50 protein-coding genes (2 of these 50 running past the window's edge) are annotated in these 57346 nt (G+C 64.7%); 24 read left to right on the top strand and 26 right to left on the bottom strand.

Annotation, left to right across the window (positions count from 1 at the left end; genetic code table 11):
- The 4 genes from KPL76_RS03010 to KPL76_RS02995 all read right to left on the bottom strand — a co-directional run.
- Window positions 1–879, bottom strand: the 5' portion of a protein-coding gene (locus KPL76_RS03010; protein ID WP_216335056.1) for an FAD:protein FMN transferase. It extends 150 nt beyond the left edge of the window; only the first 879 of its 1029 coding nucleotides appear in the window; the start codon lies at window positions 877–879; the stop codon falls past the left edge of the window.
- Window positions 879–1220 carry a hypothetical protein gene (locus KPL76_RS03005; RefSeq protein ID WP_216335055.1) on the bottom strand — a complete coding sequence of 114 codons (342 nt, stop codon included), beginning with the start codon at window positions 1218–1220 and terminating at the stop codon, window positions 879–881. The genes KPL76_RS03010 and KPL76_RS03005 overlap by 1 nt, the downstream gene beginning before the upstream one ends.
- A 119-nt stretch (window positions 1221–1339) precedes the next feature.
- Window positions 1340–2599: a HAMP domain-containing sensor histidine kinase gene (locus KPL76_RS03000; protein ID WP_216335054.1), complete on the bottom strand. Its 1260-nt coding sequence runs from the start codon at window positions 2597–2599 to the stop codon at window positions 1340–1342.
- On the bottom strand, window positions 2599–3267 hold the full coding sequence (locus KPL76_RS02995; RefSeq protein ID WP_216335053.1) for a response regulator transcription factor: 669 nt from the start codon (window positions 3265–3267) through the stop codon (window positions 2599–2601). Before KPL76_RS02995 ends, KPL76_RS03000 begins: the two co-directional genes overlap by 1 nt.
- Before the next feature lie 81 nt (window positions 3268–3348).
- Here KPL76_RS02995 and KPL76_RS02990 point away from each other — a divergent pair, with 81 nt between their 5' ends.
- Window positions 3349–4089 (top strand): VIT family protein, encoded by a 741-nt coding sequence (locus tag KPL76_RS02990; RefSeq protein ID WP_216335052.1) that lies wholly within the window; start codon window positions 3349–3351, stop codon window positions 4087–4089.
- A 92-nt stretch (window positions 4090–4181) separates the two neighbouring features.
- Here KPL76_RS02990 and KPL76_RS02985 read toward each other — a convergent pair whose 3' ends face one another.
- The 4 genes from KPL76_RS02985 to KPL76_RS02970 form a co-directional block, all read right to left on the bottom strand.
- A complete protein-coding gene (locus tag KPL76_RS02985; RefSeq protein WP_253202133.1) occupies window positions 4182–4934 on the bottom strand; it encodes an FAD:protein FMN transferase in 753 nt (250 codons plus the stop codon).
- Window positions 4934–5566, bottom strand: a complete 633-nt coding sequence (locus tag KPL76_RS14675) for an FMN-binding protein (RefSeq protein ID WP_253202132.1) — start codon at window positions 5564–5566, stop codon at window positions 4934–4936. The genes KPL76_RS02985 and KPL76_RS14675 overlap by 1 nt, the downstream gene beginning before the upstream one ends.
- A complete protein-coding gene (locus KPL76_RS02975) occupies window positions 5563–6948 on the bottom strand; it encodes a ferric reductase-like transmembrane domain-containing protein (RefSeq protein ID WP_216335051.1) in 1386 nt (461 codons plus the stop codon). The genes KPL76_RS14675 and KPL76_RS02975 overlap by 4 nt, the downstream gene beginning before the upstream one ends.
- A gap of 129 nt (window positions 6949–7077) precedes the next feature.
- Window positions 7078–7911, bottom strand: coding sequence for an IS5 family transposase (locus KPL76_RS02970; RefSeq protein WP_216332239.1), 834 nt, complete (start codon window positions 7909–7911; stop codon window positions 7078–7080).
- A gap of 509 nt (window positions 7912–8420) precedes the next feature.
- Between KPL76_RS02970 and KPL76_RS02965 the strand changes: the two genes are divergently transcribed.
- From KPL76_RS02965 to KPL76_RS02935, 7 genes are all read left to right on the top strand, one after another.
- Entirely contained in the window at window positions 8421–15350 is a 6930-nt protein-coding gene (locus KPL76_RS02965; protein WP_216335050.1) for a PA14 domain-containing protein, read from the top strand.
- 59 nt (window positions 15351–15409) lie between these two features.
- Entirely contained in the window at window positions 15410–16135 is a 726-nt protein-coding gene (locus tag KPL76_RS02960; protein WP_216335049.1) for a hypothetical protein, read from the top strand.
- Window positions 16136–16157: 22 nt separating this feature from the next.
- Window positions 16158–18794 carry a hypothetical protein gene (locus KPL76_RS02955; protein ID WP_216335047.1) on the top strand — a complete coding sequence of 879 codons (2637 nt, stop codon included), beginning with the start codon at window positions 16158–16160 and terminating at the stop codon, window positions 18792–18794.
- Between the two features lie 931 nt (window positions 18795–19725).
- Window positions 19726–20208: a hypothetical protein gene (locus KPL76_RS02950; protein ID WP_216335045.1), complete on the top strand. Its 483-nt coding sequence runs from the start codon at window positions 19726–19728 to the stop codon at window positions 20206–20208.
- On the top strand, window positions 20201–20650 hold the full coding sequence (locus KPL76_RS02945) for a hypothetical protein (protein ID WP_216335043.1): 450 nt from the start codon (window positions 20201–20203) through the stop codon (window positions 20648–20650). The genes KPL76_RS02950 and KPL76_RS02945 overlap by 8 nt, the downstream gene beginning before the upstream one ends.
- A gap of 103 nt (window positions 20651–20753) precedes the next feature.
- Complete coding sequence (locus KPL76_RS02940) at window positions 20754–21164, top strand: DUF2256 and DUF3253 domain-containing protein (RefSeq protein WP_253202131.1); 411 nt, start codon at window positions 20754–20756, stop codon at window positions 21162–21164.
- 107 nt (window positions 21165–21271) lie between these two features.
- Complete coding sequence (locus tag KPL76_RS02935) at window positions 21272–22207, top strand: aldo/keto reductase family oxidoreductase (protein WP_216335034.1); 936 nt, start codon at window positions 21272–21274, stop codon at window positions 22205–22207.
- A gap of 302 nt (window positions 22208–22509) precedes the next feature.
- Here KPL76_RS02935 and KPL76_RS02930 read toward each other — a convergent pair whose 3' ends face one another.
- Window positions 22510–23055: an FMN-binding protein gene (locus tag KPL76_RS02930; RefSeq protein WP_216335032.1), complete on the bottom strand. Its 546-nt coding sequence runs from the start codon at window positions 23053–23055 to the stop codon at window positions 22510–22512.
- Window positions 23052–24560, bottom strand: coding sequence for a ferric reductase-like transmembrane domain-containing protein (locus tag KPL76_RS02925; protein WP_216335030.1), 1509 nt, complete (start codon window positions 24558–24560; stop codon window positions 23052–23054). The genes KPL76_RS02930 and KPL76_RS02925 overlap by 4 nt, the downstream gene beginning before the upstream one ends.
- A gap of 138 nt (window positions 24561–24698) precedes the next feature.
- On the opposite strand from KPL76_RS02925, the gene lipB reads away from it, so the two are divergent.
- Together lipB and lipA are read left to right on the top strand one after the other, a co-directional pair.
- The gene (lipB, locus tag KPL76_RS02920) at window positions 24699–25343 is read left to right on the top strand and encodes a lipoyl(octanoyl) transferase LipB (protein WP_216335029.1); all 645 of its coding nucleotides are present in this window, start codon (window positions 24699–24701) and stop codon (window positions 25341–25343) included.
- Window positions 25340–26326 (top strand): lipoyl synthase, encoded by a 987-nt coding sequence (lipA, locus tag KPL76_RS02915; RefSeq protein ID WP_205106612.1) that lies wholly within the window; start codon window positions 25340–25342, stop codon window positions 26324–26326. The genes lipB and lipA overlap by 4 nt, the downstream gene beginning before the upstream one ends.
- Before the next feature lie 26 nt (window positions 26327–26352).
- Here lipA and sufU read toward each other — a convergent pair whose 3' ends face one another.
- Together sufU and KPL76_RS02905 are read right to left on the bottom strand one after the other, a co-directional pair.
- Window positions 26353–26802 carry a Fe-S cluster assembly sulfur transfer protein SufU gene (gene sufU / locus KPL76_RS02910; protein WP_216335027.1) on the bottom strand — a complete coding sequence of 150 codons (450 nt, stop codon included), beginning with the start codon at window positions 26800–26802 and terminating at the stop codon, window positions 26353–26355.
- On the bottom strand, window positions 26799–28160 hold the full coding sequence (locus tag KPL76_RS02905) for an aminotransferase class V-fold PLP-dependent enzyme (RefSeq protein ID WP_216335025.1): 1362 nt from the start codon (window positions 28158–28160) through the stop codon (window positions 26799–26801). Before KPL76_RS02905 ends, sufU begins: the two co-directional genes overlap by 4 nt.
- A gap of 152 nt (window positions 28161–28312) precedes the next feature.
- Here KPL76_RS02905 and KPL76_RS02900 point away from each other — a divergent pair, with 152 nt between their 5' ends.
- The 5 genes from KPL76_RS02900 to KPL76_RS02880 all read left to right on the top strand — a co-directional run bounded on the left by KPL76_RS02900 (window position 28313) and on the right by KPL76_RS02880 (window position 33926).
- Window positions 28313–30133 carry an EAL domain-containing protein gene (locus KPL76_RS02900; RefSeq protein WP_216335023.1) on the top strand — a complete coding sequence of 607 codons (1821 nt, stop codon included), beginning with the start codon at window positions 28313–28315 and terminating at the stop codon, window positions 30131–30133.
- Between the two features lie 246 nt (window positions 30134–30379).
- Window positions 30380–31078, top strand: a complete 699-nt coding sequence (locus KPL76_RS02895; RefSeq protein ID WP_216335021.1) for a 3-oxoacid CoA-transferase subunit A — start codon at window positions 30380–30382, stop codon at window positions 31076–31078.
- On the top strand, window positions 31068–31796 hold the full coding sequence (locus KPL76_RS02890) for a 3-oxoacid CoA-transferase subunit B (RefSeq protein ID WP_216335019.1): 729 nt from the start codon (window positions 31068–31070) through the stop codon (window positions 31794–31796). The genes KPL76_RS02895 and KPL76_RS02890 overlap by 11 nt, the downstream gene beginning before the upstream one ends.
- Window positions 31793–32962 carry a thiolase family protein gene (locus KPL76_RS02885; RefSeq protein ID WP_216335017.1) on the top strand — a complete coding sequence of 390 codons (1170 nt, stop codon included), beginning with the start codon at window positions 31793–31795 and terminating at the stop codon, window positions 32960–32962. The genes KPL76_RS02890 and KPL76_RS02885 overlap by 4 nt, the downstream gene beginning before the upstream one ends.
- Before the next feature lie 139 nt (window positions 32963–33101).
- Window positions 33102–33926: an IclR family transcriptional regulator C-terminal domain-containing protein gene (locus KPL76_RS02880; RefSeq protein ID WP_216335015.1), complete on the top strand. Its 825-nt coding sequence runs from the start codon at window positions 33102–33104 to the stop codon at window positions 33924–33926.
- Here the strand turns inward: KPL76_RS02880 and KPL76_RS02875 are convergent.
- The 6 genes from KPL76_RS02875 to KPL76_RS02850 all read right to left on the bottom strand — a co-directional run bounded on the left by KPL76_RS02875 (window position 33923) and on the right by KPL76_RS02850 (window position 41146).
- Window positions 33923–34591, bottom strand: a complete 669-nt coding sequence (locus KPL76_RS02875; protein ID WP_216335014.1) for a histidine phosphatase family protein — start codon at window positions 34589–34591, stop codon at window positions 33923–33925. The genes KPL76_RS02880 and KPL76_RS02875 overlap by 4 nt on opposite strands.
- Window positions 34592–34674: 83 nt before the next feature.
- The gene (locus tag KPL76_RS02870) at window positions 34675–35469 is read right to left on the bottom strand and encodes a ferritin-like domain-containing protein (protein ID WP_216335012.1); all 795 of its coding nucleotides are present in this window, start codon (window positions 35467–35469) and stop codon (window positions 34675–34677) included.
- A 146-nt stretch (window positions 35470–35615) separates the two neighbouring features.
- On the bottom strand, window positions 35616–36338 hold the full coding sequence (locus KPL76_RS02865) for a lysophospholipid acyltransferase family protein (RefSeq protein WP_216335011.1): 723 nt from the start codon (window positions 36336–36338) through the stop codon (window positions 35616–35618).
- Entirely contained in the window at window positions 36338–37879 is a 1542-nt protein-coding gene (locus KPL76_RS02860) for a lactate racemase domain-containing protein (protein ID WP_216335009.1), read from the bottom strand. The genes KPL76_RS02865 and KPL76_RS02860 overlap by 1 nt, the downstream gene beginning before the upstream one ends.
- Window positions 37872–40274: an SDR family oxidoreductase gene (locus KPL76_RS02855; protein ID WP_371733932.1), complete on the bottom strand. Its 2403-nt coding sequence runs from the start codon at window positions 40272–40274 to the stop codon at window positions 37872–37874. Before KPL76_RS02855 ends, KPL76_RS02860 begins: the two co-directional genes overlap by 8 nt.
- On the bottom strand, window positions 40271–41146 hold the full coding sequence (locus KPL76_RS02850; RefSeq protein ID WP_216335007.1) for a hypothetical protein: 876 nt from the start codon (window positions 41144–41146) through the stop codon (window positions 40271–40273). The genes KPL76_RS02855 and KPL76_RS02850 overlap by 4 nt, the downstream gene beginning before the upstream one ends.
- A 99-nt stretch (window positions 41147–41245) precedes the next feature.
- Here KPL76_RS02850 and KPL76_RS02845 point away from each other — a divergent pair, with 99 nt between their 5' ends.
- From KPL76_RS02845 to KPL76_RS02830, 4 genes are all read left to right on the top strand, one after another.
- On the top strand, window positions 41246–42016 hold the full coding sequence (locus KPL76_RS02845) for an SDR family oxidoreductase (protein WP_216335006.1): 771 nt from the start codon (window positions 41246–41248) through the stop codon (window positions 42014–42016).
- Between the two features lie 171 nt (window positions 42017–42187).
- Window positions 42188–42847, top strand: a complete 660-nt coding sequence (locus tag KPL76_RS02840; protein ID WP_216335003.1) for a 1-acyl-sn-glycerol-3-phosphate acyltransferase — start codon at window positions 42188–42190, stop codon at window positions 42845–42847.
- Complete coding sequence (locus KPL76_RS02835) at window positions 42844–44514, top strand: FAD-binding oxidoreductase (RefSeq protein WP_216335001.1); 1671 nt, start codon at window positions 42844–42846, stop codon at window positions 44512–44514. Before KPL76_RS02840 ends, KPL76_RS02835 begins: the two co-directional genes overlap by 4 nt.
- A 49-nt stretch (window positions 44515–44563) precedes the next feature.
- Window positions 44564–45202, top strand: coding sequence for a TetR/AcrR family transcriptional regulator (locus KPL76_RS02830; protein ID WP_216334999.1), 639 nt, complete (start codon window positions 44564–44566; stop codon window positions 45200–45202).
- A gap of 38 nt (window positions 45203–45240) precedes the next feature.
- On the opposite strand, the gene KPL76_RS02825 is transcribed toward KPL76_RS02830, so the two are convergent.
- Window positions 45241–45981: an endonuclease/exonuclease/phosphatase family protein gene (locus tag KPL76_RS02825; protein WP_371733931.1), complete on the bottom strand. Its 741-nt coding sequence runs from the start codon at window positions 45979–45981 to the stop codon at window positions 45241–45243.
- A gap of 374 nt (window positions 45982–46355) precedes the next feature.
- On the opposite strand from KPL76_RS02825, the gene KPL76_RS02820 reads away from it, so the two are divergent.
- Entirely contained in the window at window positions 46356–47336 is a 981-nt protein-coding gene (locus KPL76_RS02820) for a TIGR03557 family F420-dependent LLM class oxidoreductase (RefSeq protein WP_216334997.1), read from the top strand.
- 115 nt (window positions 47337–47451) lie between these two features.
- On the top strand, window positions 47452–48222 hold the full coding sequence (locus tag KPL76_RS02815; protein ID WP_216334995.1) for a dienelactone hydrolase family protein: 771 nt from the start codon (window positions 47452–47454) through the stop codon (window positions 48220–48222).
- A 116-nt stretch (window positions 48223–48338) separates the two neighbouring features.
- Here KPL76_RS02815 and KPL76_RS02810 read toward each other — a convergent pair whose 3' ends face one another.
- Both KPL76_RS02810 and KPL76_RS02805 read right to left on the bottom strand, forming a co-directional pair.
- Entirely contained in the window at window positions 48339–49073 is a 735-nt protein-coding gene (locus tag KPL76_RS02810; protein ID WP_216334993.1) for a ferredoxin reductase, read from the bottom strand.
- Between the two features lie 96 nt (window positions 49074–49169).
- Complete coding sequence (locus tag KPL76_RS02805) at window positions 49170–49763, bottom strand: molybdopterin-dependent oxidoreductase (protein WP_216334992.1); 594 nt, start codon at window positions 49761–49763, stop codon at window positions 49170–49172.
- Window positions 49764–49856: 93 nt separating this feature from the next.
- On the opposite strand from KPL76_RS02805, the gene KPL76_RS02800 reads away from it, so the two are divergent.
- Window positions 49857–50936 carry a hypothetical protein gene (locus KPL76_RS02800; protein WP_216334990.1) on the top strand — a complete coding sequence of 360 codons (1080 nt, stop codon included), beginning with the start codon at window positions 49857–49859 and terminating at the stop codon, window positions 50934–50936.
- Window positions 50937–50991: 55 nt separating this feature from the next.
- Here the strand turns inward: KPL76_RS02800 and KPL76_RS02795 are convergent, their stop codons facing one another.
- The 4 genes from KPL76_RS02795 to upp all read right to left on the bottom strand — a co-directional run bounded on the left by KPL76_RS02795 (window position 50992) and on the right by upp (window position 55583).
- A complete protein-coding gene (locus KPL76_RS02795) occupies window positions 50992–52449 on the bottom strand; it encodes a deoxyribodipyrimidine photo-lyase (RefSeq protein WP_216334988.1) in 1458 nt (485 codons plus the stop codon).
- The gene (locus KPL76_RS02790) at window positions 52446–52973 is read right to left on the bottom strand and encodes a MarR family winged helix-turn-helix transcriptional regulator (RefSeq protein ID WP_216334986.1); all 528 of its coding nucleotides are present in this window, start codon (window positions 52971–52973) and stop codon (window positions 52446–52448) included. Before KPL76_RS02790 ends, KPL76_RS02795 begins: the two co-directional genes overlap by 4 nt.
- Before the next feature lie 687 nt (window positions 52974–53660).
- Entirely contained in the window at window positions 53661–54404 is a 744-nt protein-coding gene (locus KPL76_RS02785) for a winged helix-turn-helix domain-containing protein (RefSeq protein ID WP_371733930.1), read from the bottom strand.
- A 546-nt stretch (window positions 54405–54950) separates the two neighbouring features.
- Complete coding sequence (gene upp, locus KPL76_RS02780; protein ID WP_205106637.1) at window positions 54951–55583, bottom strand: uracil phosphoribosyltransferase; 633 nt, start codon at window positions 55581–55583, stop codon at window positions 54951–54953.
- Window positions 55584–55730: 147 nt separating this feature from the next.
- On the opposite strand from upp, the gene tadA reads away from it, so the two are divergent.
- Entirely contained in the window at window positions 55731–56159 is a 429-nt protein-coding gene (gene tadA / locus KPL76_RS02775) for a tRNA adenosine(34) deaminase TadA (protein ID WP_216335963.1), read from the top strand.
- Between the two features lie 88 nt (window positions 56160–56247).
- On the opposite strand, the gene KPL76_RS02770 is transcribed toward tadA, so the two are convergent.
- Window positions 56248–57210, bottom strand: coding sequence for a cation diffusion facilitator family transporter (locus KPL76_RS02770; protein WP_216334985.1), 963 nt, complete (start codon window positions 57208–57210; stop codon window positions 56248–56250).
- A 58-nt stretch (window positions 57211–57268) separates the two neighbouring features.
- Between KPL76_RS02770 and proC the strand changes: the two genes are divergently transcribed.
- Window positions 57269–57346: the 5' portion of a pyrroline-5-carboxylate reductase gene (proC, locus tag KPL76_RS02765; RefSeq protein WP_256438719.1), read on the top strand. Its footprint extends 762 nt past the window's final position; only the first 78 of its 840 coding nucleotides appear in the window; its start codon is at window positions 57269–57271; its stop codon lies off the right edge, out of view.

Raw genomic sequence — 57346 nt, 5'->3', positions numbered from 1 at the left:
ACCCTGGCCCTTCACGACCGCAGCCGTGCTCAAGGCGTTTGCTGCGAGGCAGCTTTCGGCGACCACCGTCACGCTGCGCCAGACGGCGACGACGGGCAGCCCGAGCCGAGGGTCGAGAATGTGGTGTACCTGGCTTCCGTTGGTCGCCCATCGGCGCTTCTGCGTACTCGACGTCGCCATGCCGAAGCCGCCGGCGAGGGTGACCTGTTGGCGGGGGTCTTCCGGCAGGTCCTGTACTTCGATCTGCCAGCCGCCGTCGGGAGCTGTTCCTGCCGTGGCGATGTCGCCGCCGAGGCAGACCAGGGCGCCACAGCCGAGTTCGTCGGCAATGCGGGCGGCCGCGCCGTCGGCAGCGACGGCCTTCGCGGTGGCGCCGAGGTCGAGCAGGAGGTCTTGCGGCACGGTGAGGTGCGAGCCGGTGAGGGTGACGCGCTTGTAGCCCGGCGTGCGCACGGTTGTCACGGTCGTGATGACCGGCGTGAAGGGGGCCGGCGCAGGCAGGGCTGTGTGGGCATCGTCGCCGCGGGCATCCAGATCACGGGCCCGATCGCGGGCACGAACGAGATCGATGTCGGTGTCGTAGCCGAGCGCGATGAGGTCGTTGCCGAGTGTCGGGTCGACCGCACCATCGGTCTGCTCGGCTGCGTCGAGGGCTGCGGCGACGAGCGCTGCGAGGGTATCGCTGACGTCGGTGCCCGCCGGGAGCATCGGGGCGAGGAGCGAGATCTCGGAGTCGGTACGGAACCTGCTGCAGGCGTCGTCGACGAGGCCGGTGACCTCGTGCACGATGGCGGTGGCCTGCTCGAGCAGTTCAGGGTCTGTGACGACGACGGAGGCGCCGGTACTCCAGAGCTCCCATTCCGCGTGTGCCGTCGGCATCAGGAGCCCGAGGATTTCGCTTGCGGGGCCTGCTGAACGGGAGCCTGCTGCACAGGCGCTTGCTGAACGGGGGCCTGCTGCACGGGAGCGGGCTGGGCGGGTGCGGCTTGCGCAGGTGCGGGCTGCACCGTGCCGGGGGCGACAGTTGCGGCAGGGGCGGGTGCGGTGGTGGCCGCCGGGGCCGAGGTCTGGGCCGGCTGCGCGACGCTCGCCTGCGCCTTCTCTGCGGTGGTCGCGGTCCAGAGCACCGCAGAGCCGACCGCTGTGACGGCGAAGCTCCCGATGCCGACGGCGGCAGTGATTCCCAGTGCGCGGCGCTTGCCAGTGGATCGGATGCTCATTGTGCGCCTCATTTCGTAGGGAGAAGTTCGTGACTATCTCTACGATCCCCGACGTTTCTTCCAGCTTTCTTAGACATTGCTCTAACCGGCGGCGTCTTTCAGGGTTTCACCGGAAACGCTCAGGCAAGGGGAAAGCGAACGACGACGGTGGCACCGCTGCCGGGAACGGGAGGCTCGATGCTCACACTCCCGCCGTGGCGGGCGGCTACGTCGGCGACGAGTGCCAACCCGAGGCCGTAGTGCCGGGGCTGTTCGTCGTCAGGAGTCTTCTCTCGAGAGCTCGCGAACCGTTCGAAGGCGCGGTCATTGATATCGGAGCCGAAGCCGGGCCCGTCGTCTGTGACAGTCACCACAGCTTCCTTGGCTTGCACGGCGACTGTCACCGTGACAGCCGATTCGGCGTGGTCCAGCGCGTTCGAGACCAGCGCGGTGAACAGCCGGTGAATCGATACGGCAGTGCCGGCCACGGTGATGGTCGGCTGCGATGAGGTGATGGTGAGCGTCATGCCCCGGCCCGCAGCATCCGCCTGCAGCGCGGCGATTGCGATTGTGCCCGCTTCGACGAGATTCAGGGGCTGCTGCTCAGTCGTCTCACGCGGATCGGCGGCAATCAACAGGTCTTCGAGTATCTCCGAGAGCATCCGGGAATCCTGCACGATCTCGTCGACTGCGGCAGAGGTTGCCGGGCCGTCGCCCGAAGGAGCGTTGTGCAGGGTTCGCTTCAGCAGTTGGGCCCGGGTACTGAGCAGCGTGAGCGGAGTTCGCAGTTCGTGGCTGGCATCGGCCACGAACCTCCGCTGAAGTGCGAGCGCCTCGGCGAGGGGCCGCATCGAGCGACGGGCCATGAGTGCCGAGATGACTCCAGCTGCGGCGCTCGCCACCACGCCTGCAATCACCAGGGCGATGAGCAGGCGTTGCAGCTCCTCCTGATTCTCCCTCTGGTCGATCGCCACCTGGATCACGCGGTCTCCGTCGGAGTCTTTGGCCGTGCGCACAGCGTAGGTGTGGCCCTCGCTCGAGACCTGTTTCTGGAGGACCCCGCCTTCGGCAGCGACCTGGCTGATCGCATCCGTGTCGGGCAGGCCCGCTGGCATGTCTCGTGAAACCTGCAGACGGCCGCCGGCGTAGATAGCCAGCAGCACGCCTGAGCCGTCGTCGGTCGACAGGGAGTGGCCAGCGTCGGCGAGTGTGCGTTGGTCGGATTCGGACTGGCTCGTACTGACGATGAAGTAGAGCAGCCCGCCCATGGCAACGAACAGCACCACGATCAGAGCCGTGAACTGCAGGGCGAGCCGAAGCGCTGCCCGCCGCAGGTCGGCGCGGTCGCGCCTGGACATGCTCTGCCCAGTGGTGCTCCGCGTCTTTCGGAGTTTCGCCATCACGACACACTCCCGAGCCGGTAGCCGATGCCGCGAACCGTGACGATGCAGCTGCGGCCGAGCTTCTTGCGCAGGTAGTGAACGTACGTGTCGACGACGCCCTCGTCGTCTGCGTCAGGAAAGACGGAGTCGAGCAGATCGACGCGCTCGAAAACCCGCTCGGGTCTGCGTGCCAGTCTCTCGAGCAGGTCGGCTTCGCGCTCCGACAGCGCGACGACCTCGCCGGAGACAAGAGAGACGGTGCGGGCTTCGGTTTCGAGGGTGCCGCCGGGCACCCTCAACGTGGGCACCGTGGTCTCGTGGCGGCGCAGAAGGGAACGAAGCCGAGCGAGCAGTTCGTCGATGTCGAAGGGCTTGGCGAGGTAGTCCTCTGCACCCCTGTCGAGCCCCTCCACCCGGTCGGCGGGGTTGCCGAGGGCCGAGAGGATGAGCGTCGGGGTGAGTACTCCGCTGTGCCGGAGCTTGGTGAGAACATCCAGCCCCTCGATGAGAGGGAGGCCCCGGTCGAACAAGAAGAGGACGAAGGGCTGCGTGAGGCCTTCGTGCAGGGCGCGCTGGCCGTCGCGCGCCGAAACCACGTCGTACCCCTCACTGGCCAGCAGCTCGCTGAGCATCGCGTTCAGCCGAGCGTCGTCTTCCACAACAAGGATTCGCGGCTGATGTTTCATGCTCGAAGTATAGGGAGCCTGCTCGTGAGGTAAGGCTTGCCACCCTAGCGCCGGGGCGGAGTCCTGTCTATCGTTTGAGTCATGACGACCGCATCTGCCGAGCAATCCGCGTTCAGCCAGCAACCCAACGAGCCGCACACCAGCAGCATGGCGGGGCGCCTGAACTGGCTTCGCGCGGGCGTTCTCGGCGCGAACGACGGCATCGTCTCCGTCGCTGCGATCGTGGTCGGTGTCGCCGGTGCCGGCGCTTCGACCCCCGCGATTCTCGCGGCGGGAACCGCTGGCCTCGTCGGTGGTGCCATCTCGATGGCTCTCGGTGAGTACGTCTCGGTCAGCAGCCAGCGCGACAGCCAGCACGCCCTCATCGCCAAGGAGCGAAAAGAGCTCCTCGAAGACCCCGAAGGCGAGCTCGAGGAGCTTGCCGCCCTCTACCGAGCCGAGGGGCTGTCGGCCGACACGGCCATGAGGGTGGCGAACGAGCTGACGGCGAAAGATGCTCTCCGCGCGCATCTGTCGATGGAACTCAACATCGACGAAGCCGATGTCGCGAGCCCGTGGGCTGCTGCCGGCGCCTCGGCGCTGGCCTTCATCATCGGCGCGATCCTGCCGTTCCTGGCGATCCTGTTGCCCCCGGAGAACATTCGAGTGCCCGTCACGTTCGTTGCGGTGATCCTGGCGCTCGCGGCCACGGGCATCATGGGTGCCCGCCTCGGCGGGAGCCCGGTTCTGCGGGCCACCTTCCGCGTGGTGATCGGCGGCGCGGCGGCGCTCGTCGCAACGTTCGGCATCGGCCTGCTGCTCGGTACGACCGGCGCGGTCTGATCGACGACTGACGCGCACGCCATAGGGGTTCGTCGCGGGTCTGACGCTCGGGCGGATGGCGGTGGCCAGAGTCAGGTGGAGGGCATTCATGCTCAGTGACGTACAGCTGAAACGGCGTTACGCAACCACGGTGTGATCAGAAGCTCACCGTTCGCGTCGACCGTCAGCGCCTCTACGCCGAACTGCGCCGTCGCGTGGTCGAGGGTCTGCTGCCCACCCGAGAGAATGGCCGTCGCCAGAACGTCGGCTGTGACGATGTCTGAGGCGAGAACGGAGACCTGGCTGAAGCTCTGCCGGGCATCCGTTCGCCAGACGTGCTCACCGCGTTCGGCGGTTCCCGAGGTCGCCAGGGCTGCGCGGGTCTCGTCGAGTTCGAAACTGCAGAGCAGCGCCGAGCGATCGAGGGGGTCGACGATGCCCACTCGCCAGGCTCGGCCATCACCCTCGCTGCCGACGCGGGCCAGTACGTCGCCGCCCGCGTTGAGCAGCCAGCCAGCGCTGCCGGCCGCATCGAGAATCTCGCCCGCGGCCTCGATCGCCAGCGCCTTGACGATGCCCGAGAGGTCGATCACTCCGTCTGGCCGATGCGCGGTGAAGGCCCCACCCGTGGCGTTGCGCCAGTGCACTGCACGTTCGTAGGCGTCGCGCACCGCTTCGCTGCTGTGTGCCAGCGTCAGCTCACCGCACGCGATCCGCGAGAGTTCTGAGGCGGGGTTGTAGAGGCTGAAGGTCGTGTCGGCCGTTCTGAAGACGTGCTCGACGTCGTCGAGAACCGAGCGCGCGACGGTGCGCTCGTCGAAACGCAGGCTCACCACCGTGCCCATCGTCTCGAAGACGTGTTGCATCAGAGCCCGGCCTGGTCGAGGGCAGACTGTACCGACTGGAGGTACCCATCGCTCGTGTAGGTCGCCCCGCTCACCGATGCGACGTTCGCCGACTGGGCAGACAGTACTTCACTTCGCAACACCGGAGCGGCCCGTGCGCTGATCTGCACCGATCGCCCGCCGTCGTCGGTCAGTTTCAGTGCCGTGACATCGGTGATCTTTCCGCTGTTCACGGTGATCTGCACCTGGATCGTGCCGTACCGCGTGCTGATCAGCGAGCCGGTGAAGTTCTGATCGACCGCAGGGGGAGCGGGGGCGGGAGCCGGGGCGGGTGCGGCTGGAGCAGGTGCTGCTGCAGCTGGCGCAGGGTCGGCGGGTGCAGCGGGAGCCGCTGCCGCAGCGCTCGGTGTCGCGGCAGCAGTTGCCGGCGTCGCCGGCCCAGCGGTCTGCGCGGGCGTCGGCGTAGGGGTGGCTTTGGGCGCAACGGTCGGTGAGGTGCTCGGCGTGGCGCTTGCCCTCGGCGTGCTCCCCGCTGACACGGGCGCAGCATCCGAGAGCGTGGTGGTCGCTGTGTCGTGAACACCGATCTGCCAGCCGACGGCCAGCACGGCCGCCGATGACACGATCGACCCGAAAACCGCTCTCTTTCTCACGAATCGAACCTTTCCAGGTGAATCTGCCGGGCGGGTAGCCCGGCTGCACGGGCATCCCGAACCACCAGGTCGGCCCAGTTCTGGGGCCCGCAGATATAGAGGTCGGATTCGTGCAACTGCGGGAAGACCGATTCGAGCGACACACCATTGGCGTATGCCGACGCCGACATCCACGTCTGCGCCTGGTGCGGCCGCTTGCCGACCATCGAGAACGCCGCAGACCCCGAATTCGTCGCGAGCGTGGCGATCTCGTTCCAGAGGTACTGCTGCGATTCGTCTGAGGCGCGCAGCAGAATCGTCGCCTCGCCCGCGCGCAGCCGGGCGTGCTCGAGCATCGCGCGAACCGGGGTGATTCCGATCCCGGCGGTGATCACGGCCAGGTACGGTGCCGTTCTGGCGGTGTCGGTGAAGACGCCGTACGGCCCCTCGATCGACACGAAGGTCCCCGGGCGCAACCGGCTGATTCGAGCAGTGCCCTTACCCAGGTCGCGCACGGTGATGCGGGCCGAGTTCGCCGTCGGCATCGCCGAGAACGAGATGGGGTGCGCGTGCCACCACGTGCGGCCGCTCCAGAATCTCCAGACCGCGTACTGGCCACCCTTCACCTCGAGCCTCTCGAGCTGCTTGCCCGAGAGCTGGATCGACACCACGCCCGGCGCGATCGTCTCGACGCCGGTCACCCGCAGGTCATGACGCACCGACCGGATGATCGGCAGAGCGAATCGGTAGACGAGTACGGCCCCGAACGCGATCACATACAGCGCGATCCAGTAGACCCGTTGAAGATTGCCCTCGGCGAGCACGCCGCCGATGCTCAGCTGGTGGGGCAGCGCCACGAGCACGGCGATATAGCTGAGCAGGTGGATGAGGTGCCACGCCTCGTAGGCAAAGTGCCGCCGCACAGAGATCACCGAGGTCACGACCACGACTATCAGTAGGCCGAGACCAACATAGGAAAGGAGAAGGTCGTTGCTGGTCGTGAGAAAGGAGATCGTCTCGGCCACGACGTTGGTCTGGTCGGCGAGCGAGTACCCGATTGTCAGCAGCACAGCGTGCGCAAGTAAGAGGTACAGAACGGGCTTGCCGAGCGAGCGGTGCAGCGCGATGGCGCGGTCCTGGCCCACTGTGCGGTCGACCCACGGAACGCGGGCCGCGAGCACAAGCATCACCAGAATGAGGTCGGTGCCGGCCAGCCCCGTCACGATGCCGAGGGCCGTGATCGCTCCCGCCGGTGTGCCGAACTCGGTCGTGCCCGCGTACGCCAGATAGAGGGCAATCGAGACGGCGACAGAGACCCAGCAGAGCACGCCCATGACGTCGGCGGCCGCCGCCCGCTTGCGATAGTTGCGCGAGCGGGTTCGCCTGGCGACGATTGCAGTCACAGCGCACCTTTCATGAGCAGCAGGAGGGGAAGCGGCGGCGGTGGCGCAGGGTCACGGAGCCCTGTTCGTGCCCCTGACCTCACGCTAGGGCCGAATACTTAGAGCTTTCTTAGAGGTCGCGCCGTTAGGTCATGGTCGTCGGTCTGGTCGGGTGTCCCAGCGGTAGCGGGTCCAGGCTTCGCGGATCAGTCGTCTGGTGGTGATGATCGCGGCCGCGAGGGCGATGAACGCGTCGATCACGCGGGTGCGGACCTCGGTGCAGATCTGGAGTTTACGGAACCCGCGGGTGTGCCACGAGTTCGTGCGTTCCACGACCCATCGGGCTCCTGTCTGCAGGGGTGTGCCCTTCTTGCTGATGACGTAGTCGCAGCCGAGCGTGTCGAGCAGGTCGCGGGTCTTGCCAGAGTCATAGCCGGCGTCCAGGTGAACGGTGATCCGTTCTGGGAGGTCGAATCCGAACCTGCCCAGCGTGTCCAGCGTGGGCGCCAGCAGGGGTGAGTCGTGACAATTCGCGCCCGCGATCACGCAGCCGAGCGGGATGCCTTTCCCGTCGACGAGGAGGGAGCGTTTCGTGCCCTGCTTCCCGCGGTCTACCGGGGATCGGCCGGCCGCTTCGCCGCCGCAGGGTGCTTTCACGATGCACCCGTCCACCGACAGATCTGTCAGTTCGAGGCCGATCATCTTGTCGTAGGCGTTCAGGCAGATCTGCTCCAGCTCGGCGAAGACCCCGTGCATGATCCATTCGTCGCGTCGGCGGCGGATTGTCGTTGCTGAGCAGCTGCTGTCGGCGATCTTGACGTACGCGGCGCCGAGCACGAGGACCTGCACAAGCTTGTCGAACACGATCCGGTCCGGCACACGAGGCCGGTGGCAGCCGAGTGGGTGCTCATCAGCTACCGGTGGGATGAGCGCTTCGAACTGGTGCCAGATCGGCTCAATGATCGATGATGGAACGGCGGGCACGAGGACTCCGGTTGACGCACGAGATATTCACACATCCGTGATTAACAGGCCTCGTGCCCGTCCCGCCGACAACACGCCGAAATACCACCTATCGGCGCGACCTCTTAGCTCCTCCTCCCCAGCCCGATCCGTATTCATCGTGTCGGCGAGGCGATCTCGCTCTGCCTTTGGGTGGCTTTTAGCCTTGGAGTTTGCTGGAAATATCTACCCAATTATGTGAATTCCTTCAGAAAGTCGCTGCCCAGCACTTCCTTGATGTGGCGGGGATTTCTGGGCGAATTCTTATCGAACGCGAACCCCCGACACATGTTGGTGTGAATTTTGTGACTCGAGAGGGGGCCATGCGCCAAAGAAAACGGGCGGAACAGCGGCGTTGCCCGACTTGCCGACACCGCTGCCGCTGCTCTAGCTTCACTCTCGGGGGCTCCTTCGCGACCGCGTGGATGCCGAAGTAAGTTTGGGGTTGGTCAGTGTTGTCCATGCGTTTCGCTTCGTCTGTTGTCACTGCTATGACATTGACGGTCTTGCTCGTTGTCGGTCTCACGTCGCCGGTCGCTGCCGCCGATCCGACTTCGGCCCCTTCTGATTCGAGCGTTGTGCCCGACGTGCAGGCCGAGCAGTCAGACACTCCGGTGTTGCCGCCGATCTCGTCGTCACCGGGTAGCGCGACTGACACCTCTACGCCGGATCCCGCACCGGTCGTGCAACCGTCGCCTGCACCAACGGCGGATCCTGTCGACGCCTCGGCCGCGGTGTCGAACTTCGACCCGAACGGCAAGACGGTCGTCGCGGCCGACGAATTCAGCAACACGTATGCCGGCCCCGACGGCATGAAGATCTCGTCGGTTTCGACATCGCCCATCAACATTCAAGACAGCAGCAATTCGTGGGTGCCGATTCAGACCGATCTGACAACGACCGGGCCGTGGTCCTGGCTCGGCCAGGGCGGTGCGAAGGTGGAGCTGAATCCATTGCACCCGCAGTTCTCGCAATACGCTGACGATTCGACCGTCGTATCGATGACGAGAGACTCGAATACGATCGGCTTCGCCCTGAAGGGTGCCGCTCACTCGGTTCTCCAGCGAGATCTCGCGCCATGGTCAGATTCCAAGAACCATCTCGAGTACAAAGACGTCTTCCCGGGCACTGACCTGGTCTATGACGTGAACGAAGCCGACGTCAAAGAACTCCTCCGGCTAAACTCCCGCCCCGCTGCCGCAACGGCCTGGACGTGGAAGGTCGACGCCGCCGGTCTGTCGGCGGTGAAGACCGCCGAAGGCAGCATTGAATTCTCCGATTCAGCGGGTGAAGTGAAGTTCGTCATCCCCGCACCCCGCATGTGGGATTCGTCTGGCGTAGACGGTCAGAAGACCGACGCCGAGGCTGCGGTGGGTATGACGCTTCTGCGCGAGGGCGACCAGTACCTGGTCAGCATGCAACCCAGCATGGTGTGGCTCAATGACCCTGCAAGGGTCTACCCGGTCTCCGTCGACCCGACGACCGCTCCAGGCATCGACAATGACAACACCCATACGTACAAGAGCAACGGCCTGACGAACGTGAACGCGGGTGCCCAAGTCGGCAACTCGAACAACGGCGGCGTCTGGCGCACCGTGGTCCACTTCAACTACGAGCAATTCTTCGGCAAACAGATCATTGCAGCCGAAGTCGCGGCGGTCGACAAATACAACGATTCGAGCACCGGTTATCACCAGGGCGGCCTCTATCACGCGACGCAATTGGGTTTCGACAGCTTGGGCGAACAGCTCGGCAACGTCGGGTTCGATGCCACCAGTGGCGCTTCCGATCCGAATGACATGCGCCTCGCAAACCGACTCAACCAATTGGCTCGCGATCACGTCTCGGGGTACTACCTGGCCATAGCGGGAGACGAGACCCCGAACACGTTCACCTACGAGCACGCCGACCTGCAGATGCTCGTGTATTACAAGGACTACCCGAGCCCGGGAAACACGCCCACCCCCGCCAACGGAGCAACGAACACCTCGTTCACGCCCTCCCTTCACGTTGACGGTGGGTACGACCCGGAAGGCGCTGGCCTCGCCCACCTCTTCCGGCTCGGCACCACGGCAGACCCTGACGCGAGCAAGATCTACGACTCCGGGTGGTATTCGAATGACACGATGACGATTCCCGCTCATCTGTTGCAACCCGGCACCACGTACTACTGGCGTTCCTGGGTGCACGACGCTTATTTCAACACCGACCCTTCTTCTCCCGTGTGGCCGAGCACGCCGGTCTACAGCTTCACGACCGACAACCCCGCGCATCCCGACCAGAGCACCGCCACACCGATCGACAAGGCTGTCGTGGTGACCACGCAACCGATGCTCTCCGTCGCTCCCGCAACGCATCCGAACGGCTTGGCTTTCCAGTACCAGTTCCGCGTGACTACCGGGTCCGATGCAACGATGGGCCAGGTCGTGAGTTCGTCGTGGCTGACCTTCGCTGCCGGTGTCACTCCGTCGTGGACGCCACCCGACGCAACATCGCTGCAAGATGGCGGCACGTACTCCTGGACCGTGCTCACCAAAGACAGCGCTGGCACGTTCGGCCCGTTCTGGGTGAACAAGTTCAGCGTCAACAAGCGCATCGGCGCGGGCGGGCCCTCTCCGACCGATACGGCTGGCCCGGTCACGGTGAACCTGGCCAACGGCAACGTGAACATGCAGTTCACCTCGCCGACAGTCGCAACGGTCGGTGGGCCGATGGGAATGTCGTTCTCCTACAATTCGCAGGCGCCCTCGAACGCGGGCCTCAACGCCGATTATTTCAACGGTATGCCGGCCGCTCCGACCGGGGCGGCGTCGGATTTCGCGGCGGCCAAGAAGGTCATCAGCCGGGTAGATCCGGCGATCAACTTCGACTGGGTCGATGGCAGCAACGGCACTGCGGGTTCTCCGGCACCAGGGGTCGTCGACAACGACCATTTCATGGCCCGGTGGACGGGCTTCATCAGGTCTCCCGATGCGACACCGACCCAGTACGAATTCGGGTACAACCGCGATGACGGAACCCAGATCCTGGTCAACGGCACGATGATGGTCGACCAGTGGAACACGGCGGCCGAAACCGGGTGGGGCGCTGGGTCGACTGCTCTGTCTACAACGCCAGTCCCGATCACCGTGAACTACTTCGAAAACGGGGGCGGCGCCCAGATGAAGCTGTGGGTGCGCCTGAAGGGCCAGACCAGCACGCAGCAGATTGTTCCGGCGAGCTGGTTCACCCGCACCATCAACACGCTCCCCACCGGGTGGTCGAGCTCGACACCACTCGCAGGGCCGTCTGGCTTCTACTCTTCGGCCGCGGTGACCGACTCCTCAATCGTTCTCACTGATGCTTCGGGCAGCGTTCACACGTACACGAAGAAGGCCGCCGGTGGATACGCGCCCCCACCCGGGGAGGCGGGTATTCTGAGCCTGGATGCGAACAAGCAGGTCAGCCTCACAGACGAAGCCGGCACCACCTATCTGTTCAACACTGAGGGAAAAGTCGTGCAGGTCTCGAGCCCGCAAGAAGCGCTCAAACCCGCGGCCCCAGTTGTTTCCTTCCGATCGGATACGGGTGCCGTCGACAAGATCAGTGACAGGTTGTCTCAAACCAACGTCGGTTCGACTCCTGCGAGCTATGCCCGCGAAGTCTCCTTCATCTACGCGACCGTCTGTACGGGCGACCCGGCTCTGACTGCGGCTGCGGCGATAGGCGCGGGCCCGAAGCTCTGTCAGATCGTCTACCCCACGCAGAATTCGGTGCCTGCCCAGACAACGGATATTCATTACGATCAAAACGGTTACCTCGAGTCGATCGTCAACCCCGGCGGCGCGAAGTCGTCCTTCTCCTACGACGGAGCTGGGCGAGTAATAACGGTACGAAATCCTCTCGGATGGGACTGGATCAATGCGGTTGTGGGCCGCACCGCCAGCTCCGGCACCCGAACAGACATCACGTATGACTCAACCGGTCGAGCGATCAAGGTTTCACTTCCCGCACCCGACGGCCTAAACACAACGGCCCGACCGACCAAGAAGTACACCTACGCGGTTGCACCCGTCGCGGCCGGCCCGTCAGTGACCGCCGTCGACGGCACGACCTACGTCGACGTCGTCGACTCCGCTGGCACGCCATTGCCGAACACAACGGGCACGACGGGGCACGCGCAGAAGGTCACTTTCGACGCGGCATACCGCGCCACGAGCGCTACCAGCCCCTCGGGGCTGAGCTCGACAACCGTCTGGAACGACAAAGACCAGACTCTGTCTGCCACAAACGCGCAGGGCCTGATGTCGACCACGGTCTACGACAATCGTGACCGGGTCACCGACAGCTACGGCCCCGCGGCACCGTCGTGCTTCAATTCAGACCGCACCGCCACGACGGCCTGCACGACAACGGTCGCGCACACTCACACCGGGTACGACGAGAACCTGCAGGGCTTGAACGCCGCCTACTACGACAACCCCGGCTGGACGGGCGTGCCCAAGGGCTACAGCCTCGGCATTCCGGGCACCGTCATGCCCGGCGACATCAACCGTGACTGGGGCACCACTGCACCCATCCCAGCCATAACGACGAGCTCCTGGTCGGCGCGCCTCACGGGTACGATCACCTTCCCGGCAAACGGCGACTACCAGTTCAAGACCTATGCCGACGATGGCACGCGCCTCTGGATCGACAACGTGCTCGTCGTCGATGACAACGTCAACTCTGCCGCACACTGGTCGACGGTGGGCACAGTGCAGGGGATGACCGCGGGCAAGACAGTCTCCATCAGGCTGGACTACGCCAACCAGGCCGCGCAGGGCACACTCGCGCTGTTCTGGACTCGACCCGATGTCACCGGTTCCAACGTCGTCCCGGCTGCGCAGTTGAAGCCGGACTATGGTCTTTCGACGAGCAGTGTCACGTATGACACGGTGCCGACGGGAACGACAGGTGTCGCTGCCGGCGCGGTGTCTAACATGTCGTCGACGACGGCCTACGGGTCTAACCCCTGGTTGGGCATGGCAGTGTCGTCAACAATCGACCCATCTGGTGCGAACCTCACGACGGCGACAAGCTACGAGACTGCAGCGACCGGGTATCAGCGTCGGGTGGGTAAGACGTTGCCCGCAGCCACTGCTTCGGGTGCGGCCAACGCGGGTTACACGTATGCGTACTACTCCGATAACGGTGGGTATGAGGCGTCGTTCTCGCCGGCGCTCACGACGCCGGTGTGCGGGGTGCCGTTGGGTACGAAGCAGTACGGCATGCTGCAGAGCACGACGACTCCTTCGCCGACGACTGCGGGCGGTGGGAACATCGTCTCGAGTGTGGTGTACGACGCGTTCGGCCGGGTTGCCGGGTCGCGGGCATCCGCTGATTCGGGGTGGCAGTGTGTCACCTACAACGCTCGTGGCCAGGTGACCAAGACGACGTATCCTCCGTACGGTGCGCAGACGACGATCCGAACAGTGACGAACGGGTACACGGCCGAGGGTACGTATTCGGCCGCGGGTGTGCCGACCGGTAATCCTCTGGTTGGATGGTCGACAGATGACTCGCTCTCGGCCACGACGACAGGTGGCAAGATCAGCACCACAATCGATCTCCTGGGTCGTACAGTGTCGTACACCGATGTGTGGAATACGGTCACGACGCCGACGTACAACACGCTCGGCCAGGTGACGTCGACATCGGTGCTCCCCGCGGGCGGCACGGCGAGTGTGCAGTCGGCGACGTTCAACGTCGACGGGCAGGTCACCCAGGTGAAAGACGGCGCGAACGTGATCGCCGTGCCTGCGTATGACGCGACAGGGCAACTCACGTCTGTGTCGTACCCTTCGGGTGCCGGCAACGCAGGTAATGGTTCGGCGTTACAGGCCATCACCCGTAACAGTGTCGGTGCGACGGTGGGTCTGTCGTGGTCATTCGCTGCCGGCCAGCCGGGCCTCAGTGACACGGTCGCGCGGTCGCAGGCGGGCCGGGTGTTGAAAGACAGCACCCAAGACGGTACGGCGACCGCTGCCGTGTCGACCTACGGGTATGACGGTGCGGGCCGGCTGATCACAGCGTCAACGGCCGGGCACACGCTCACCTATGGGTTCGCCGCGACCGGCGGGTGTGGGGTGAACACGAAGGCGGGCATGGACGGTAACCGCACGAGCCTCACGGATGTGTTCGGTGGTGTGACAACGTCGACGGCGTATTGCTACAACAACGCCGATCAGTTGACCTCGAGCACGGTCACGAACCCGGTGTCGGGTGCTGACACGACGAACACCGCCCTGCCTGCGGCGAAGCTGGTCTATGACAGTCACGGCAACATGAAGACCCTGGCTGATCAGACTCTGGGGTATGACGCGGTGAACCGTCACGTGACGACGACGCTGACCGGTGGTGTCACGGATGGTACGACGGTGACGTACCTGCGCGATCAGACCGACCGGATCGTCTCCCGAACCACGGTTGTTCCCGGCACGGGTGCTGGTACGGGCACGAGTACGGTGTTCTACTTGTACGCCGGTGGCGGCAGCTCACCCATCATGGTGCGTGAGGGCACGGCGGCGGTGTCGCGGATGCTCGCCCTCCCTGGCGGCGTCACCGTTCTGATCCCGGCAACGGGTGATCAGGTGTGGTCGTACCCGAACATTCATGGTGACACGGTGGTGACCGCGACCCAGGCTGGGGTTCGGTCATCCGTGTACCGGTACGACCCGTACGGTCAACCGATCAGCGCGACCGGTGTCATCGGTACGACGGCCAGCGACGGCACGGTACCTGACACGCTGCCGGGGGCTGCGGATTATGGCTGGTTGGGCGGCAACGACAAACTCTACGAGCACCAGGGTTCGATCGCGACTGTCGAGATGGGTGCCCGGCAGTACGTCGCGGCTTTGGGAAGGTTCCTCGGCGTTGACGCGGTCGAGGGCGGCAACGCCAACGCCTACAACTACCCCAACGACCCCATCAACAAGTTTGACCTCAGCGGGAACATGAGCCCTGATGCATACGAATCTCGTGCCGCGTTGATCAAGTCACGAGGCATCTATCAAGGTGTGCGCGCGTTCAGTCCAGCACAATTCAAAGTCGGAATATCGCAGGCCCATTCCTGGACAGATCGTCCGTCGAGGGTTTCTCAGCGGTGGGGAATACCTGTGAGAGACATCAATTCGGCAATAGAACGTCTCAAGCAAGATGGGGGGGTGATTGGCGGCAAACGAAGTAACCCAGACGTCGAAATTGATCTCGACAACGGGGATGTAAGAATCAAGGGTGGGGACGGCGAATCAATCGGAAATTTGGATGACTACCTTCATAGTGCCAGCCTTCCCAATAACCCAGTAAAGGTCGATCAGAATCAGGTGGGCGTCGTTGTCGCTGTCGTTGTAATCGTGATTGTGGGAGTGATTACGCTTCCATTTTCCGCAGCAACGGGATAAGAGAGTTGATGAAGCATTCGAATTGCTTTTTGCGTGATCAAACAGAAGGGCAAGGGCGGATGGGTTCTCTCTCGAGTTGCATCTACGTCGTCACATCAGTCTTGTTTCCCAATCGCGAGCTAGTGACGCCGAACGAACTTCATGGCGCCGAGCACGTGACCACTAGGAAGGATGAGTCTGTAGTGGTGACTCTTCATGCTGAGACTCTGTATCTCCGGAGTGGATCAGTACCCATTGCGTTGAGTGACGTTTGGCCGGAAAGCGCGACGCTTTTGGATAAGACGAAATTCTCGCCCGAGTCGGTGCTCGAGCGAGGAGGGCTCGTGAACATGAGGTTCTCGCTTTGGCCAGATGCTGGACGAATGCGGATCGTGCTCCCGGCGCAGCTGTTAGGAATATGGGCTCGGTGGAGCAGTGATGTCTACATCGACGTTCTTCGTTCCGAGGATGAGAACACTGCAGAAGACCTCCCAGATCGTTGCGAAATTGTCCTCGATATGGCGGAAAGGCGCATCGGTGCAGACGTCGAAATCCCGGGAGGCAATCGAAGCGTGATTTCTGAACCGGACGCGATACTTCGACAAGAACAATTTGAGAGTGCCATAGATGGCTTAGTCTCGACTTCTGCCCATCACGCAAAGGCACCGCTGTCGAGCTCGCCAGATCGCCGCTACTTGGTCATTTCATTCGGCCCCGGGAGGTTGGGCTCTGGAATAGTGCTGACAGGCGCCATAGTTTCACGTCTCGCACAGCTATCCACGGACGTACTTCTCAAGGTGGCTTGACTATGAAGTGAGCGGTTGAAAGATGCGTGCGGCCAACGCGGGTTACACGTATGCGTACTACTCCGATAACGGTGGGTATGAGGCGTCGTTCTCGCCGGCGCTCACGACGCCGGTGTGCGGGGTGCCGTTGGGTACGAAGCAGTACGGCATGCTGCAGAGCACGACGACTCCTTCGCCGACGACTGCGGGCGGTGGGAACATCGTCTCGAGTGTGGTGTACGACGCGTTCGGCCGGGTTGCCGGGTCGCGGGCATCCGCTGATTCGGGGTGGCAGTGTGTCACCTACAACGCTCGTGGCCAGGTGACCAAGACGACGTATCCTCCGTACGGTGCGCAGACGACGATCCGAACAGTGACGAACGGGTACACGGCCGAGGGTACGTATTCGGCCGCGGGTGTGCCGACCGGTAATCCTCTGGTTGGATGGTCGACAGATGACTCGCTCTCGGCCACGACGACAGGTGGCAAGATCAGCACCACAATCGATCTCCTGGGTCGTACAGTGTCGTACACCGATGTGTGGAATACGGTCACGACGCCGACGTACAACACGCTCGGCCAGGTGACGTCGACATCGGTGCTCCCCGCGGGCGGCACGGCGAGTGTGCAGTCGGCGACGTTCAACGTCGACGGGCAGGTCACCCAGGTGAAAGACGGCGCGAACGTGATCGCCGTGCCTGCGTATGACGCGACAGGGCAACTCACGTCTGTGTCGTACCCTTCGGGTGCCGGCAACGCAGGTAATGGTTCGGCGTTACAGGCCATCACCCGTAACAGTGTCGGTGCGACGGTGGGTCTGTCGTGGTCATTCGCTGCCGGCCAGCCGGGCCTCAGTGACACGGTCGCGCGGTCGCAGGCGGGCCGGGTGTTGAAAGACAGCACCCAAGACGGTACGGCGACCGCTGCCGTGTCGACCTACGGGTATGACGGTGCGGGCCGGCTGATCACAGCGTCAACGGCCGGGCACACGCTCACCTATGGGTTCGCCGCGACCGGCGGGTGTGGGGTGAACACGAAGGCGGGCATGGACGGTAACCGCACGAGCCTCACGGATGTGTTCGGTGGTGTGACAACGTCGACGGCGTATTGTTACAACAACGCCGATCAGTTGACCTCGAGCACGGTCACGAACCCGGTGTCGGGTGCTGACACGACGAACACCGCCCTGCCTGCGGCGAAGCTGGTCTATGACAGTCACGGCAACATGAAGACCCTGGCTGATCAGACTCTGGGGTATGACGCGGTGAACCGTCACGTGACGACGACGCTGACCGGTGGTGTCACGGATGGTACGACGGTGACGTACCTGCGCGATCAGACCGACCGGATCGTCTCCCGAACCACGGTTGTTCCCGGCACGGGTGCTGGTACGGGCACGAGTACGGTGTTCTACTTGTACGCCGGTGGCGGCAGCTCACCCATCATGGTGCGTGAGGGCACGGCGGCGGTGTCGCGGATGCTCGCCCTCCCTGGCGGCGTCACCGTTCTGATCCCGGCAACGGGTGATCAGGTGTGGTCGTACCCGAACATTCATGGTGACACGGTGGTGACCGCGACCCAGGCTGGGGTTCGGTCATCCGTGTACCGTTACGACCCGTACGGTCAACCGATCAGCGCGACCGGTGTCATCGGTACGACGGCCAGCGACGGCACGGTACCTGACACGCTGCCGGGGGCTGCGGATTATGGCTGGTTGGGCGGCAACGACAAACTCTACGAGCACCAGGGTTCGATCGCGACGGTCGAGATGGGTGCCCGGCAGTACGTCGCCGCTTTGGGCCGGTTCCTCGGTGTCGATGCGGTGGAAGGCGGCAACGCCAACGCCTACAACTACCCGAACGACCCCGTCAACAAGTACGACCTGTCGGGATACCGAATTGAATGCGGGAGTGGGTGTGGCTACGGCGGATTGATGGGTGGATTGCGAGCTAGTCGCGGCAGCGCGTCGAGGTCTGTGTGGAATTCGCGCAGCACGGCTGGATTGCCTACTCAACTCGCTTTGACGAATACAAATTCATTTTCGATTCAGCAATATAGAACGCTTTCAGCCTCCCTCGCGACGATCAGTGCGGGATCGCTGCCGGTCGCTTGGGCTGCTGCCCAGGCGGGACAGCCCGAGATCGCCGCCGCTGCACTGAGCTGGGGTGCTGCAGCCGGTGTCGCTTCTACGGCCATGGATTGCATCCTCGACGCCAATACGGTTGGTTGTCGAGTCGGCATTGCAGGACTGGCTTTGGGGGTTCTTGGCACGGACGTCGTGAATGGCGCGAAGCACCTTGATGTGTGGGCTAAAGCTGCAAACTGGGCGCTCGGGTTAACTGGACTGGCCATCGACACGACTGGCGCAGGCAAGGGTGGACGGACGTCATGGACAGTCATATTTAGAGTATGGAAATGCGCTGATCAATCTAGTAAGGCGGCAATTTGTGAACGATTCTTTGCAGGAGAGGCGTCGAGACGCCCTGAGTACGCTGGGCGTTTCTCTTGCGTACACAATCTTCGGCCTCGTCTTTCTCCTGAGGATGATTCAGGCATTCTCGCACGGAAGGCCCGACGTTGTTGGCATCACCTTCTTCGCGATGTTTGGATCAGCACTCTTAACATTGCTGTTTTTTGGCCTACCTGTCGTCGTAAGAAACATCCGGCTTCGCAGGGCTGACGCCGCCGCACACGTGTTCACATCGCTCCAGGGCAATCTCAGCAGGGTAGGGATTTCGCCAAGTGCGAGAGTACTGGGCAAAGAAATCTACGCAGGTACTCATGAACTCTGGGCGTCAGTGCGCGCAGACGAATCTGGGTTGACTTTTTGGGGTGCGTTGTCGATGCGAACGAGCAATCCAAATTTCCGAATCGCAAAGAGTTCGATCATTGCGATACGAACGACCAAGTTCCGAATACAAGGTTTGCCCGAGACCGGCGTTATCGTTGAATTTCAGGCGGAAGACGGGGCACGTGCCGAGCTCGCGATTCGCCCAGCATCCCGATGGCTCTTCGGTATCACGGGCACGACCCAGCGAGGCGCCACCACGATCTTAAATCGAATCGATGGAGCTCTAGGGTATCGATCTTGAGCCGGAAAGGACATGCCGTTAGCCGACGGGCGCAATGGGTCTCTGCGATCACTACGGGAATGTCGGTCATCCTGCTAGGAATTCGAGGTGCGGGTAAATTGAATTTTGTATCTGCCGAAAATCACGCAGAAAATGACCTATTCAGCCCATTGGCTGGGTTCTCTGGGCTGAATCCACAGGGCGATCGCATCGAGAACTTCCGAGGAGGGTTCTAATGGAAATGTCGCGCCTCAACTGGGTCGGCGCCCTGACCCTTCTCATAGTCCGTTCGTTAGCGTTGTGGCTTCGCATACCCCTGGGATTTATTGCGTGGCTATTTGTTGGCTATTCCCTAGACGCGCGCGGAGCGACGTTAGGGCATTGGCTTGGTTGGCTGGATCAGAATTTCGTTGTTTTCATGGTTCGATGCGTTGTGCGCCCTTTTCTGCACGGGCCCCCGCCGCGGTACATGCCGTGGAGTCGGATCGAAGATGTCGACCATCGCATCAAGCTGTTCGATGCGTACTGAGAAAGTTGACTGTGGTGGCTGCAATATTGGTGGGGTTCCCTCATCAACAGAATTTGTCGTTGGTGAGCCGGACGCTGCATCTGTTTCAAGTTCTTACGGAGTCTCCATTGGATTGCAGCCGTTGCTCAGGCGGCTATCGCACGTGCCGCCGCTCGTGGCATGACCGAGGCAATGTCCAAGAACGCGAAGTCGATGGTGCAACACTCGGAATCGAGGGCGGTAAGCCCACGGTTTCGATTGGTAGCGAAGATATGAAAATCGGTCGAAACGTGCTTCTAAGGAAACGGCTCCGGGTTCTGGCGGTTGTGCTTTTCTCCATAGCTGCGGTGTGGGTCATTGCGGGAATAGTGCTGCTTATTTTTGGGATCCGTGTGGCGCTGCTCATGACGTTTCACGTCCCAATCCTCTTGGCGTTTGCTGCAGTTCCAATTTGGATGAGGAACAATCCGCGTGACGCTCCAGAAGACGAAGCGATCAAGGGAAAGCATGGTTGAGCAACGGGCTGGTGCGGGCGTAGACAGATTCAGCCTGCGCCCACACATCGTCAAGGTGATCCCTGTCTTGTCGATCCCTCTGGGTGGCGCGGCCGCATTCGTCATTGAACTAGTTCTTGAGGTTACGAGAAGCGGTGGGGTGTCGCCGTGGACGTGGACGACGGCAGTTCTCGCCGGAATCATCGGACTCTTCATCGGACCGCTGTCGGCCACTGGCGGAATCATCGCGTATCTCGCCAGCCTCAAGTTTCGACGGCACCCTTATTGGATTCGATTCGGGCTGGTCGTGTTGGGTTCGACTTTCTTTGCGGTGCTGCCCATTGCGCTGTTCGGATACTGGGAGGCTTTGCTGCTCGTAATGATGGCCTCCGTCGTCTTCAGCGCCGCGGCCTATGTGCTTGCTGTCGCCGTTTCGAATCGACCAATCGTCGGCCCTCGATGAAACCGCACGAAATAGTGCGTTGGTTTGGCTCACGGCCGAGGGTTGAGTGATTTCGCCGGGAGCAGCGCGGGCAAGCGCGGCCGCAGGGGCGCAGAATGGAATGGTGGCACACCGGAAAAGCGCATCAGAACTCGAAAGGGCCGAGCGTGCCGATCGTACGTGCGCGTCGTGCGGCCGCACGATCACGTGGCGTGCCGCGTGGGCTCGTGACTGGGCCAACGTGAATTACTGCTCGGATGCGTGCCGTCGACACGGCATCACCGACACCGATCGTGAGCTCGAGAGAACCATCGAGAACCTGCTCGAGAAGCGGGCGATGGATGCCTCGATCTGCCCGTCAGACGCGGCGCGCGCCATCGGCGGCGAAACCTGGCGTGAGTTGATGGAGCCAGCGCGCCGCGCCGCCCGTCGCCTCGTCGCGGCGGGGCGGTTGGAGATCACGCAGGGCGGAACGGTCGTAGATCCGTCGACGGCGAAGGGGCCGATTCGCCTGCGTCGGCCGCGATCAGGCTGAAGACGAATCGGCCGTCCTAGATCAATGCCAGCAGAAACTCACGCTCTCTAGACTGACACCCGTGGTCTGCGCATTTCGACCTCTCTACCCTCTGAAAGGCTTGCTCCATGATTACTGTTCCCGTTGGCCCCGCCGGAATGACGGCCCCGAACGTCGTGCTCGGTTTGATGCGCATCGCCGACAAGACTGACGACGAGATTCGTACACTCGTCGGGGCTGCTCGGGATGCCGGCATCGACTTCTTCGACCACGCCGATGTCTACGGTTCGCGAAGGCACGAGTGCGAGGAACGTTTCGGCGCAGCGATGGGTTTCACACCTGCAGAGCGAGAAGAGGTGACGATCCAGACGAAGACAGGAATTGTTCCTGAAGGCCCGTACTTCGACTTCTCGTACGAGCACATCGTGTCGAGCGTCGAAGACTCGTTGCGTGCACTGCGAACCGACTACATCGACATACTGCTGCTTCACCGGCCAGACGCCCTTGTCGAACCCGACGAAGTGGCCCGCGCCTTTGACGAGCTCGAAGCGTCAGGAAAGGTGCGTGCCTTCGGCGTCTCGAACCACACTCCGCGTCAGATCGACCTTCTGAAAGCCTCCGTTCGCCAGCCGATCGTCGCAAACCAGCTCCAGCTGTCGATCACCCACGCACCGATCGTCGCCCAGGGTGTGGCGACGAACATGTCTGGCGTCGACCAGTCGGCGACAATCGACGGTGGTGGCATTCTCGACTACTGCCGCCTCAACAAGATCACCGTTCAGGCATGGTCGCCCTTCCAGGCGGGATTCTTCAACGGCGTCTTCCTAGGCTCGCCCGAGTACCCCGAGCTCAACGCCGCGATCGACCGGCTTGCGGCACACTACGACGTTCCTCCGATCGCCATCGCAACGGCGTGGATCACCCGCCACCCGGCGCGCATGCAGGTGGTGCTGGGCACAACCACGACGCAGCGTGTCGCCGACGCGGCGCTGGGGTCGGGCATCCCACTCACTCGTGCCGAGTGGTACGAGCTGTTCCGCACGGCAGGCTACCGCGTGCCGTAGGTCGACGTTCAATACGACCATGAGGTGGCCGGGGCGAAGAGGTGTTGGCACGCGCGACTGGTGTGGATGGTGCAGCCCACGTGCTGCGCCGCACCAGACCGGAAATCCGACGAACGTCAGCCGGACCTTGCGAAATAGTGCGCCGGTCGGGCTGAGGTTCGTCGGTTTTGCGCAGCGACGAAGACGCGGAGATCGACCAATCGTCGGCCCTGAGTCAAGCCGCGCGAAATAGTGCGTCGGTTTGAACGAGGGCCGACGATTGGTCGATCTGGGGGGGGGCGGCCCGACCTTAGCGCGCGACCCTAGAGCCCGGCCTGGTCGAGGGCCGACTGCAGCGACTGCAGGTAGCCGTCGCTCGTATAGGTTGCCCCGCTCACCGTCGCGACGTTCGCCGACTGGGCCGCGAGCACCTCGCTCCGCAGAATCGGGGCGGCACGCGCGCTGATCTGCACCGACTTGTGGTCGTCGTCGGTGAGTTTCAGCGCGGTGACATCGGTGATGGCGCCGTCGGCTACGGTCACCGAGACCTGAATGGTGCCGAAGCGCGTGTTGACGACCGAGCCGGTGTAGGTCTGGGCGGTCGCAGGCGCAGTGGTCGCCGACGGCGAAGGCGTTGCGGATGCTGTCGCCGACGTCGACGCAGACCCACCACTGGTCCCGGCGCTCCCATCCGCGCTCGCCGAACCCGTGTCGGTCGAGGCCCCCGTCGCAGCCGACGCACTGCTCGACGTCGACGCACCGGCGGACGCCAGCCCCGCCGCATCCTGCTCGTGCATGCCGATCTGCCACCCTGCAGCCAGCACAGCCGCCGACGACAGAACCGAACCGAAGACAGCTCTCTTTCTCATGATTCGAACCTTTCGAGGTGTATCTGTTTCTCTGCGAGGCCGGCTCGCCGGGCATCCTGAACGACAAGGTCGGCCCAGGCCTGCGGCCCGCAGATGTAGAGGTCGGAGTTGTGCAGGTGCGGGAAGACCGTCTCGAGGGTGACGCCGCTGCGGATGGCCGACTCCGACATCCACGTGTCGGTTCCGGCGGGGCGGTGGCCCATCATCGAGAAGGCCGAACTGCCTGTCGACGACGCGATGCCGGCGACCTCCTGCCAGAGGTACTGCCCGTTCTCGTCGCTCGCGCGCAGCAGAACGGTGGCCTCCCCTGGGCGGAGCGAAGCGTGCTCGAGCATGGCGCGCACCGGGGTGATGCCGATGCCAGCGGTCACAACAGAGAGGTACGGTGACGTTCGCGCGCGGTCGGTGAAGACGCCGTATGGTCCCTCGATCGACACCGAGGTGCCGACGGGCACGCGGCTGATGCGCGCCGACCCCGCACCGAGGTCGCGCACGGTGATACGGATGGCATTCGCCGTGGGCACCGCCGAGAACGAGATGGGGTGGGCGTGCCACCAGGTGTTCGCGCTCCAGAACCGCCAGACCGCGTACTGCCCGCCCTGCGCCCTGAGCGAGTCGAGCTTCGTGCCCGACATGACGATCGACACGACGCCGGGGGCGATGGTCTCGACCGAGGTGACGCGCAGGCCGTGCCGCGCCGAGCGGATGATCGGCAGAGCGAAGCGATAGACGACAACCAGCCCGAACGCGGCCACGTACAGGGCGATCCAGTACACGCGCTGAAGAGTGCCCTCAGCGAGAACGCCGCCGGTGCTCAGCTGGTGGGGCAGTGCGACGAGCACGGCGGCGTAACTGAGCAGGTGGATGAGGTGCCAGGCCTCGTAGGCGAAGCGCCGGCGAACGGCCACGATCGAGGTGACGACGACGAGCACCAGCAGCCCGAGCCCGAGGTAGGCCAGCAGCATCTCGGTGGAGCTGGAGAGCAGCGAGACGGTCTCACCGACGACGTCGATCTGGTCGAGCATCGCGTAGCTGATGGTGAGCAGCACGCCATGGGCCAGAATCAGGTACAGGGCCGGCTTACCGAGTGCCCGGTGGAGGGCGATCGCGCGATCCTGCCCCACCGTGCGGTCGATCCACGGAACGCGCGCGGCCAGCACGAGCATCACCAGAATGAGGTCGGTGCCGGCGAGGCCCGCCATGATGCCGAAGGCGTTGATCGTGCCCTGCAGCGAGGTGAAGTCGGCGAGGCCGGCGTAGGCGAGATACAGGGCGATGGATGCTGCGACCGAGGTGACACAGAGCAGCTGCATCACGTCGGCAGCCGTCTGGCGACGACGGTGGTTCTTCGCCCGGGTGCGAGTGTCGGCGCTCAGACCGGCCGCAGGGCCGCCTGCCGATGACCCGCTGGCCGAAGACCCGCCTGGCGCTGACGCGCCGCGGGATGCGCTCGCCGGAGCCGAGGCCGCGACGGGCCTGCGAGGAGGGGTGAGTGTGGATGACATGCCACAAGCTTCGCGGGCGTTCTGATGAGGAGCCCTGCAGGAGCCTCTGCCCACCCTTTGAGCTTTCTCTGAGAAGCCGATGAGCGATGCTGTCGGCTCAAGTTGTTGGACTCAGTCCAGCAAATGTAGAGTGAGCGCATGATCGAATTTCACGATGCGGGGGTCGGCGCACGCCTGGTGCCCTACGAAGAGGGTCTCGAGCTCCAGCGGTCGGTGCAAAGGTCGGTGGTGTCGAGGGAGTTGCCCGACACGGTGATTCTGCTCGAGCATCCATCGGTCTACACGGCTGGCAAGCGCACGGATGTCTCTGAGCGACCCACCGACGGAACCCCGGTCATCGACGTCGACCGCGGCGGCAAGATCACGTGGCACGGCCCGGGTCAGCTGGTGGGGTATCCGATCATCCGGCTCGCTGACCCGATCGACGTGGTGCGGTACGTGCGCACGCTCGAAGAGGTGCTGATCGGCGTGCTGGCCGATGCGGGTGTCGAGGCGTTCCAGGTCGAGGGCCGCTCTGGCGTGTGGGTGAAGCGCGGCTTCGGCGAGGCGAAGATCGGTGCGATCGGTATTCGCGTGGCCGAGGGAGTGACGATGCACGGGTTCGCATTGAACTGCAGCAACAGCCTCGACGCGTACGCCGGCATCATCGCGTGCGGCATTCGCGACGCCGGGGTGACGACCATCTCCGAGGTGCTGGGCAGGCAGGTCGAGCCGCTCGACGTTCTGCCGTCGGTTCAGGCGAGGCTCGAACACGCCTTCGCTGCGGCAGGAGTCGCCGCGTGAGCGCCGTGCCAGAGGGCCGCAAGATGCTCCGTCTCGAGATCCGCAACGCCGAGACGCCCATCGAACGTAAGCCCGAGTGGATCAAGACCAAGGCCAAGTTCGGCCCCGAGTACCGGCAGCTGCAGAACCTCGTCAAGACCGAGGGCCTGCACACGGTCTGCCAGGAGGCCGGATGCCCGAACATCTTCGAGTGCTGGGAAGACCGTGAGGCCACCTTCCTGATCGGTGGCTCGCAGTGCACACGTCGGTGCGACTTCTGCCAGATCGACACCGGCAAGCCGGCCGACTACGACCGCGACGAACCGCGCCGAGTTGCCGAGTCGGTCGTACAGATGAACCTGCGCTACGCGACCGTGACCGGCGTCGCCCGCGACGACCTGCCCGACGAGGGCGCCTGGCTGCACGCCGAGACCGTGCGGCAGATCCACGCGATGAACCCCGGAACTGGCGTCGAGATCCTGGCGACCGACTTCTCGGGCAACCCCGACCTGCTGGGCGAGGTCTTCTCCTCGCGCCCCGAGGTGTTCGCGCACAACGTCGAGACCGTGCCGCGCATCTTCAAGCGCATTCGCCCGGCCTTCCGGTACGAGCGCTCGCTCGACGTCATCACCCAGGCGCGGGCCGCGTCGCTCATCACCAAGTCGAACCTGATTCTCGGCATGGGCGAGGAGCGCGCGGAGATCAGCCAGACGCTGCACGACCTGCACGACGCCGGAACCGACATCATCACGTTGAACCAGTACCTGCGGCCCTCGGCGCGGCACCTGCCCGTCGACCGCTGGGTGCACCCCGATGAGTTCATCGAGCTCAAAGAAGAGGCCGAGGAGATCGGCTTTCTCGGGGTGCTCGCCGGCCCGCTGGTGCGCTCCTCGTACCGGGCCGGCCGCCTCTGGGCACAGTCGATGCAGCGCAAGGGCTGGGTCGTGCCCGAGCACCTGTCGCAGCTCGCCGACGCGTCGGCCGGTTTCGCGCAGGCGGTCTGACCCGCGCTCCGCTAGTCTGACCCGCCCTAGTGTCGGGGGAGGGCGTCGATCGCGCCCTCGGCAGCGACCCACGCCAGCATCGCGCACTTCACGCGGGCGATGTAGCGCGAGGTGCCGCCCAATACAACCGCGTCACCGAGCAACTCTTCGTCGGGCTCGATGGTGCCCTTCGAGCGCATCGCAAGCCGGAAGGCATCGATCCTCTCGCTGAGCCCGTCGATGCTGAGCCCGGGCGCGAGGTCGGAGAGCAGCGACGCCGACGACTGCGAGATCGCGCAGCCGTGCCCCTCCCAGGCGAGCGACGTGATCGCACCCTTCTCATCGAGGTGCAGCTGAAGCGTGATCTCGTCGCCGCAGGTCGGGTTCACCTGGTGCGACTCGGCAGCCGCGCCCGCGCTGAGCCCGAACCCGTGACGCTCGCGCGCGTGGTCGAGAATCACCTGCTGGTAGAGCCCCTGCAGCTCGCCCGAGCTCATGCGTGCGCCCCGAAGAAGGCGATCGCGTCGACGGTGGCGGCGAGAAACTCGTCCACTTCGCCTGCCGTCGTGTAGAGATACGTGCTCGCACGGGTGCTCGAAATGACGCCCAACCGGCGGTGCAGCGGCTGCGCGCAATGGTGGCCGACGCGCACGGCAATGCCCCGGTCATCCAGAAACTGGCCGAGGTCGTGCGAGTGGATGCCCGGCACATCGAAGCTCGCCAACCCCACCCGCTCGTGGCCGACCCCGGGCCCGAGCACCTTCACGCCGGGAATCGCCGTGAGCCCTGAAACCAGTCTCTGCCCGAGTTCGGCCTCGTGCAGAGCGATGCGATCGACGCCCACTGCGGTGAGGTAGTCGACGGCGGCCGCAAGGGCGATGGACTGCGAGACCTTCTGGGTGCCGGCCTCGAAGCGCTGCGGGGCGGGAAGGAATTCTGCCTTCTCCATGGTGACGGTCGTGATCATCGACCCGCCCGTGAGAAATGGCGGCAGCGCGTTCAGCAGATCGCGCTTGCCGTAGAGCACCCCGATTCCGGTCGGGGCGAGCATCTTGTGACCTGAGAACACGGCGAAATCGACGTCGAGCGCGGCCACATCGAGCGCGAGGTGCGGGGCCGACTGGCAGGCGTCGAGCAGCACCAGGCAGCCGACGGCATGCGCGAGGGCCACGAGCTCGGCGACGGGGTTGATCACGCCCAGTACGTTCGAGACGTGAGTGAATGCCAGCACACGGGTGCGCGGCCCGATCATCTGTGCGGCGACATCCATGCGCAGAGTGCCGTCGTCGTTGAGGGGTATGTACTTCAGTGTGGCGCCGGTGCGCGCGGCGAGCTCCTGCCATGGAATCAGGTTGGCGTGGTGCTCCATCTCGGTGACGACGATCTCATCGCCGGGGCCGATCTTCAGCGCCTCAGCAGCCGGGCCCCCGCGCCCGAGGCTCGCGTTAGAGAGCGCGTAGGCCACGAGGTTGATGCCCTCGGTGGCGTTCGAAGTCCAGACGACCTCGTCGGGCTGTGCGCCGATGAATCGGGCGACCGTCTCGCGCGCATTCTCGAACCGCTCGGTGGCCTCAGCTGCGAGGGTGTGCGCACCGCGATGCACTGCCGCATTCTCGGTCAGATAGTAGGCGCGTTCTGCGTCGAGCACGCTCATCGGCTTCTGTGCCGTTGCGCCAGAGTCGAGATAGACGAGTGGATGGCCGTTCACCTGCGACCCGAGAATGCCGAAGTCGCGGCGCAGCACTTCGACCTCGGTGTCGGTGAGGGGGGACGCTGGCGCGAGTGCCGACCCAGCCGCTGACGGGGTCGAGGGTGCGACGCGCGCCGCGGGTGTGGGTGAAGTGGTTGTGGTCATGGACCTGAGCCTGCTTTCCTTGCCCTTAATCCTAAGCATGGCTGCATGCCTATCCCCTGTTCGCGCGAAAGTGCTCCGAACGGTAGATTTGCGTTGGAGGCCTCGCAGAGCTTCGCGATTGTCGGAGCAGGGCGAGAAGTGGGGGCTGGGCGATGAGTAGAACAGACAGCTTGCAGAATGGCTTCCGCTCGCGCGTTGTTCAGATTCTCGCCGTCGAAACCTCGATTCGTTATGCGTTCTTCGCGCTTTTCGTCGACATCCAGCCGTCGTGGTTGCGCTTGGTACTCGGATTCCTGTCTGTTGCGGCGATCATTGTCGCGATTCTCATTCGCAACCGCGAACTGACCTCGCACATCCCGGGCAGAATCCTGATCGTTGCCGCCATGATCGTGCTCGCGTTCGTCGGGTTTGTGATCACGTCGCCCGAACTGGCGGTGATCGCCGCGTTCTCCCTGCTCGGGCTCGCCATGTCGGCCATTGCACTCGACACGTTCCGGCCAGGAATGGCGATCGGGCTCGTCGGCCACGCCCTGGCACTTCTCGTGCTCGGTTTTCGCAGCAGCACGATCATCGCCGCCTACCTCATCTATATCGGGCTCGCGATAACGGCAACCTTTCTGATCGTGCGCCTCAGGGCCTTTCTCGAACTCGAGCGGGATGCCGCCCTGCAGCTTGCACACACCGACCCACTGACGGGCCTGCTCAACCGGCGGGGCATGGAGATCCAGGTGCCTCTGCTAGACGCTGTGGCCGAGCGCGATGAGCAGTTGCTCGGCTGCCTCGTGCTCGACCTCGACCACTTCAAGAAGGTCAATGACGAATTCGGGCACCGCACGGGCGACAGCGTTCTGTCGCGGACCGCAGAGACCATCCAGAGCACCATCAGGGCGGCCGACATCGCAGTTCGTACTGGCGGTGAAGAGTTCGCCGTGTTCTCGGTGGTGCGATCATCCGCCGACCTCGCTCTACTGGCCGAGCGCCTTCGGAGCAATCTTGCCTCGGCCGAGCTCAAGCCCCATGTCACAGCGAGCATCGGGGGTGCGATCGGGCGGGGTGGCTCTGCCGAAGAGATCTCGTCACTGTTCGAACTCGCCGACACCGTTCTGTTCACGGCCAAGAAGGCCGGCCGCAACACCGTTCGCATGTTCGACGGGTCGCTCGGCAGGCCCCTGCCAGCGAGCGCGCTCATGGCGGACTACTCGCGGTCGAAGGCGTCGGATGTCTCTGCCGCGATCAGGGATCGTACCGTGTTCGTGGTGTACCAGCCGATCGTCGACCTCGAAGCCGAACGCATCATCGGGTTCGAGGCCCTGGCCCGGCTGACCACACCAGACGGCTCCAACATCATTCCGCCGATCGTCATCAGCGAGGCGCGCAAGCAGGGCCTTCTCGACCGGCTCACCATCGACATCGTCACCGACGCGTATGTGGCGATGGAGGAGTTCCTCGACATCGAACCGGGCGCGCCGACGCTGCACATCAACATCGAGGCCACGCAGATCACGTCTCCCGAGCTGCTGGAGCATCTCGAGGCGATGCGGAAGTCGCACCCCAGGGTGCAGCTGCGTCTGGAGTTCACCGAGGCGTCGATCAGTGACCTGAACACCGATGCGATCGAGCAGATGAGGAGCCTCACGCAGTCGGGGATCTCGTTCGCGCTCGACGACTACGGACAGGATCACGCCAGCGCAGCGGCCCTGCTGCGCATGCCGCTGCACACGGTGAAGATCGACAAGGTCTTTCTTGCCGACGAGACCAACCCGCGCCACAAGATCATCCTGAGTTCGGTGGCCCACCTCGTCAGCGACCTGCAGATGCATACCGTCGTCGAGGGTGTCGAGACCCAGTCGGGTCACCAGACGCTGGTCGACCTCGGCATCACCCACGCCCAGGGCTTTCTCTACGGCCGGCCACTGACCGCCGACGACACGAAGGCGCGACTCACCGACTCCGGCCTGACGATGTGGACCTGACGCTCTCGTAGCACGCATCATTCTCCGGCCGGCTCTGCACCTTCGTCGGGTCGAACCGCACCGTTCCAGCGCCCGCCCTGCCTGGCTTTGACCTTTCGTCGCCTGCTCTGGTGATTTGTCGCGCATTCGCGTAGTATCGAGATACGAACAAAAGTTCGACAGACGAACAATGCGAGCTTGAGAAGGCTGAAGCTTCACCGGCCTGTAGCTTCACGGAACTGCAACTTCACCCAGCGGAGAGTGACGATGATTTCAAAGACCAGTGAGAGCGCTTCGGCCGCCCTGGCCGACATTCCAGACGGCGCCACAATCATGATCGGCGGTTTCGGCCTCGCCGGGCAGCCCGTCGAGTTGATCGAAGCCCTGCTGAAGCAGGGCTCGACCGGCCTCACCGTGGTGAGCAACAATGCGGGCAACGGCGATACCGGCCTCGCAGCTCTGCTCAAGGCGGGGAGAGTGAAGAAGATCGTCTGCTCTTTTCCGCGCCAGACCGACTCCTACGTGTTCGACGCTCTCTATCGTGCCGGCGAGATCGAGCTCGAACTTGTTCCGCAGGGCAACCTCGCCGAACGCATCCGTGCGGCCGGAGCCGGGATCGGCGCCTTCTTCAGCCCAACCGGGTACGGTACCCAGCTCGCGGAGGGCAAGGAGACCCGCGTGATCGACGGGCGAGGATACGTTCTCGAGCATCCGATTACCGCCGATTTCGCGCTCATCAGTGCGTACCGGGCCGACAGGCTGGGAAACCTGACGTTTCGCAAGACTTCGCGCAATTTCGGGCCGATCATGGCCAGCGCGGCGACCATCACGGTGGCCCAGGTCGACCGTATCGTTCCGCTCGGCGAGATCGACCCCGAGAACGTCGTCACTCCCGGCATCTATGTGGACCGCGTCGTCGAGACCGGTGACCGATTCGAGAAAGAGGAGTGGGCTGATGTCAGGTAACTCGTGGACACGTCGACAGATCGCAGAACGTTTGGCGGCCGACGTACCGGACGGCGCGTACATGAACCTCGGAATCGGGCTCCCGACGCTGGTCTCGAACTACCTGCCGAGCGATCGCGAGATCATTCTGCACACCGAGAACGGCATGCTGGGAATGGGCCCGGAGGCCGAGCAGGGTCACATCGACCCTGATCTCATCAATGCCGGAAAGCTCCCGGTGACTGAACTGCCTGGAGCCTCGTACTTCCACCACGGCGATTCGTTCGGGATGATGCGCGGAGGTCATCTCGACCTCTGCGTGCTCGGGGCATTCCAGGTCTCGGAGAAGGGCGATCTCTCCAACTGGAGCACGGGTGCCCCCGATGCCATCCCGGCCGTGGGAGGCGCGATGGATCTGGCGATCGGTGCCAAGAAGGTCTACGTCATGATGGAGCTCGCCAGCAAAGACGGCCGCTCCAAGCTCGTTGACACGTGCACGTACCCGCTCACGGGTCTCGGTTGCGTCGACCGCTTGTACACCGACCGGGCCATCTTCGAACTCGGCCGCGACGGTGCTGCGGTCATCGAATTGGTCGGCGAAACGACTGTCGACGAATTGCGGGAGCTCACCGGGCTCCCGCTGCGTGACGAGACCCTGACACCCGCGAACGACGCAGCGCGTGCCAACACTTCAGACCAGACGAACTCTTCAGCACAACAGAAAGGCGCCCTCGCATGACCGAGAGCTTCATCTACGACGGTATCCGCACCCCCATCGGCAGGTTCGGCAAGTCCCTCGCCGGTGTGCGGCCCGATGACCTGGCAGCCCACGTCGTGTCAGAGCTCGTGAAGCGGCACCCGACACTCGACACCGCGACCATCGACGACGTCTTTCTGGGTGATGCGAATGCCGCAGGCGAAGACAACCGCAATGTGGCGCGCATGGCGAGCATTCTCGCCGGTCTTCCGACCTCCGTGCCCGGTGTGACCGTCAACCGTCTCTGCGGGTCGGGCCTTGAAGCTGCCATCCAGGCCAGTCGTGCGGTCGAGGCGGGTGACGCCGATCTCATTCTCGCGGGCGGTGTCGAATCGATGAGCCGCGCACCCTGGGTGCTGCTGAAGCCCGAGCGTGCGTATCCGGCGGGCTCAGAGACGCTGCACTCGACCACTCTGGGCTGGCGCATGGTGAATCCGGCGATGCCCTCTGAGTGGACGATTCCCCTGGGTGAGACCGCTGAGATCCTCGCCGACCGCTATTCGATCTCACGCGAGGAGCAGGATGACTTCGCCGTGCGCAGTCACCAGCGTGCCGATGCAGCGTGGAACGCCGGCATCTACGACGACGAGGTCGTGCTCGTGCCCGGGACCACCCTCGCGCGTGACGAAGGTATTCGGGCCGACTCGACCCGGGCATCCCTTGCGACCCTGAAGCCGGCATTCCGACGCGACGGTTCGGTCACGGCCGGCAATTCGTCACCGCTGAACGACGGCGCGGCCGCGATGTTCATAGGCCGCGAAGGTGCGCTCGACGCGCAGCCGCTGGCCCGTATCGTCTCGCGCGCCGTCGCCGGCAACGACCCGAACATCTTCGGCATCGCGCCGGTCGAAGCGGCGAACAAGGCGCTCGCGAGAGCAGGCAAGACCTGGGCCGACGTCGACGTGGTCGAGCTGAACGAGGCGTTCGCAGCACAATCGCTGGCCTGCCTGAAGCTGTGGCCAGAACTCGACCCCGAGAAGGTCAACGTCGACGGTGGAGCTCTTGCCATCGGGCATCCGCTCGGTGCCTCTGGCGCACGCATTCTGTTGCACCTCGCCAGGGCCCTCGAGCGCCGGGGTGGGGGAGTCGGTGTCGCGGCGATCTGCATCGGAGTCGGGCAGGGTCTCGCCGTCGTGCTCGAGCGCTGAGGAGCACGGTGCCGGGTTGTGGCGCGCGCCACCAGCTGACCGACGGGCTGCGCGGCCACGGCCCTGCATGCCTCGGGCCGACTGCATGCGTCGGGCCGGTGGCATGCCTCGAATCGCCAGCAAGTCTCAGGCCGGTAGCATGACTGGCGTGCAGGCCGAGCAGCGAGACCCCAGACCAGCGAGCGAGCTGCCCGAGCCGAGCGACCAGTACGTGCAGTCGCTGGTCCGCGGTCTGACCGTCATCCGCGCCTTCGACGCAGACCACCCGGCCATGACCCTCAGCGAGATCGCTGCGCAGACCTCGTTGACCAGGGCGACCGCCCGGCGTTTTCTGCTGACGCTGGTCGAAGTCGGGTACATGCAGACCGACGGGCGGCTCTTTACGCTCACGCCGCGGGTGCTCGAGCTCGGGTTCAGCTACCTCTCTGCCCTCACCCTGCCGCAGGTCGCCCAGCCGTACCTCGAGCAGCTCTCCCGCGAGACAGGCGAATCGAGCTCGGCTTCGGTGCTCGACGGCGGCGACATCGTCTACGTCGCCAGGGTGGCGGTGCGGCGCATCATGAGCGTGACGATCAGCGTCGGCACCCGCTTCGAGGCCTACACGACGTCGATGGGGCGGGTGCTGCTGGCAGGTCTGGCACCGGACGATCTGCTCGCCCACCTCGACCTCGTGACGTTCTCGCAGATGACCCCGCGTTCCATCGATAGCCGGGCCGCCCTCCTCGCCGAACTCGAGCGGGTGCGCGAGCAGGGCTTCGCGCTGGTGGACCAGGAGCTCGAGATCGGGCTGCGGTCGATGGCTGTGCCGGTGTTCGATGCCTCCCAGCGCGTGGTGGCGGCCATCAACGTGTCAGTCTCGGCCGGTACGCGCACGCCGGAGGAGATGAGGGCGACATTGCTCGCGCCCCTGCGTCACGCGGCTACCGAGATCAGCGCGAGCCTGACGGCGGCCCGGCGAGCCTAACTCTCTGCCCCGTTCCCGCCTGCGGTGGGGTCGGGAGCCGAGTGGTCTTCGAGGCCCGCGCCGCCGATGGGCTCGTCGGCCCAGTAGGTCGTCACCCAGCCGTCTGCTGCCGAGCCCTCGAGCACGACGACTGCCGTGTTCTCGAGTACGTGCGTCTTGCTGAACTCAGCGTCGATGTTCTGGGAGGCATACGATGCCCAGGTGCGGATGGCAGCTCCATGGCTGACCACCGCGACGGTTCCCGTGGGGTGGGCTGCGGCGACCTGCTCGATCGCTGCCGTGTAACGGCCGTAGAACTCGTTACCGTCTTCTCCGCCCGGAATACGGGCGTCGAAGTCGCCCCACCACGAGAAGATCGTGCCCATATAGCTGCGGATCGCCTCCTCATCGGAGCGCTGTTCGAGGTCACCGGCATCGATCTCGTGGATTCCCTCGAGCACAACCGGCTGAATTCCCCGCGCCAGCGCGAGCGGCGCTGCGGTCTCGTGGGTACGTCGCAACGTCGAGACATAGATCGCGTCGACCGGGATCGACGCCAGCGAATCGGGAATTGCCGCGGCCTGGCGTTTGCCGAGAGGCGTCAGGCCCGGCCCCGGAATCGCGGTGCCGAGCGCGCCGTTCACATTGTCGATCGTCTGGCCGTGTCTGATCAGGAGTAGTCGCATCAGATCCAGCCTAGAACGTCTCAGTGCTGCGTGCGGCCGGTTCTCCGAGGGGTACACCCCGCCGACCCGCACCACTCCTGCTGCTACGCAGTGATCCCGTTGGCGTCGAGCGAGTCGGCGACAATCGTCAGGCCCTGCAGGCCAGGCATCTTCGCGATGTGGGCGTCGATGGCGTTAACAGCCTTGCGCCCTTCTGGGCCCCCGAAGATGTGCCCCATGACGTGCTTCACTTCGGACTTGTCCATGATGGTCGAGCCGACCGGGCCCCAGAACTTGCCCAGGGCGAACCGCGCGAACTTCTGGGCGACAACGCTCTTGCCGAGACGCTCGCGAGCTTGCGTTGCGTAGAACGCCACGTGCCGTGCCTCCTGCATCGCGATGCGCTTGAGCAGTTCGGCGAGCACGGGGTTGCCTTCGATCTCGGCAAGGCGCTTGTAGGCGGCGACGGCCGACCACTCGTTGGCTGCGCCCCAGATCATGTGCACGCCGATGAAGTCCTTGCCCACGAGGTTCGAGAGCACCGACTGCTTCACGGGGTCGATCCGATCTTTCCAGCCCAGTTTCAACCGCTTCGACTTGAGCTCATCGAACTCGAGCACGATGTCGTGCATGCGCAGCACATCGGCCAGCGCCTCGCCATGCCAGAACTCCTCGCGGTTCCACATCGTCATGAATCCGGTCACATCCGCATCGCGGTGCGAGGGGGTGACGAGCATATCGCGCATGTAGCAGACGGTGTGGTATTCCACATCGGCCATATATCGAATGACGCGCAGGGTGTCAGGAGGCAGAGGGTTCGTGCGGAAGTCTTCGAAGTCGAGGTCTTCCCAGGCGACGTTCTTCGAGGTCTTGGTGTAGTTGTCGATATCGAAGGCCATGAGCGTGTGAGAGCAGCTTGCTGTGAAGCGAAGCTCCTCGTCCTCCTCTTGAATAGAACCGGCTTGAGCGTGCATCCGGGTTGGTGTGGCTGGGTGGATCTATGACTATTGTGCGATAGCTTGCTGAATTCTCGGTGTCTGTTGGGTCAAGTCCACACCTGGCGCCGGGTCTGGCGCTCAGGTTTTGTCGCATTCCAGACCCGTCGCCAGTGGGCGGCTGTCTCGTCTGTCTTTGTGTCTGGCAGTGAACCCTCGGCCTGCGCACGAAGGGCGCCGTACCAGCCGAGCGTCGCCTCGGCCATGCCAAGAGTGATGGCCTCGACGATCGAGGCATTCACTGCAGAGGGTTCGTCGCCGGCCGCCGTACGGATTGGTGCGCCGAACACGACGGTCACCGAGTGGCCCCCCGATTCGGGCAGAACGCGCCACGGCGGGAGGGCACGAAACGTTCCGACCAGTGCAACGGGCACGATGGTGACGCCCGACCGGATGCCCAGCCGAGCAGCCCCGAGATCGAATTCCGTCATCGAGCCGTCGTCGGAGCGGTGCCGCTCGGGAAAGAGCAGAAGGCTCACGCCGTGGTGCAGCAGAGTGCTGAGGCGAGACACCGAGCGGAGTCCGCGAGCCTGGTCGGCGAGGCCGAGCAGGCCGTGACGTGGCTCGACGCCCACAGAGACGAGCTGCGGCGCGTATTCGCGCACGAGCTCACTGACCAGCGCGGCATCCAACTCACTCGGGTGGTTGGCCACGAAGAGGTACGGGCCCGGGTGGTCTGCCAGCTGGTCGAGCCCGCGAACGACAGGGTCGACGGCGAGGCGCACCGCAATGGCGGAAGCCCTGCCGATTCCCTTACCGGGCGTGTGCTTCATCAGCTGACCTCGGAGATGCTCACCGGTGCCCCGTGGACGTACGTGATCGACGGGGAGAGCCCGACGCTGTCGCTCGCCATCTCCAGTGCGTCGTTCAGGGTCGTCGCTGCTTTGAACCCCATGCGCCTGGTCGACTCGAGGTTGCCGCCGACGAATATCACGTCACCGAGGTGCTCGATGGCCGGGGCCGCCGAGTACCAGGCGTGGAACGGGTGCAGCGCGTGGTGCGCGAAACTCGTCTGGTACAGGTGCCGGTACCACGGGTCTGAGGCGAACTTGCCCTCGAATTCGGCTGAGAGCCGGCCGGAATCGGTCGTCGTGGCGAGCGCTTCGGCGAAGAAATCGACGTAGGCAGGGTGGTACAGCGGGTGGAACCAGTTCGCCAGCGGGTGGTAGAAGATCGCCGTGCCGCCCTTGCGCACCACAGGCGCCGAGGTCGAGCCGTTGAAGACCTGGCCGAGGCCGAGGGCAGCCGCCGTCACCGGGTTCAGCGTGGTGCCGATTCCTCCGGGGTTCGGGATTCCGAAGAGCGCGACGTCGGCGGGCGCGGCGACCTGGCCGACCTGCTGCTGAGTCAGGAAGGCTTCGGTGAGGGGATGCACGGAGCTCGGTCGCCCGGCAACCACCGAGGTCACGCCGAACCCGATGCCCGAGATCTGGCTCAGCCCCACACGTTTGCGAGAGGGAAGCAGACGGGTCGCAGCCTGGAGTCCTGTAGAGAGCGCCCTGTCGGTGAGGCTCCATTCGCGTTCGCGCTTGCTGAGAAACGCGGTACCGGGGCCGGTCGGCTCAGGTGAGAGCGTGACGTCGATCGTGAAGACCTTGGCCGTGTCACCGATCTGGTCGACGAGAGCGCCGTAGGCATCGGCAGAGCCCGGAGCCACCGCGAGAGGGGAGTTGAGGGCGCGCGCGGTCGCAGCGCTGGCCAGCTTCGTGACGACGGCAGGTGCGCCCTCGTTGCCCACGGCGCTGGCCAGGCGAACCGAGATGACCAGGTCACTCGAAACGACGCGGGAATTGATCTCGATCGGGGTGCCGTCGGCGGTGCGGCCCACCTCCACGAGATCGTTCGTGGCTTCGCTGTCGTGGCTGCGCAGCCTGTCGGGTGAGAACGAGGCGAACACGCGGTCACCGAGCACTGCGCGCAGGTCCTGCGCGGTCAGGCGGCGCCGAAGCCCGGTTGCCGCGATGAGTTCGACGTCGTCGACGCCGGCCACAGCGGCAAGCTCGAGCACTCGTTCGATGACGCGCTGCCGAACATCCGGTGCAGTGCGTGCGGTGAGCGGCTGCGAAAGGTCGTCGAAGACGATCGTCACGCGGGTCTCGGGGTGAAGCAATGCAGCCAGCGGTTCGCTGTCGACAGGCTTGGCGAGTGCGCGGTCGATCTGCGCTTCGACTGAGCGGATGCCCGGGAGCGCGTCAGGCGGGTACAGCACACTGGCACCGGCGGGCAGCCGCTCCAGCAGCACTTTCTCGCCCTGGAAGACGACGAGTGGAGGGGTCTGCGCGTCGACGCTCAGAACGAATCCTGGTCTACTCATGGAAGATCTCTTTCAGGCTGGGTGCGGTGGAAAGTTCGTGTTGCGGGCGGTTCGCCTCGGCGACCGTCACAGGAGGAGCTGGTCGCAGGAGTTCGGCGATCGTGTCGATGGGCGAGATCTTGTTGTCGGTCCACTGGTGGATGCGCCAGTGCTTGACCGTTGCGTGCTGGTAGAGCGCCGCATCGGGGTTGACCGCCTGCGGGTTTCCGACGAGTTCGAGCCAGGCGCGGTCGGCGTGGCTGTCGCCGTAGGCATAGGACTTCGACAGGTCGATTCCCTCGCGCTCGGCATAGATGCGGAGCCAGGCCGCCCTCGCTTCGTCGACGAGCGGAGGCTTCGAAAGGTAGCCCGTCCAGATGCCGTTCTGCGAGTGCATCGAGCTCGCGACGACTTCGTCGAACAGCGAGACGAACGGCGAGGTGAAGACGTCGATCGTACCGGTCACGAGAACCGTGCGGTGGCCGGCCTCGCGGTGCTTGCGAATCTGCCTGACCGCTTCGGGCCGGATGCGCTGCAGCAGAACGTCGCCCACCGAGTCGCGGATGAGTTCGCGGAGCGCGGCCTCGTCGACGCCTTCGTAGCGCCGGAGGAAGGTGCGGAGGAACTCGCCCCGGTCGCGCCGGTCGGTCGCGATGTAGCGGGGCAGGGAGCCGAAGAGGTTGGCAAGTTCAGCCGGCCACTTCGACTTGTCGAGGCTGGCGAGTCTCACCCAGAGGTACTGCTCGATGATGTTGGTCGCCAGCACGGTGCCTTCGAGGTCGAAGACCGCAACGGCGTCGGGGTTGTGCGGCAGCGGTTTCTCGACCTGCGCCTTGGGGCGGGGACGAGAGCTGAAGGTGCGCATCAGTGTGGTCACGGCCGGGAAGTGCACCTGTTGAAGGTAGTGATCCCAGTCGATCAACTGCGAATTGAAACCGAACTTCGCCCGCTCGGAGAGAGGCAGCTGCTCGTTCAGAGCTGCGGTTCGGCTGTCGTCGTAGATGATCTCGGCCTGGGTGTAGTTCTGGTACAGGTCGGAGTAGGCGCGCAGCAGTTCGAGATCGGTCTGCCTGGATGAGACGCTGCGCATCCAGTCGCGCGTGACGCTCGACGACGGCAGGCGCAGGAGGGTCTTGCGGGCGTAGCTGTTCGTGCGCTCGCCGAAACGCAGGGCCCTGGCGATCGCCTTGGCGCCGGGGAACGACCAGAGGGGGGCTCTGATGTGGCCCCGCTGGTCATCCGGAATCGGGTTGGCCCTGAAGTAGGTCAGTACGTTCTCGTAGATGTCACGCATGGTGAGCGGGTTTCGCCCGCCCGAACTGAGGTGGTAGTACTTCGGCTCTTCGACGGCGGGCGGGTTCGCGGCGACGGCGAGGGTGGCGTTGACCACGATGTCAACGGGGATGATGTCGAGAATGCTGTCTGGCAGGCCGGGGAACTCCGGCAGCAGCCCGCGCCCGTATGCGATGATCAACGGGTCGGCGACCTTGAAGCCGTCGATCCAGCCGGGGAAGGGGTGGTTCAACGCGCTCTCGATGATGGCGGGGCGAACGACCGACAGGCGGTGCCCGTTACCGGCCCACAACTGTTCGGCGACTCGCTCGCTCATCGACTTGGTCAGCGCGTATACGTCGGCCCAGCCCAGGCTCTGCGCGCGGGTGCGGCCGTAGTCGACCAAGCGCTTCGTGACCCATTCGACGCGACCTTGTTCTGCTGCCGCGGCGATGGCCTGTGGGCCGACCTTGCCCACCTCACTTCGTGCTGCGGCGATGAGCTTTCTCAGTACCTCTGGGCGGCGGGAGGAGGCCTCGACCTGCGCGCGGGCGGCGACCGCAGCATCCATCTCCGCACGCCAGTCGACGGTGTGCTTCAGAGACTCTTCGACGGCGGTGCCCTTGCGGATGCCGCCGACGTAGGCCGTCGAGACGTGAACGACGTGCGGGTCGGAGCCGGTGCGCAGCAGGGCCTCGTAGAGCCCGACCGCGCCGCCGACGTTGGTCTTGAAGGCTTCGTCGATGGGCGGGTCGAACGACACGGTCGAGGCGCTGTGGATCAGAACGTCGAGGTCGGCGGGCATGGCGGCGACGGAGCCCATGCTCGACTCCACCACCGTGATTCGCTCGCGCATCGCGCGGTCGACCTCGTCGGCGCCGACCCGTTCACGCCACTTCGAGAAGACGGGTTTGCGCAGCAGGCTTGTGAGTCGCGCCTCGCCGGTCAGCGAGCCCTTCGGCCGGATGAGTAGCGTCATGCGGGTGGTCGGATAGTCGCTCAGCAGCTTCTCGAGCAGGGCCTGGCCGACAAATCCGGTGGCGCCGGTGAGCATGATGTGCTGGCCTTCGAGGGGTGCGAACACCTCTGCGTCTGGGCCTGGGTTCACCACAGCATCCGGTGTGGACTTCTCGCTGTTGCTCACGTGGTCACTCCCGTCGCGCCGCCGGAGGTGGGCAGCCCAGCCGCCAGCCGAGAACCGACGTTCACCCCGAAACGGTGGGCAGCCTTGCGCGCGATAGTGAGGCCGCGAAGCCCGGGAAGCTGGTCGACGGCGTCGTCGATCGCTTCGATGTCAGCCTGCCCGCCCGGGCCGCTGAACAGGTAGCTCATCATGAATCGCGTCTCCTGGGTTGGTTGCTCGCTCGTACCCGTCGGCGCCCACGAGTGCTTCAGGGACGACCGTGTCAGCTTTCGGGCCTGGGCCGATTCTTCCAGTCTGCGAAGGGTTTCGCCTTCAAAGAAGTGCAAGTGGCGATTTCGCAGCACCTGAAAACCGTTCAGAACCTCGGCCAGCGCAGCGTTCGGTTCCCGTCTGACGATCTCTGCGTAAGACACCCGGCTCACGAGTTCGTCGATGTAGCCGTGGGTCACGTGGATCGAGATGAAGTCTTCGCCGATGAGGTTGGACCTCACAGCGTTGACGATCGGCGAGACCCGGTCGACGAACTCGCGGCCGAAGCGCACGACCGTGAGCCTCGCGCGATTCGTGGCGGGTACGAAGTTGTCGTGCACAGCCAGGATCCGGTCGAAGGCGTCGGCGATCCAGTACTTCTCGAACGCCCAGGTGGCCAGAAAGGCGGTCAGGCGAGCATCTTTGTGCGAGGGGGTCACGAGCACGTCACGCATGTGGTGCATCGTGAAATTCTCGAGGTCGCGCAGGTACGCGATGGCACGCAGCGACTGGGCGCCGAGTGGATGCTCGGCAAACGCCTCCAGCGGCAGAGTCGCCTCGTGGCTTCCCGCCGCGGTGCGCGTGTACTGGCGAATGTCGAAGTCGCCGGTGTTCTCGGTCATGGGGTACTCCCGTGCTGTGGGCGTCGCGGTTCGGTGGAACCGTCGGCGAAGGGGCGTATTCGCAACTGTCGTTCGTTGCCGTGTCGTAGGGTGTTTGCCATGGGAACCGCATTGATCACTGGCGGCAGCTCGGGCATCGGAGCTTCGTTCGCCCGGGCGCTGGCGACCAGGGGTGAGAATCTTGTTCTGGTCGCGCGCGACACAGAGAAGCTTGACCGGGCGGCGGCAGCGCTGCGGCTGGAGTTCGGGGTGAACGTCGAGACTGTCTCTGCCGACCTCGCGGTGCGCGACGACGTTGTTCGCATCGGTGAGATCCTGGCGCGCACAGACGACCCGATCGACACTCTCGTGAACAACGCAGGCTTCGGGGTGCACACCTCGCTGCTGGCTGAAGACACGACGCCGCACGAGCACGCCTTCGACGTGATGTGCCGCGCGGTACTCATGCTGGGTGCGGTGGCAGGCCGAACCATGAAGGCGCGCGGCTCAGGCACGATCATCAACATCTCGAGTGCGGCGGGCTTCATCACGATGGGCAGCTACTCCGCGATCAAAGCGTGGGTGCGCATCTACAGCGAGGGTCTCGCGGTGGAATTGAAGGGCAGTGGGGTGCAGGTGACTGCGCTCTGCCCCGGCTGGGTTCACACCGACTTTCACGATCGCGCGGGCATTCGCAAGTCGTCGATACCGGAGTTCCTCTGGATCGATCTCGACGGAATGGTCGAAGACGGTCTTGCTGATGCCGCCAGTGGCAAGGTCATCTCCATCCCTTCCAAGCGGTACTCGGCGCTCATGTTCGTCGCCAGGCACGCCCCGCGAAACGGAATCCGGTGGATCTCGGGCCGCATTTCGTCCAGTCGCGCGCACTGACAGGGGCCCGTTCGGCCCTCGTAAATAGTATCGCTACGGTGTGCGTTTCGGTTCGCGGTGCATTGTGAGTACTCTGGGTTGGTGGAGTTCGGCAATAGGTACACTTCACGGGCCCAAGCGGGAGCTCGTTTCGTAGCACAGCGCCTTCTGCTGAAACCGCTCATCTGGTCGATGGTGAGAATCCACGTCACCGGTCGCTCGCAGTTGAAGGATGTGCACGGCGCGTACATCGTCGTAGCCAATCACAGCAGCCATCTGGATGCCCCGCTCATCCTCGGCGCAATGCCGAGCAGGCTCTCCCGTTACCTTGCGGCCGCTGCAGCTGCGGACTACTTCTTCGACGTGTGGTGGCGCAAGGGCCTCACTGCGCTGTTCTTCAACGCCTTTCCGGTCGATCGCAGTGCGGCCTCCCGGTCGAACGGCCTCACCGGCAAGCTGTTGCACCACGGGGTGCCGCTCCTGGTCTTTCCCGAGGGAACGCGTTCCAAAGACGGAACGATCGCCCCCTTCAAAGCGGGGGCAGCGGCCCTCTGCATCAAGTACGGCATCCCGTGTCTGCCGCTGGCGATCATCGGTGCCTCAGAGGCGATGCCGCGAGGGCGCAACTGGCCCGTGCCCGGCCGGCCACCGGTCGAAGTCGCCTTCGGTGAACCACTGATCGCCGCCGACGGTGAGACTGTCGACCAGTTCAACAAGCGCATCGAGCGCACGGTGCGGGAGCTTCACGTCTCGCACCAGCCGAAACCACCAATCAGCCTGATCGATCCAGACCTGCAGAACGACCCCGGAACGCCGGGTACTACGCAAACCCCCACCGAAGGAGCCGCATGACCGACGTCAAACACATGAAGTGGTGGGGTTGGGGCGTTGAAGGCGTGGGGTTCCACCACGAAGACAAGCCCGGCTTCGCACCGTTCGTTGTTGATGCCGTCGGAATCGATGTCTGGCGGGAGCCTGTGCCGCCGATCGACTTCTCCGAGGTCCCCGTGCCGCCGAGCCAGGCGGGTGCCGAGCTGATCGACGCCCTGACGCTCATCGTCGGGCCTGAGTACGCGACCGTCGATGACCTCGAGCGTGTCGTGCACACCTACGGCAAGAGCATCCGGGATCTCATCAGGCTTCGCGCAGCGATCCTGCCGCGCATTCCCGACGTCGTCGTCTACCCGGCGGACGAGAGCGCAGTGCAGCGCGTCGTCGACCTCGCCGTGGCCACGAACTCCGTCATCATTCCCTTCGGTGGCGGCAGCAACATCGTGGGCAGCCTCGAACCGCTGCCCACCGAGACACGCCCCGTGATCTCGCTCGACATGGGCCGGCTCTCGCGCGTGCTCGAGATCGACGAGTACTCCGGGCTTGCCACCATCCAGGCCGGCGTGCTCGGTCCCGATATGGAAGAGCAGCTGAACGCCCGTGGCTGGACCATGGGGCACTTCCCCGACAGCTTCACCCACTCGACGCTCGGCGGCTGGATTGCCACCCGTTCGTCGGGAATGCAGTCCGACAAGTACGGCGACATCGCCGAGATCACCAAGGGCATCCGGGTCGTTCAGCCCGGCAAGCTGCTGGTCGTGCGCCCCATCCCCTCTTCGGCGACAGGTCCGAGCGTGCGTGAGGCCATCCTCGGCAGCGAGGGCCGCCTCGGCGTCATCACCGAGGCCGTCGTGCAGGTGCACCGTGTGCCTGAGAAGCGCGAGGTCATCGGCTATCTCTTCCACGACTGGGATTCGGCGCTCGCCGCCATGCACGACATCAACAAGAGCGATGCTGCGCCCTCGATCACCCGCGTGTCAGATGCGAGGGAGACCGCGTTCTCTTTCAGCACCTCAAAGGCAAGCCACGGCATCAGCGGCCAGGTTCAGAAGGCGTTGTTCGCGTTCCTGAAGCGCCGCGGCTGGAACCTCGACGAGGTCTGCCTCTCGTTCATCGGCTACGAGGGTTCGTCGGCCAACGTCGCCCACCAGAAGTCGGTGGTTTCAGACGTGCTCAAGAAGCACGGTGCGATCAACCTCGGCAAGGGCCCGGGAACGCTCTACGACCAGAAGAAGTTCGACACCCCGTACCTGCGTGACTTCCTGCTCGACAGGGGAGCCGCGGCCGACGTATCGGAGACCTCTGCGCCGTGGTCGAAGCTGAAGCCGCTGTACGACAACGTCTTCGCCGCGGCGAACAAGGCGTATGACGAGATCGGTATGAAGGGGTGGATCATGTGCCACCTCTCGCACTCGATGCACGCCGGAGCCTGCCTCTACTTCACGTTCGCGTTCACTCACGATGGGGTCGACCCGATCGCGCAGTACGACGTGGTGAAGTCGGCCATCCAGCAGGCCTTCATCGACTCCGGTGCGACGCTGTCGCACCACCACAGCGTCGGGCTCGAACACTCCCAGTGGACGGTCGCAGATATCTCTGAGGCAGGGGCGGACCTGGTGCAGGGAATGTTCACTGCGGTCGACCCGGGTGAGAACCTCAACCCGGGCAAGATCCTGCCGACGCGCTGAGTCGTGCACTCGCGCAGCCGGGGTCTCGAGCGGTGGGGCAGTCGTCATCATGTCTGATGACGCTGCGCTGCTTCCGAAACCAGGCGTGGCGAAACCAGGCGTGGCGAAACCAGGCGTAGAGACGCCCAGTGTGCAGACGCCAGGTGCGCAGAAGTCTGGCACGGTCGCGCTGATCCTGTCGACGACCCTCGACATCCTGCGTACCAAGGGGCCGGCGGCCGTCAACATCGAGGCTGTCTCGGCGGCATCTGGAATCGCAAAGACGACGATCTACCGGCGGTACGAGAATCGCGACGCCCTGCTCGAAGCGGCGATACTGTCGGTGGTCATCAACCCGGTTCCGCCCGCCGACACGGCGTACATCGAGCAGCTCCGGTGGGTCATCCGGCAATCCCGCGATGGAGTCGAGAACATTCTCGGCATGGGCGGAGTCTCTGCCATTCTGGCTGGTCAAGACAGGCAGTTCATGGACCTCATCCGCGGCATGCTGGTGCCCTGGATCGCCCTCGTGCGCAACCTGCTCGTCGCCGGCGTCGCTTCAGGGGAGCTGCGGGAAGACGTTGATGTCGATGTCGCCCTGAACTTCATTCTCGGGTCGTCGCTCGGCGAGTTCATTCGTGTCGGCACAGTTTCAGACGACTGGTCGGAGCGCGTGCTCACCATGGTCTGGCGCATGGTCGGGCCCTGAGCCGGTACCCGTGACCGGGTCGTGGTGACTGTTGGGGGTCAGACCTCGTCGAGCACGGGATCGTGCGGTGACTGGTCGTCGCCTGAGTGGCGTGCGGCCGGCGAATCGAGCCCAGCCCGCTTGAGGATCTCGGTCGTCACCAGGATGGGCCTGTGGTCGGAGAGACCCTGAGGGAGCGTCTCGACGAGTTGGATGTCGAGCCCCTTCGAGGTGAGGAAGTCGAAGTGGTAAGCGATCGACTTCGTGTAGAAGTAGGTCGGCCCGTCGCTCAGCGACAGTGAATACCCCGCGTCTTCGACCTGCTTGATCAGCTTGTTGCGAAGCAGGGGGTAGTTGAAGTCGCCCGCCATGAGCGTCGGCACGTCGCCGCTCAGTTCGCTCAGGTGCTTCAGCGCCCCGGCGATCTGCCGCCGGCGCATCAGGTTGGTCGCCGACAGTGGTGAGGCGTGAAACGATGCCAGCTGCAGGTCTTGCCCGGTGTTCACATCGACCAACCGGGTCGTCAGCAGACGTTCGATGCCCGGCAGCAGCACGCGGTCGTGTAGCGCGCGCTGCAGCGAGAACGCGTGCGAGTCGAGCGCAGTGAAGCGCTCGGGCCGGTAGTAGATAGCCAGGCCGAGTTCGCTCTTGTAGGTCGCGCTCGCCAGCTTGAGATCGCCGATCTCCTCCGGCATGCGAACGCCGTCGCCCTCCTGGAGGGTGAGTGCGTCGACAGGGTGACGTGCAACGAGCTCAAGCAGTTCAGCGGTAGCTGCGTGCCTGCGCAGGTTGTAGCTCATGATCTTCAGTTCGAACCGCCCAACGATCGTGCCCCTGCCTGTTTACGAGTCCAAGTCTAACGAGAATCGCTGGCAGCCAGATGCGAGGTACCGGATGCCCGGCACACGTCATTCGGAGCCCCCACCTCGTCCGCTTGGTCCCCCGCCCCGCCCCGCCCCCCCCGCCCCCCGCCCCCCGCCCTCCGCCACTCGGTGTACCAACTTCCGTTGCTCACCCGTCCGCAATCCGACACAAGTTGGTACACCCACCCGGCAGGATGGGCGAACCGAAACACACGGGCGCGTCGCGCGCAACCCCGACCCCGCCGCTTTGACTTCGTCAGACGCCGGGCAGAGTCTGGATTCAGTTACCGCACCGACGACCTGGAGTTGAGATGACGCGTTTCGGATACACCCTCATGACCGAGCAGAGCGGCCCCAAAGACCTGGTCGCCTACGCCGTCGCCGCCGAGAACGTGGGTTTCGACTTCGAAGTCTCGAGCGACCACTACTCGCCGTGGCTCACGAGCCAGGGCCACGCTCCCTACGCCTGGACGGTGCTCGGTGCCGTGGCCCAGGCCACCACGCGGGTGGAACTCGCGACGTATGTGACGTGCCCGAGCATCCGGTACCACCCCGCCGTCGTCGCGCAGAAGGCCGCCACGCTGCAGCTGCTGGCCGACGGCCGGTTCACCCTGGGGCTCGGTGCAGGCGAGAACCTGAATGAGCACGTGGTCGGCGAGGGCTGGCCCGCGGTGGATGCCCGGCAGGACATGCTCGAAGAAGCTGTGCAGATCATCCGGGAGTTGCACACCGGCGAACTCGTGACGTGGCAGGGCGACTACTTCCGCGTGGATTCGGCCCGCATCTGGGACGTGCCCGACGGGGGAGTGCCGATCGGAATCGCGGTCTCTGGCCCGAAGTCGATCGAGCGCTTCGCGCCTCTCGGAGACGCGCTGATCGCGACCGAGCCGAAGGCCGAGCTCATCTCGGGCTGGGAGGCGGCGCGTTCGGACCTCGCAGGGGCTGGCCCATCGCGGTCGATCGGCCAGATACCGATCTGCTGGGGGCCCGACAAAGACGAAGCCATCGCGCTGGCCCACGAACAGTTCCGGTGGTTCGCCGGTGGCTGGGCCGTCAATGCCGATCTGCCGACGCCGGCGGGGTTCGCCGGTGCGAGCCAGTTCGTGAGGCCTGACGATGTCGCCTCGAGCATCGCCTGCGGCCCCGACCTCGACGAACTCGCCGAGAGTGTGAAGCCGTTCCTCGAGGCAGGGTTCACCGACGTTGCCCTGGTTCAGGTCGGCGACCAGCGCCAGCAGGAGTTCCTCGACACCGTCGCCGGCCCCCTGCTCGAGAAGCTGCGCGCACTCTGAAGCTCCACGCGCGCCGACTTTCCCCAAAGTGCAAGAAATTCAGTGAAATGCTGCACATTCGGGAAAGTCGATAACATCAGCATCAACATCAGCATCAACGAAGAGGGGTGGATCCATGGCTGAGAACGACGCTGCGGCAGAGAACGGCACCGTGACACTGAGTGATGTCGATCTGACGGGGGCCGCGCTGCCCGGTATGAGCCCCGGGCTCTACGGGGCACTCGCTGTACCGGCCGGGGAGGGCCCGTGGCCCGCGGTCGTGATGGTCTTCGAGGCCTTCGGCATGACGGACGTCATGCGTCGCCAGGTCGACCGCATGGCGAACGCGGGGTTTCTCGTGCTCATGCCCGACATCTTCGTGGACGGCGGTGCGCGAAAGTGCGTGGTCGCGACGTTCAAGGCGATTACGAGCGGTGAAGGCCGCGCCTGGGTCGACGTCGAGGCCGCCCGCCAGTACCTTCTCGGCCGCGACGACTGCACCGGCAAGGTCGGCGTGCTCGGCTTCTGCATGGGCGGCGGGTTTGCCCTCGCGGCGGCGACGAGCGGGCGAGGCTTCGATGCGGCCAGCGCAAACTACGGCCGGCTGCCGGGTGACATCGATGCGTGGGCCGCAACAGCGTGCCCGGTCGTCGGCAGTTACGGCGGCCGAGACAAGTCGCTGAAGGGTGCCGCGGCGAAGCTCGAATCGGCGCTCACCCAGGCAGGCGTTCCCAACGATGTGAAGGAGTACCCGGAGGCCGGCCACTCCTTCCTCAACGACGCCGAGACCGGCCCGAAGGCGATGCGCCCGATCACCAAGCTGATGCTCGGGGCAGGCCCCAATCCCGAAGCGGCCGCCGACGCGTGGAAGCGCATCGACGCCTTCTTCGCCGAACACCTCGCCTGACGCTACGCAGCCGCCGGTTGAGTAACGCGGTGTAGCTGCGTGTATCGAAACCGGATGTGCCTGGGGGTTTCGACTCCTCAACCGGCGACTTCTCCACGCTCGACCGCCTTGTGCGCCTAAACCCCTCCGAAGCGCTCGGTGCGCACGCGAGCTGCGGGGTGCCCGAGCTCGACCAGCCAGCCGGCGATCTGTTCCACGAACCCGTTGGGCCCGCACACATACGTCGTCGGCCCCAGCTCTGGCCCGACGGTCAGCATCTCGACCTCGGTGCGGCTGAGCCGCCCGACTGAACGGTCCGCGCCCAGCGGCGCCTGCCGGGTGAACGCGTAGTCGATCAACACATGCGCTCCCGACTCGTCGGCAAGCCGTTGCAACTCCTCGGTGTAGAAGACGAACTCCGGCGCGCGCACCGAGTACAGCAGCCGCATCGGCGTCGGATGCCCGGCACCCGCGTGCGTGCGCAACATCGACATCAGCGGAACCACACCCGACCCGCCCGCGATGAGCTGAATCGGCTCGGGTTGTTCCGGCTTCCACACGAAGTACCCGCCGACCGGGCCACGGACCTCGATCATGTCGCCGACCTCGATGCCGCGAACAAGGTACGGCGAGACTTCGCCGTCATCCAGTTCTTCGATCGAAATCTCGACCAGTACATCGGGGTCTGTCGACGCACCAGACGCGATCGAGTACTCCCTCGACGCCTGGTAGCCGTCGGGCGCCGTCACCCGCAGATCGAGGTGCTGGCCCGAGAGCTGCCCCGGCCAGTCTTCGACCCGCAGCGCGAGTGTGCGGGCGGTGGCCGTCTCGTCGTGTATCGCTTCGACGGTTGCCCGATGCCACTCAACCATGCTGGCCAGCCAAACCAGTCACGGCGTCAGCGTCACGTGCAGCCACCACCTTCACCACCGTCACCGCAGAACCCGGGGTGTCCGACTCAGCCCTCACTACGAATACCGCTCCTCTTTCCACGGGTCGCCCACGTCGTGATACCCGTACGTCTCCCAGAAGCCGAACTCGTGGTGATCCATGAGCGTGATGTTGTTGACCCACTTCGCGCTCTTCCACAGGTAGAGGTGCGGGATGAGCAGCCGTGCCGGCCCGCCGTGGTCGGGGGCGAGCGGTTTGCCGTCGAACTCGAAGGCGATCCAGGCCTTGCCGCCGACCAGGTCGCTGGTGCGCACGTTGGTCGTGTAACCGCCGTAGCATGAGGCCATCGCGAACTCGGCTGAGGTGTCGACGCCCTCGAGCAGGTGGTCGAGCGACACGCCCCGCCATCCCATACCGAACTGCGACCAGCGGGTCACGCAGTGCAGGTCCACCGTGAACTGGTCGATCGGCAGCTGCATCAGAGTCTGCCAGTTCCATGCCTTCAGGTCACCGTTCGCTGCACGCAACGAGAGCGCCCAGTTGTCGGTGTTGATGTTGGGTGTCGGGCCAGCAGAGAGCACCGGAAAGTTGCTCACCTCGTACTGGCCCGGCGGCAGCAGGGGGTTGGCGTCACGACGCCGTCCGGTGAATCCGGGGGAGAAGATTCCCATGGAATGCCCTTTCGTGAGAATCGGTCGCGAGCCCCGAGCCAGCCCGCCCAAACCTCTTAGAATCAATGTACAGCGAACGTTAGAGGAGTGGCAGTGACCCTGTTCGACTTCGACGCGCTCGCCGACGAGAACGGCCGCACCTCGCAAGGCTGGCCGCCGCCTCCGGGCCCGCCGCGCCGGCGATCCCGAGCGGGTCGAGTGTTCCTGGCGCTTGCGATCATCGTGGCGATCGCTGTGCCCGCGGGGGCGATCGGCTGGGGTATCTTCCACCAGCGCATCGAAGACCAGATCGCCGTCTGGAACTACCGGCCCACCGCCGAACTGGCCCAGATGTCGACCGACTCGGGTCTCAATGACGAGGGCCGCTTCTACTTCTATGCCAGCGCACCCACCGTCGAGAGCGCCAGCGACTTCACCGCCGTGTGCGGGTCGTCTCGCGACGATTTTGTGTTACTCGGGTGCTACAACGGGTCGAGCATCCATATCTTCGATGTGTCGGATGCCCGGCTCACCGGCATTCGCGGCGTGACGGCGGCACACGAGATGCTCCACGCGGTCTATGCGCGGCTCAGTGACTCAGACCGCACCGACCTCGACGCCCTGCTCGAGGCGCAGTACGCCACCGTGAAGGACGACCCCGAGCTCTCGGCACGCATGGCGAGCTACGCCACGTTCGAGCCGGGCGAGCGCGACAACGAGCTGCACTCGATCTTCGGCACCGAGCTCGCCACCCTGAGCCCTGAACTCGAGGCGCACTACGCGCACTACTTCGCAGACCGCTCGAAGGTCGTGGCGCTGAACGCCTCGTTCCAGGCCGTGTTCAAGCAGGTGCAAGACCAGGAGACGACGCTGGCCGCGCAGCTCACGGCCGCCGGAGATGCCATCGATGCCGAATCGTCGAAGTACACAGCAGACATCGACACGCTGAACGCAGACATCAGCTCCTTCAACTCACGAGCCGACAGCGGCGGCTTTTCGAGCGAATCGTCGTTCACTGCGGCGCGCAGCGTCATCCAGCAGCGCAGCGACGAGCTCAAGGCGCGTTACGACACGATCCAGGCCGACATCTCCCACTACAACGACCTGCGCAGCCAGCTGAAGGCCCTCGACTCGCAGGCAGCCGAGCTCAACCGCAGCATCAACAGCACGCTGCAGTCGCCCGCCACGGGCTGAGGCCCGGGCTGGTTTCGCACGTACCTTCGACGCGGGCCGAGCATAAGGCCGACGCTCAGTTGCCGCGGATGGTCTCGTAGGCGTCGAGGGCGCGCTTGCGGGATTCGCCCAGGTCGACCATCGGGTCGGGGTAGGCGGGCGTACCGTACTCAGGAACGTAGGTGGTGATGTACTCGGAATCGGGATCGAACTTGGCGGCCTGCAGCGCCGGGTTGAAGACCCTGAAGTAGGGTGCAGCATCCACTCCCGAGCCGGCGACCCACTGCCAGTTCATGGCGTTGCTGGCCTGGTCGGCGTCGACGAGCGTGTCCCAGAACCAGGCTTCGCCGACGCGCCAGTCGACGAGCAGATTCTTTATGAGAAACGATGCAGCGACCATCCGCACACGATTGTGCATGATGCCGGTCTGCCAGAGTTCGCGCATGCCGGCGTCGACCAGTCCAACCCCGGTGCGGCCCTGCTGCCAGAGCGCGAGGGTCTCGGGGTCTGGCTCGTTCCACGGGAACGCGTTGAAGGCCGGCCGCATGTTCTCGGTCGTGATCTCGGGGAAGTGGTAGAGCAGGTGATACGCGAACTCGCGCCACCCGACTTCGCGCAGGAACGCCGCACTCCCGCCGGGTTGCACGGTTCGGGCGGCAGACGGGCCTTTCAGCCCGTGCCAGAGCTGGAACGGGCTGATCTCACCGAAGCGCAGCCGGGGCGACATGCGGGAGGTGACGTCCTGGGCGGGCAGGTCGCGGTCACTGGAGTAGTCGCCGAGCCCGTGGGCGACGAAGGCGGCGAGTTGCGCGTGTGCTGCGGCCTCACCGGGCACCCACGCATCGCGGAGGCCGCCGGCCCAGTCGGGAGCCGTCGGGAGCAGCCCCCACGAATCGAGAGGTTCGGTCGGCAGCGAATCGGTGGCTTCTGAGGAGTTCGCTGAGGTAGACGAGGTCTCTGTGCGGGCGGTCTTGGTGCTGCCGCCCGCTGCCCCTGGTTCGAGGGCAGCGATGGCTGCTCGGGTCGGCGCGGGGAGCGGCTGCCGCGGCGTCGGGGCACCGAGGCACGCCTTCCAGAACGGCGTGAAGACACGGTAGGGCTGACCTTGCCCGGTCTGCAGGGTCCACGGCTCGAAGAGCACGCTCGCTTGAAAGCTGCGGGCCTCGATGCCCTGCGCCTTGAGCGACGACTTGATCCCGGAATCGATCTCGCGCTCAGCGAGACCGTAGCGGCGATTCCAGAACACGGCTCCGGCCCGCGTCTCGGCACACAGCTCGGCCACGACGTCGGTCGCGGCACCGCTTCGAAGCGTCAGGGTGAGGCCCAGGGCATCCAGTTCGCCAGCCAGGGCCGCGAGGCTGTGGTGCAGCCACCACTTGCTCGCGCCGCCCAGGGGCCTGATGCCCGGGCTTGATTCGTCGAGGATGTAGACGCAGACGATCTGCTCACCGCGGTCGACCGCAGCATGAAGCGCCGGATGATCGGCAACCCTCAGATCGTCACGAAACCAGACGAGGCTGGGCCGGTCGCTCATTCGGCCGTCGCCGCGCTGGGTGCCTCGGCCGCAGCTTCTGGCGCAGTGTCGACCACACAGTCGTCGGTGCCGCCGCTGACGCTGATGCGGAGCTTGTCGCAGAGCGCGAGTAGCTGGGCGAGCTCGTCGGGGTGCAGCGCCTTCGACATCTCGTGGCTGATTGTGCGGCCGTGCACGCGGGCAGCCTCGCGGTAGACCTCGAACCCATCGGTTGTGAGGGAGACGATGGTGCCGCGGCCGTCGCTCGGGTCGACCGATTTCGAGAGGATGCCGCGGGCCGCCAGCCGGTCGACGAGCCGGGAGACGCTCGGCTGGGTGAGCAGGGTACGTGTGTTGAGGTCGCGGATGCGCATGCGTCGCTCGGGCTGGATCGACAGCGTGTACAGCACGTCGTACTCGGTGAGCGAGATGACCTGTGAGGGGAAGTCTTCGGCGAGCATGCGCATCATCGTCACCTGGGCGCGGAAGAGCGCCTCCCATGCGGCGACCGGTGAAACCTTGTGCGCGTAGTCGTGGTCAGCCATCTGTGCCCTTTCTCAGGACTCCAGCGTAAACGCAACTTCGCGCCGTGCGGAGCTAATCGTGGGTCAGACCGCGCCTGCGTCGCCTCGCTGGCAGGATCGTCGCGCCGCATGGAGGTGGGTGCATGCGGCGCTTTTCGTCGCATCGGCCTCACGCGCGATCAGTGCTCGACGTCAACTGCTGCACCACGGCCGATCCGAACCAGACGAGGTCGGGCAAGGCGGCGGCGCGTGCGTCGCTTTTCTGTTTCCGGGGAGAATCTCGGGTTGCGGACACTGCTCCCGGCAGTCTGCTGAAGAGGCGGCGGCAAGGCCGACGAGGTCGGGAAAAGCGGCGACCCGTGCGTCGCTTTTCCGTTTCCGGGGAGAAGCTTAGGTTGCGCGCACTTCTCCCGGCAGTCTGCCGCAGAGGCGGCGGCAAGCCAATTTAAATGGACAAGACCCGGTCGTAGAGGCTAACGACCGGGTCTTTCCCTTGCACCAAGAGTGTCCTGCAATCACATTCCGCGCTTCGCTGCCACAGCAAACAACTAACGCTCTTGAACTATATAACGGTTATGTAACGGCGAGCAAGTTATCAAAACGTTATTTTCCTAAGAATTCGCCCAGAGGGTCTGCGTCTGTTCGTTTCGCGCTTGGAACCTCTGATCCGTGCGGGAATATTTCCGCGGCGCACCAAACAAACAGCATTCAGAACAGGTCAGGGCTGGGGGTGCTCGTCTGGCGCACCGAGACGTCGGCGTGGCGGTCGAAGCGGTAGCCGACACCGCGAACCGTGCGCACGATGTCTTCATAGTCGCCGAGCTTCGAGCGCAGGCGGCGAACGTGCACGTCGATTGTGCGCTCGTTGGGGATGTCGTCGTCGCTGGCGCTCCAGAGCGCATTGATCAGTTCGGCGCGGTCGATGGTGCGACCTTCGCGCAGCACCAGGTACTGGAGAAGCTCGAACTCCTTGTAGGTGAGGTTTGCCGATTCGTTGTCGAGCAGCAGGCGCTTGCGCGAGAGGTCGATCACGACGCCGTCGCGGGCGCGATCTTCGGGTTCGGGCTCCTCGTGGCGGTGCTTGGCGAGTGCGGCCGGATCCTGGAGGGCGAGACGAACGACGTCGACGTCTCGGCCGCCTGAGCCGCGCGGCGCCAGCGCAACAGCGGCGTAGGTCTCTGAGCTGGGGGCGATCTGGGCGACGAGCGCCTTGATCTGGGCAACGATCTTGCCGAGCTCGGTGCCGTCTGCTTCGGCCTTCTCTTCGTCGATGCCGACGTACAAGACGAAGCCGCGGGCTTCGGTGCCCGACGGTACGGCACGGATGCGGGATGCCGCTGGGCTGCCCGGCTCAGCGGAGGTCGTCGGTGCCGAGGTGGGCAGCGGAGTGACGGTCTGGCGCTGCGTGAGGGGGGCCGGTGCGAGCGAGGTGGTGAGATGAGCGATTGACACGGGAGGTCCTTTGGGGGTGATGATGCTCGCAGTGCTCTGTTTCGCAACCGGGTGTGAGCCTGACTGGCTTCACGAGATCCGGTGCGGTGGAGAACTGCGCTTCTGTCGATGTGGCGTTGTTAGGGCGCCGGGGCGGCAGACCGGGGTGTGGGTCGGCCGGAGAGGAGTTCGATCATCTGCACCCGTGAAGGAGTGCGATTCGAGTCAAACTCGGCGGGCGGGAAGAGAGGGTGCGCTTGTTAGCGGCACGTCTCGTTAGCGACACATTCGACAGAGCATGGCGGCGCGGCCGGGCATCATCATGCCGGCATTCCCTGAGGCCTCGAAGGAGGTAGGGGTGCGAGAGTCGTCATACATAGAGGTAAGTAAAGCCGAATATCGGTGCGCATGTCAACTTATTTGCGCCAGCACGGCCCGTATCGGCCCCGATGGATGATTCTTGCGTGGTGAGCGGGGGTCACCGGACGAGTCAGTCGACGAAGTATCACTCGATCCAGCGTCGGATGACCCCGCCTCAGACGCCGCCAGTCTCAGTCGACTCCTGCCTCAGACGACCCCGTAGAGCCGGTCACCGGCATCGCCGAGCCCGGGCACGATGTAGCCGAGTTCGTTGAGCCGCTCATCCAGGGCACCGAGCACCAGTGTCACGTCGTGGCCCGCGGTGCGCTTCTCGAGCGCCGCGACGCCTTCGGGGGCAGCGAGCAGGCAGATGGCGGTCACGTCGACGGCACCTCTGGCGAAGAGAAAGTCGATGGCCGCCCCGAGGGAGCCGCCGGTGGCGAGCATCGGATCGAGCACGAAGCACTGTCGGTTCGAGAGATCGTCGGGCAGGCGTTCGGCATAGGTGCTCGGCTCGAGGGTCTCTTCGTTGCGCACCATGCCGAGAAACCCGACCTCGGCGGTCGGCACAAGCTTCACCATTCCCTCGAGCATGCCGAGCCCGGCCCGGAGAATGGGCACCACCAGCGGGCGTGGTTCGCTCAGCGCTACACCGGTCGTCACCGCGACGGGGGTAGTGATGGTCACCTCGTTCACGCGAACATTGCGCGTCGCCTCGTAGGCGAGCAGCGTGACCAGCTCCTCGGTAAGCGCACGAAAGGTCGCCGACGATGTCGACTGATCGCGCAGCACCGTCAGTTTGTGGGTGATGAGCGGGTGGTCGGCAACGTGAACTCGCATAGGGTAAATCTACCGCCAGACCACGCAGCCAGCGAGCATGCAGCCGCACGTCGGTCTGGGTAACGACGAGTGCCGATCATCCAAACGCAGAGGGAGGGGCCCGTGTCAGAAGCAGTCTTCCCCGCGTCCGGGCAGCACGACGAATGGATGCTCGAAGCCCTCGTTGAGGCACGGCTCGCGCTGCGCACCGGAGACGTGCCTGTCGGCGCGATCGTCGTGACGGAATCGGGCGAACGCCTGGCAGGTGGACGCAACGAACGGGAGCTTCACACCGACCCGACCGCGCACGCCGAGATCGTCGCCCTCCGGACGGCGGCCCGAGCAAGAGGCACCTGGCAGCTGCAGGGCACGACACTGATCGTCACGCTCGAACCGTGTGTGATGTGTGCAGGCGCGATTCTCGCGGCTCGGGTCGACACAGTCGTCTTCGGCGCGTGGGACGAGAAGGCGGGCGCCGCTGGGTCTGTCTACGACGTGCTGCGGGACCGCAGGCTGAACCACCGGGTCGAGGTCTTCGCCGGGGTGCGCGCTGACGAGTGCGGCCAGCTCCTCACCGATTTCTTCCGCGAATCGTGAGGGACCGTCGGCGTCGCTGAGATCCGGCCTGAGTGAACCAAGCGCATGTCACTGCGGCAGCGTGGCCCGAAGGGGTTGGGCGCTGCTTTCAGTCAGAGGCCTTGATGACGATGGCCTCGGTCGGCGTCGCCGGGTCGACGGGAGCGACATAGACATCGGGTTCGATGTAGATCACCCTGGCGATGGGCAGTGTCGCACGAATCCGCGCCTCAACCGAGTTGATCGTGGCAGCCACATCGTCGAGGCGCGCAGACGCAGGCAAGGCGATCTTGGCCGCCACCATGAGCTCGTCTGGCCCGAGGTAGAGAGTCTTCATGTGGATGACCCGCTCGACCTCGTCGCCAGCCTCGATGGCGGCCAGGATCTTCGCGATGTCGGCCGGCCCAGCGCCCTCGCCGACGAGCAGGCTCTTCGTCTCGATGCCGAGAACGATGGCAACCAGGATGAGCAGCACGCCGATACCGATGGTGCCGATGCCGTCGAACACACCGTTTCCCGTGATCACCGCGAGCACAATGCCGATGAACGCGAGCGCAAGCCCGATGAGCGCGGCGACATCTTCGAGCAGCACGACCGGGAGCTCCGGTGCCTTGGCGCGGCGGATGAACTGCACCCACGACTGGCCACCGCGCGTGTGGTTGCTCTCCTTCATCGCGGTTCGCAGCGAGAATCCCTCGAGGATCATCGCGGCCACCAGCACGGCGATCGGCAGCCATGGCGTCTCGATGGGGTGCGGGTGCCCGACCTTCTCGATGCCCTCGTAGAGCGAGAACACCCCACCGACCGAGAACAGGATGATCGAGACGACGAACGCGTAGACATACCGCTCGCGGCCGTACCCGAACGGATGCTCGACGTCGGCCTCCTTGCGGGCCTTGCGGCCACCCAGAAGAAGGAGCAGCTGGTTGCCGGAGTCGGCAAGCGAATGCACGCTCTCAGCGAGCATCGACGACGACCCCGAGAAGACGAAGGCCACGAACTTGATGACCGCGATTCCGAGGTTGGCGCCCAGTGCGGCGAAGATCGCTGTGTTGCCGCCAGATGTGCTCACGTATGAAGTCCCTTGTGATTTCGAGTATCGATGGTGCTCCCAATCCTAGGATGGTCGGGTGAACGAAATCAGGCTCCCCTCTATCGCACTTCTCGGCGCCGGTTCGATGGGCCGGGCCATTCTGAGCGGCGTGCTG

This window comes from Subtercola sp. PAMC28395, assembly GCF_018889995.1.
GTDB lineage: Bacteria > Actinomycetota > Actinomycetes > Actinomycetales > Microbacteriaceae > Subtercola.
The sequence above is the reverse complement of the archived record's forward strand: the minus strand, read 5'-3'. Positions and strand labels throughout refer to the sequence as shown.

Excerpts from the sequence above, each read along its gene's own strand:
- KPL76_RS02930 (WP_216335032.1), bottom strand. The coding sequence starts at position 23,055 with ATGAGAAAGAGAGCTGTCTTCGGTTCGGTTCTGTCGTCGGCGGCTGTG.
- KPL76_RS02850 (WP_216335007.1), bottom strand. The coding sequence starts at position 41,146 with ATGACCGAGAACACCGGCGACTTCGACATTCGCCAGTACACGCGCACC.
- KPL76_RS02810 (WP_216334993.1), bottom strand. The coding sequence starts at position 49,073 with ATGGTTGAGTGGCATCGGGCAACCGTCGAAGCGATACACGACGAGACG.
- KPL76_RS02835 (WP_216335001.1), top strand. The coding sequence starts at position 42,844 with ATGACCGACGTCAAACACATGAAGTGGTGGGGTTGGGGCGTTGAAGGC.
- KPL76_RS02890 (WP_216335019.1), top strand. The coding sequence starts at position 31,068 with ATGTCAGGTAACTCGTGGACACGTCGACAGATCGCAGAACGTTTGGCG.
- KPL76_RS02870 (WP_216335012.1), bottom strand. The coding sequence starts at position 35,469 with ATGGCCTTCGATATCGACAACTACACCAAGACCTCGAAGAACGTCGCC.
- KPL76_RS02960 (WP_216335049.1), top strand. The coding sequence starts at position 15,410 with ATGGGTTCTCTCTCGAGTTGCATCTACGTCGTCACATCAGTCTTGTTT.
- KPL76_RS02860 (WP_216335009.1), bottom strand. The coding sequence starts at position 37,879 with ATGAGTAGACCAGGATTCGTTCTGAGCGTCGACGCGCAGACCCCTCCA.
- lipB (WP_216335029.1), top strand. The coding sequence starts at position 24,699 with ATGATCGAATTTCACGATGCGGGGGTCGGCGCACGCCTGGTGCCCTAC.
- KPL76_RS02830 (WP_216334999.1), top strand. The coding sequence starts at position 44,564 with ATGTCTGATGACGCTGCGCTGCTTCCGAAACCAGGCGTGGCGAAACCA.
- KPL76_RS03005 (WP_216335055.1), bottom strand. The coding sequence starts at position 1,220 with ATGAGCATCCGATCCACTGGCAAGCGCCGCGCACTGGGAATCACTGCC.
- KPL76_RS02795 (WP_216334988.1), bottom strand. The coding sequence starts at position 52,449 with ATGAGCGACCGGCCCAGCCTCGTCTGGTTTCGTGACGATCTGAGGGTT.
- KPL76_RS02990 (WP_216335052.1), top strand. The coding sequence starts at position 3,349 with ATGACGACCGCATCTGCCGAGCAATCCGCGTTCAGCCAGCAACCCAAC.
- KPL76_RS02875 (WP_216335014.1), bottom strand. The coding sequence starts at position 34,591 with ATGCGACTACTCCTGATCAGACACGGCCAGACGATCGACAATGTGAAC.
- KPL76_RS02955 (WP_216335047.1), top strand. The coding sequence starts at position 16,158 with ATGCGTGCGGCCAACGCGGGTTACACGTATGCGTACTACTCCGATAAC.
- KPL76_RS02995 (WP_216335053.1), bottom strand. The coding sequence starts at position 3,267 with ATGAAACATCAGCCGCGAATCCTTGTTGTGGAAGACGACGCTCGGCTG.
- KPL76_RS02865 (WP_216335011.1), bottom strand. The coding sequence starts at position 36,338 with ATGAAGCACACGCCCGGTAAGGGAATCGGCAGGGCTTCCGCCATTGCG.
- upp (WP_205106637.1), bottom strand. The coding sequence starts at position 55,583 with ATGCGAGTTCACGTTGCCGACCACCCGCTCATCACCCACAAACTGACG.
- KPL76_RS02935 (WP_216335034.1), top strand. The coding sequence starts at position 21,272 with ATGATTACTGTTCCCGTTGGCCCCGCCGGAATGACGGCCCCGAACGTC.
- KPL76_RS02945 (WP_216335043.1), top strand. The coding sequence starts at position 20,201 with ATGGTTGAGCAACGGGCTGGTGCGGGCGTAGACAGATTCAGCCTGCGC.
- KPL76_RS02885 (WP_216335017.1), top strand. The coding sequence starts at position 31,793 with ATGACCGAGAGCTTCATCTACGACGGTATCCGCACCCCCATCGGCAGG.
- KPL76_RS02905 (WP_216335025.1), bottom strand. The coding sequence starts at position 28,160 with ATGACCACAACCACTTCACCCACACCCGCGGCGCGCGTCGCACCCTCG.
- KPL76_RS02790 (WP_216334986.1), bottom strand. The coding sequence starts at position 52,973 with ATGGCTGACCACGACTACGCGCACAAGGTTTCACCGGTCGCCGCATGG.
- sufU (WP_216335027.1), bottom strand. The coding sequence starts at position 26,802 with ATGAGCTCGGGCGAGCTGCAGGGGCTCTACCAGCAGGTGATTCTCGAC.
- KPL76_RS02925 (WP_216335030.1), bottom strand. The coding sequence starts at position 24,560 with ATGTCATCCACACTCACCCCTCCTCGCAGGCCCGTCGCGGCCTCGGCT.
- KPL76_RS02825 (WP_371733931.1), bottom strand. The coding sequence starts at position 45,981 with ATGAGCTACAACCTGCGCAGGCACGCAGCTACCGCTGAACTGCTTGAG.
- tadA (WP_216335963.1), top strand. The coding sequence starts at position 55,731 with ATGCTCGAAGCCCTCGTTGAGGCACGGCTCGCGCTGCGCACCGGAGAC.
- KPL76_RS02815 (WP_216334995.1), top strand. The coding sequence starts at position 47,452 with ATGGCTGAGAACGACGCTGCGGCAGAGAACGGCACCGTGACACTGAGT.
- KPL76_RS02895 (WP_216335021.1), top strand. The coding sequence starts at position 30,380 with ATGATTTCAAAGACCAGTGAGAGCGCTTCGGCCGCCCTGGCCGACATT.
- KPL76_RS02820 (WP_216334997.1), top strand. The coding sequence starts at position 46,356 with ATGACGCGTTTCGGATACACCCTCATGACCGAGCAGAGCGGCCCCAAA.
- KPL76_RS03000 (WP_216335054.1), bottom strand. The coding sequence starts at position 2,599 with ATGGCGAAACTCCGAAAGACGCGGAGCACCACTGGGCAGAGCATGTCC.
- KPL76_RS02805 (WP_216334992.1), bottom strand. The coding sequence starts at position 49,763 with ATGGGAATCTTCTCCCCCGGATTCACCGGACGGCGTCGTGACGCCAAC.
- KPL76_RS02965 (WP_216335050.1), top strand. The coding sequence starts at position 8,421 with ATGACATTGACGGTCTTGCTCGTTGTCGGTCTCACGTCGCCGGTCGCT.
- KPL76_RS02845 (WP_216335006.1), top strand. The coding sequence starts at position 41,246 with ATGGGAACCGCATTGATCACTGGCGGCAGCTCGGGCATCGGAGCTTCG.
- KPL76_RS02900 (WP_216335023.1), top strand. The coding sequence starts at position 28,313 with ATGAGTAGAACAGACAGCTTGCAGAATGGCTTCCGCTCGCGCGTTGTT.
- KPL76_RS02880 (WP_216335015.1), top strand. The coding sequence starts at position 33,102 with ATGACTGGCGTGCAGGCCGAGCAGCGAGACCCCAGACCAGCGAGCGAG.
- KPL76_RS02985 (WP_253202133.1), bottom strand. The coding sequence starts at position 4,934 with ATGCAACACGTCTTCGAGACGATGGGCACGGTGGTGAGCCTGCGTTTC.
- KPL76_RS02840 (WP_216335003.1), top strand. The coding sequence starts at position 42,188 with ATGGTGAGAATCCACGTCACCGGTCGCTCGCAGTTGAAGGATGTGCAC.